Here is a 56,258-nt window from a genome sequence, read left to right on the forward strand (position 1 = left end):
CCGCCGGCTTTTTGCAGATCGGGCAACGCTCGCCCTTAAGGCCCTGATTGTCATTGCTCGGAGAGGTCAAACCGCGCTCCTGCGCATTCGGAATCTTCAACAATATCGAAACGCGCGCCATGGCGGTCTTCAAGACGCTTTTTCCAGTGGGCGTGTGATTCGAGATAATCTTTTATGTCACGACCGGCGGCGAGACGTAACCGCGCCGACGGCGCGGCGTGCAGCCGCCTTTCGAGCCGCGCCAGCGCAAATTTCGCCAGCGCTTCCGCCGTAAAACGCCGCCCCGAAACCGGCTCGGCGCCGTCTTCTTGCGTAAAACGGTCGAGCAGAGACAAGGCGCGATGGGGCGCGGTGAAGCTGTAAAGACCGGAGCGGGAAAAACTGGCCGCTCCCGCCCCCTCAAGGCGGGCCATGACTTTCCGCAAATGCGCCTGAAAGCGCTTGCGCCCGGCCTCGCCCGGGATATCGGGAAAATCGATGACGACATGCCCGCCGATATTGCGCAGGGAAACCTGCCGCACGGCTTCATCGGCGGCGGCGAAAGCGATTTTTTCACGCAGGCGCGCCGGCGAAGACGCGTTCAACCCGCCCGTATCCACATCGATGGCGGTCAGCGCCTGCGCTTCGTCAATGATCAGCCGACCGCCTTTTTCGAGCGGCGCGATCCGCTCGAAAGCAGCATCAAGCTCGCCATCTGCGCCGAATTTTTCGAACAGGGAAACGGGACGGCCTTCATGGCGGACATTGCCGAACCCCGCCTCTTCCAGCGAACGGCGCGCAAGGCCGTCATCGACAAGAATTTCATCACCTTCCGCGCCGATCGTCCGGGCGGCTTCGACAACCGGGTCCGTGAAGGGCGGCAGCCGGCCCGGCTCAACATCATGATCGAGCACGCCGACAAAGCGCAAGCTGGCGCCCTTGGTCTGGCGCGGCGGCGCCTTCACCTCGACCTCGATCATGGCGCCGTCGACGCAATGGCTTTCATTATTCTTTTTCAGCGGCAGGAAGGCGTCGGCGCCGTCGCCAAGATCAACAAAGGCCGCCGCCAGCCCCTTATCCACGGCTTTGACCCGGCCGGCGAAGCGGCGCCCTGCGCGTGCAAAACGATCCGTTGTTTCATCGCCGCGCGCCGGACCGAACCAGAATTTCCAGATCCCGTCTTCCTTCACGAGCGCCGCGCGGGTCTCGGCGACACCGCATTCGATGAGCAGGCGAATCATGGTTTGCGCCATCCGGCGCCGTCGAGAAGGTTCCAGGTCTCATAGACCGGCAGGCCGACCACATTGGGATGCGACCCGATGATCGAAATCACATGCTTGGCGAACAGCCCCTGAATGGCGTAGCCGCCGGCCTTGCCATGCCATTCGCCGCTGGCGATGTATTCCTCAATCGCGGCGTTATCGAGACGGCGCAGCTTCACCCGCGTTTCGCATATCCGCGCCAGGAGTTTTCCATCAGGCGTCGCCAGCGCCACGCCGGAATAAACGCGGTGCGAACCGCCGGACAAAAGCGCGAGACAGTCCCGCGCGGTCTGCTCGTCTTCGGCTTTCGGCAGGATGCGCCGGCCGCAGCCCACGACCGTGTCGGAGCCCAGAACGAACGCCTTGGAACGATCCTGCGCAATCTTTTGCGCTTTTCCCTGCGCCAGTCTTAACGCAAGGTCGCGGGGACTCTCGCCTTTGAGCGGGGTTTCGTCGATATCAGCGGGAATGATCTCGTCCGGGACGACGCCGATCATGTCAAGGAGCGCTTTGCGGCGCGGCGAGGAGCTCGCAAGGATCAGCGGCGCGCCGGTCAAATGCACGGGGCCCTATTTGAAGCGGTAAGTGATGCGGCCTTTGGTGAGGTCGTAGGGCGTCATTTCCACGAGCACCTTGTCGCCCGCAAGCACGCGGATGCGGTTTTTGCGCATCTTACCCGCCGTATGGGCGATGATTTCGTGGTCATTCTCGAGTTTCACGCGAAAGGTCGCGTTCGGCAGCAATTCCTCCACCGTCCCTTCAAACTCGAGCAGTTCTTCTTTCGCCATTCGCTCCTCAAACCAATGCGTCAGGCCGGAATCGCGCATATGCGCGCCAGCAGCGGCGGGAACATGGTTGGCTGCGGGCCGAAAATCAAGGCTTTTTGCAGATTTCCGGGAAGCGCCGGGCGAGCTTTTCCCTCAAGGCGTCGCGAACCCGGGCGTAAGCCGCGAGGATCGCCTCCCGCCCGCCCTGCTCCTCGGACGGGTTCTCGATATCCCAGAATTCAATGGCGGCGCGGGGATTTTGCTTGCGCGCCTCGACGGCCGCTTCCGGGGTCAGCGCCACGACGACATCGAAACCGGCGAGATCGACATCGGCGAGGGTCTTCGGCTCATGGCCGCCCATGGGGAGACCGAGCTCGGCCATGACGATTTCCACGAAGGGGTCGAGCCCGCCCTCGTAAACCCCGGCGGAATCGACCTGCATCGCCTCGCCCGCCGCCTGGCGCAAGAGCGCCGCCGCCATCGGCGAGCGCACCGAGTTCATGTTGCACGCAAAAAGGACAGATCGTGTCATCAGGGTTTTCTCACCGCATATGGAAGCTGCAGATCAGGGTAAAGAGGCGCCGTGCGGTGTTCTCGTCGAGCTCGATCTTGTCCTTGAGCCTTTCCCGGAGAATTTCCGAGCCTTCATTGTGCATGGCGCGGCGCGCCATATCGACGGTTTCGATCTGCGCGGGCGCGGCGTTGCGGATCGCGTCATAATAGCTTTCGCACAACATGAAATAGTCTTTGATGATTTTCCGGAACGGCGTCATCGACAGATGCACCTGTCCCAAGGCTTCGCCGCCCGCCATGCGCACATCGAAGACGAGCCGGCGCTCGACATTCGACAGGTAAAGCTCGAACGGCCCCTTCTCGACGCCAATCGGATGGAAATGGTTTTCCTCTAGAAGATCGTAGATGGCGACCTTTCGCTCATGCTCGATATCCGCGGTCGCGGGCGCGAGCGAGCGCTCGTCAAGATCGATCTTGACGATATGGTAGTCTCCACTGTCCGCCGCGTCGCCGGCCATGAACGCTCCGAATCTCCAAGCTTCTTCTTAGCGGCGCGGGGACCGCGCGTCACGGGGCCCGGTCATAAGCCCGCTCCCTTTCCTGCTTTTCACGGGCCCTTTCGCGAATCGACCAATAAAAGCGATGTTTTGCAGCAAGTAAGAGCGTTCCATGATCCGCCTCGCCAGCATCGCCGCCTTCTCCCTCGTCATGTCCGGCGTCGCCGGCGCTGAGGAACCAGGCGAGATTCCCGACATCGCCGCCGCTCTCCTGCAATCCGCCTATGAGAGCGGCGATCCGGACGAGATCGCCGCCGTCGCCAAGGCGGTGAAGGATGTCTTTCCCGATTACGAGGACGCTATTACGGCCGATGTCGAGGCGACGCTCGCCGCGCTTGAACCGGCGGAAGAAGAGCCGCCGGCGCCCCCTGAAAAGAAAGGCCCGCCGCCCGGCGGCCTCCTCGCCGTGAAACCCTGGGACGGCAAAATCAGCGCCTCAGGCGTTCTCTCCTCGGGCAATTCCGAAAACGCGGCGGTCGGCGTCGCCGTCGACGCCGCGCGCACCGCCGGACGCTACAAGCACAATATCAAAGGGTTTTTCGATCTCGGCGAGTCCGACAACGTCACAAACCAGAAGCGCTGGGGCCTCGCCTACAAGCTCGACTACAATTTCGGCGAGCGCACTTATGTCTATGGGCGCTTTTCCTATGAAGAAGACGAATTCTCCGGCTTCGACTACCGCCTCTTCACCGGCGCCGGTCTCGGCCATTATTTCGCCAAGGCGGAAGACTTCACATTTAAAGTCGAAGGCGGTCCCGGCTATCGCTACTCGCCCATCGATGAGACGCGTGAGGTGGAGCAGAATGTCGCCGCATACGCCTCGAGCGAGTTCGACTGGATCATCCGCGAAGGCGTGAAATTCGAACAGGATTTCTCCACCACCTGGACCTCGCCCACGACGACCTTCCAGTCCGTGACCTCGCTAACGACGCAAGTTTGGGGCGACATCTCCACTGGCCTTTCCTTCGAGTACCGTTACGAGACGGACCCGCCCCTCGGCCGCGAAAATACGGACACGCTGGCCAAGGCCTCGCTGATTTACGGATTTTAAGGCGCTCCGCCGGGTGTTGAGCGCCGGTGTTGAGCCGGGCCCAGCCATGGCCTAAAGACAGGGCCCATGAGCGAGATTGTCGTCTCCGCCTTTTACAAATTCACCCCCCTGCCCGATTTCGAAACCCATCAGGCGGGGCTCTTGGCGTGCGCGGAAGAAAACGGCGTCAAAGGCACCATCCTTCTGGCGCCGGAGGGCGTCAACGGCACGATTTCAGGTCCGCGCGAAGGCGTCGATGCGGCGCTTCGCGCGCTCAAAGCCCTGCCCGGCTGCGAAGGGTTAGACTGGAAAGAGTCCTATACGGATGAAAACCCGTTTCTGCGCATGAAAGTGCGGCTCAAAAAAGAAATCGTGACGCTCGGCGTCGGCGACGTGGCGGCGCATGAAAGCCATGAACGCTATGTGGAGCCGCATGACTGGAATAAGGTGATCGCCGACCCCGACACCATCGTCATCGACACGCGCAATGATTACGAAGTCTCGATCGGGACTTTTGATCGCGCGATCAATCCGGAGACGGCGTCTTTCCGCGACTTCCCGGCATGGTTCCGGAAGTTCCGCGAAGAAAACCCCTTCAAGAAAGTCGCCATGTTCTGCACCGGCGGCATCCGCTGCGAAAAGTCGGTTGCGTTTTTACGCTCGGAAGGGGTCGAGGACGTTGTTCACTTAAAAGGCGGCATTCTCAAATACCTCGAAACCGTGCCCGAAGAAGAAAGCCTGTGGCGCGGGGAGTGTTTCGTCTTCGACCAGCGCGTCTCGGTCGGTCATGACCTCGCCCCTGGCTCCTACGATCAGTGCTATGCCTGCCGGCGGCCGATCACCGATGCGGACAAAGCCTCGCCCTATTATGTGAAAGGCGTTTCCTGTCCCCATTGCCATGACGAATATAGCGAAGAGCGCCGCCGCGCCTTCGCCGAACGCCAGAAACAGATTGAGCTCGCCCGCGCCCGCGGAGAACAGCATATCGGCGTGAAGCAGAAGGCTGATGGCTGAAACGACTATCCTCTATTCCTTCCGGCGCTGCCCCTTCGCCATGCGGGCGCGCATGGCCATTGCGGTTAGCGAAACGCCGGTGCGCCTGCGCGAAATTCTCCTGAAAGACAAACCGGACGAGATGCTCGCCGCCTCGCCCAAGGGCACGGTCCCCGTGCTTGTCGACGGTAAAGCGGTCGTCGATGAAAGTATCGACGTCATGAACTGGGCGCTTGCCAAAAACGATCCTGAAGACTGGCTTTCAAGAAAAGACGACGCGCTGATCGCAGAAAATGATGGATCGTTCAAACACCATCTCGACCGTTATAAATATTCGACGCGCTATGAAGATGCGGACGCCGAAACCCATCGCGCCGCCGGGTTCGAATTCCTGCAAAAACTCGAAGCGCGATCGGCGGACAGTGCTTACCTTCATGGCGAAAAGCGGGGCTTCTCCGACATTGCCATCTTTCCTTTCGTGCGCCAGTTCCGCATCGCCGACAAGGACTGGTTCGACGCCGCGCCTATCCCGAAAGTTCAGCGCTGGCTGAAAACGCTGATGGAATCGCCGCTGTTCAAATCCGTGATGGAAAAACATCCGCTCTGGAAGGAAACGGGCGAAGAGATTGGGTTTCCGGCGCAATCATGCCAATAGACTGAGCAATGGCTGAAAAGCTGCATCATAGAGCCATTGCGGCCCTTATTGCGCTCGGCGTGTTGGGCCGTCTCGTGGAGCTTGTGCTCCCGGTGTTTCTCGAATCCATGCGCCTTGAGCACGGGTTTTCGAACACAAGCCTCGGCCTCATCGCCGGGGCGGAGCTCGGCGGCATCATCGTCAGCTCGATTGTGTTGATGCCGCTTGCGCGCGGGCTTTCTTCATCGAAGGTGCTGATCGGCGCCATTCTCTTCTTCGCGGCGGCTAATCTCGCCTGCGCGTTCGTCACCGCGCCCCTGACCATGGCGTCGCTACGGTTTCTGGCGGGGCTCCTGGGCGAAGGGCCGCTCTTGGTGATCGCCGTGGCGCTGCTCGGCAAGGCGCAGGGCGCCAGCCGCCTTTATGCGGTCTTCATGGCGGCGCAGATGATTGTCGGCGCTGCAGCGCTCTTAACGCTCGGCGCCACAGACACGCTTATCGGCTTTCCCGGCGTCGCCCTCGCCCTTGGCGCCATTACGCTCGCCTGTCTCGTCGCCATCCCGTTCCTGCCCGCAGGCAGGGCCTTTCCTGAGAAGCCCAAGGACGACGCGGAAAAGATCAACGCCATCACCTGGCGCGTCCTTGTCGCCATGGGATTGTTCCACGTCGCCATCTCCGGCGCCTGGGCGTTCCTGCAGCAAAAGGGCGTGCAGCTCGGTCTTTCCTCCCTAGATAGCGGCGGGCTGCTCGCCGTGATGATGGGCTCGGGAATACTCGGCGCCGCATTGGTGGCGGGACGCTCCACCCCGCGCAGTCTCCTTCTTGCGACCTGCGTCATCGCCGCGCTCTCGATCCTCGGCGCCTTTATGAGCGGCGGCGTTCTTCTCTTTACTGTCTCAGGCGTCGTCCTGATGATTTCGTGGAACGCCTCCGTCCCGCATCAGATCGCGCTGATGGGAGAAGACCTCAAAGCCTCGCGCCATCTTGGCTTCGTTCCCGGCGCGCAAGGCATCGGCCTCGCCGCCGGCCCCGCCGTCACCGGCCTCCTCTCCGAGCCGGGTGAATATACGATCGCAGTCGCGGTCATTCTTTCCGCCATGGTCGCCAGTTTGATTCTCTTTTATCAGGCCTATAGATTTCGCCCCGCATAAGGGAGGGGCGGCATGTTCTACGAAAAATACTGCGCAAGCATCATTTCGGATATGACCCAGGTCGTGGTCGCCGTGGGGCTGGTGACCATCCTGTCGAATTTCGTGCGCATCTCTGCGAACCATCCGGATTTTCTCTTGAGCGAAGGCTTCTGGCTGCGCTCCGCGCTTCTGGTGCTGACCATCCTGTTCACCGCCTATCATCTTCTCGCCTATGCGGCCGACGCCGCGACGGGCCAGGGCGACACCGGCTGGGCCCGTCATTCGCGCGGACCGACAACAGTCATCCTGCTGTTCCTCATCGACCTCATGGCGCTCGCCGCCATGGGCGCCATGTATGGCGTCCTCTCCGTCGGCGACGTGCGCGCGACGCAAGGCGTCTTCATGATCGACTGGTTCCTGCTGGCCTGGCTCGCCGGCCTCGCCGCCTGCTGGCATTTCGCCATTGTGTTCTGGCACCTGATCGCCGGCTCGCGGCGCACCGCCTGGCTCTCCCATTTCGCCTTCGTCCTGTTGCAGGGCGGGCTTTGCGCCAGCGCGATTTTTGGCGGGACCATCGGCGCTTTCGGCGTGACGCGCACCCTCGCCCATTGGGGCTGGATCCTTCTCTTCGCCATCGTCATCGCCGCGCTTTATTTCTTCCGCGGGCGCACCCTCCTGCGCCAGGCGATCCGGGCGAACGATCGCACATAAAAAGCGAGAACTTACGTGAAACTGTTCGCAACATCGCGGTCGCATTTTTCAAGAAAGGTGCGGCTGCTGCTCGATCATCTTGGAACGCCCTACGAGCTGGTCAACATCGGCAATGTCGCCGACAGCGATCTTACGCAGTTTGCGGGCAACCCCCTTCTCTCCGTTCCGGTTCTGGAGGACGGCGAAAGCTGGCTGATCGATTCCGACAATATCGCCGGCTACATCGTCAGGACATATGATCCCGAAGACCGTTATGGCGTGAACACACAAGAGGCGGCGCTTCTCAATGCGCGCGTCATCCTTAACGGCGCCATGGCGAAGGAAGTCTCGCTCATCCTCGCGGCGCGCACCGGCCTCGATCCCGAAGCGCACGCTTTTTTCCAGAAAGCGAAAGCAGCGCTCGGCAACGCCCTCGCCTGGCTTGAGGACAATTCAGCTTTATTCAATCCGCGCGACCCGCACTATGCCGATTTCCATTTCATCAGCATGTGGAGCCATCTGGATATCTACGGGCTGATCGACCTCGATTATCCCGGATTGGCGAAGATCGCCGCCGCGCTGGCCGAGAACGAGATTGTTCAACGCTCCGCCCCGCCGGCATTTTAGCCGTACATTATTTCAACCGCACCCTGACGGACTTCGCATGGGCCGGCAGGCCTTCAGCGTCGGCGAGGCGCGCGGCTTCGGGACCGAGCTTTGAAAGCGCGGTTTCATCGCAGCCGATGATCGAAGACCGCTTCATGAAATCGAGCACCGACAGACCGGAGGCGTAGCGCGCCGCGCGTGCGGTCGGCAGGACGTGGTCAGGCCCCGCCACATAATCGCCGATGGCTTCGGGCGCATGACGGCCGAGAAAGATGGCGCCGGCGTGCCGGACTTTGTTTAAAAGCGCATCCGGATCATCGACGGCGAGTTCCAGGTGCTCCGGCGCGATGCGGTCGACCAGCGCGGGCGCTTCCTCGAGCGACGACACGATGATGATCGCGGAATTGTCGTTCCACGCGGCTTCGGCGATTTCCCGGCGCGGGCTTTCGGCGAGCTGGCTCCTCACCGCCTCCTCGACCCTGTCGGCGAAACCTGCGTCATCGGTGATCAGGACGCTCTGGGAGGACGGATCATGCTCGGCTTGAGACAACAGGTCAGCCGCGATCCAATTCGGGTCGCTTTTTCCGTCAGATACCACAAGTATCTCCGAAGGTCCCGCAACGCTGTCGATGCCGACCTGGCCGAAGACCTGGCGTTTGGCTTCCGCGACATAGGCGTTGCCCGGCCCGACAATCACGTCCACCGGCGCAATCGGCCCGGCCCCATAGGCGAGCGCGGCCACCGCCTGCGCCCCGCCGATGCGGTAAATCTCGTCGATCCCGGCGCGCTTCGCCGCGGCGAGGACGAGCGGGTTCATGTCGCCGCCCGGAGCCGGGGTGACCATGGCGAGACGCGAGACGCCCGCGACCTTGGCCGGAATGGCGTTCATCAGGACCGAAGACGGGTAAGCGGCCCGTCCGCCCGGCGCATAGAGACCGGCCGCGTCCACAGCGGTCCAGCGCCAGCCGAGCGTCACGCCGTCATCGTCTTTGTAACGCACGTCGGACGGAATCTGTTTCTCGTGATAGGCGCGGATGCGCGCAGCGGCGAAATCGAGCGCTTTCAAATCGTCCTTGTCGCATTCGGCTTCGGCCTTATCGATCTCCGCCGCCGTGACGCGCAGGTTGTCTTCGCCAAGTTCGAAGCCGTCGAATTTCGACGTATAGCTTTTCAGCGCGTCCATGCCGTCTTTGCGGATATCGGCGATAACGTCACGCACTACGGCGCTCACATCGGCGCCGCCGTCGCGGTCTTTTGCGATGAAGGCGTCGAAGGCGGCGGCGAAACCGGAATCGCTACTATCGAGGCGCTGGGCCATGAGCCTACTCTTCATGCTCCGGCTTGGCGCGGGTGCGCCAGGGATCGGACATGTCCGAGAGATAAGCGTTGACGCTTTCCACTTCCAGCCGCACCGCGCCGCCGCCAGCGAAATCGAGCGTGATGGCGCCCGCTCCGTCCTCGCTCTCCTCAAAGCGGATCGCCAGAAGCTCCACCACCGCATCCTTGGCGTCGGTGCGCAGATTCTGGAATTTCGTGGATTTCACATCGTCGAAATGAACGCCCGCGCGCACCCGCGCGAAGGGTCCGCGTTTCCGGTCGGCGGCGCATTCCCAGCAAAAGCGGTTGGCGACAAAGGCGAAACGCCGCTGATCGGGCAGGAAGGCGAAATCGCCGAGCTTGGCCACCGCATCCTGCAGGACAGTGGAGATAATCGCGAGATCCTCCCCGTCCCCGGCCATCAGCCGCAAGGGTTTATAGTCTTTCAGGGAAGCCAAGCCGGTCTCTCCTATTCCTTCACCCGTTCGATGAGGGCGCCGCACGCCTGCAGCTTTTCTTCGAGCCGTTCAAAGCCGCGGTCAAGGTGATAGACCCGGTTGACCATGGTCTGGCCCTCGGCGGCAAGCCCGGCGATAATCAGCGACATGGAGGCGCGCAAATCCGTCGCCATGACGGGCGCGCCTTTGAGGCGCGGCACGCCGCGCACCGTCGCCGTCTGTCCGTCCACGGAAATTTTCGCCCCCATGCGCCCGAGCTCCGGGGCGTGCATGAAGCGGTTTTCGAAAATCGTCTCCTTGATGGTGGAGACGCCTTCCGCCGTCGTCATCAGCGCCATGAACTGCGCCTGAAGGTCCGTCGGAAAGCCCGGAAAGGGCTGGGTGATGATGTCCACGGCCTTGCAGCGCGCGCCATTGCGGCGAATGCGGATGCTGTCTTCGGCCTCATCGAGCTCGACGCCGGTCTCCGCCAGCACCGGCCAGGCGGCGCCGAGAAGGTCGCTGTGGGTTCCCGTAAGCGTGAGCTCACCGCCGGTCGCCGCCACCGCCATGGCGTAGGCGCCGGTTTCGATTCGGTCCGGCAGGACCCGGTGCTCCGCCCCGTGCAGGCGTTCGACGCCTTCAATGGTAATGGTCGCGGAGCCGCCGCCGGACACTTTCGCGCCCATGGCGTTGAGGCAATCGGCGAGATCGGCGATTTCCGGCTCGCGCGCGGCGTTTTCAAGCCTGGTGACGCCTTTCGCCAAAGTCGCGGCCAGCATCGCATGTTCCGTCGCGCCCACCGAGACGAAGGGGAAGGAAATGTCTGCGCCTTTCAGCCCCTCCGGCGCCTCGGCGAGAACATAGCCCTCATCGAGATCGATCTTCGCGCCCATGGCCGTCAGCGCTTTTAAGTGCAAATCCACGGGCCGGGCGCCGATGGCGCAGCCGCCGGGCAGCGACACCTTGGCCTTGCCTTCGCGCGCCAGGATGGGCCCCAGCACGTTGAAGCTCGCGCGCATTTTGCGCACGAGATCGTAAGGCGCCTCGGTCGAGACGATGTCCTTTGCGTGGAGGCGCAAGGTCGAGCCGTCGAACGTCGCTTCGGCGCCGTGCTGTTCGAGAAGCCGCAGCAGCATGTCCACATCGGCGAGGCGCGGGACATTATAAAGCGTCAGGGGCTTATCCGTCAGGAGCGAGGCCGCCATGACTTTCAGCGCGGAATTTTTCGCGCCGCTGATCGGGATCACGCCGTAAAGCGGGCGCCCGCCGATAATCGCCAGTTTATCCATTATCTGTCTTTCTCGTCCGCAGACTCATCCTCGTTCGAAGCCCCGGCGCCGCCCGCCTTGCGCCGGCGCAGATTGGCGCGCAAGGCTTCGGCGAGACGGGCTTCGCGGTCTGCACTCTTGGCGGCGCTTTTCACACCCTTAGGCTTTGTCTCATGTTTGGATTGTCCGCCCGGCTTTTTCTGGGCGGCGGTCTGGCGATCCTGCGGTTTTTCCTCGTTTTCCGGCATAAGACCGGGACTTAAAGGCCTTGGCGCCCGATCCGTCAAGCAGCGGCGCAAGGCCGCTGCGCGCCGGGCTTTTCTCCCGCAAAAGAGGCGGTTAGAGAACCTTTATGCGCCCGCCCGCCCCCCTCTCCGGCGATCCGTCCGCCGCCCTCTCCTTCGAGACGGCGGTAATGACCGTCCGCACCGCCGAGGCCGGCGACATCGACGAACTCGGGCATGTGAACAACGCCGTCTATCTCATCTGGGCCCAGGACATCGCCACCGCCCACTGGCGCTATGTGGCGCCCCCGAAAATGCAGGAAGAGCTGGTCTGGGTCGCCCTCCGGCACGAGATCGATTATCGCGACCAGGTGGTCGAGGGCGAGAGTGTGGAGGTGCGCACATGGCTGGGCCGGGCCTCGGGGCCGCGTTTCATCCGCAATGTCGACATCAGAAAGCCCGGCGCCGCCCGGTTTTCCGCCAAGGTCGAAACCGACTGGTGCCTGATCGACGCCAAAACCCGCAAGCCGAAGCGGATAGGGCCGGAGATTCTCGCGCTTTTCGGGGTCATTAAGACTGATTAGAATTTTGCCGCGGCTGGCGTTTTCATAACGCGCCTCCAGCACATTTTCACGCCGCTTCTTCAAGCACAGTATCATAAATCTTTAATCGGCTCGTCGCAGGATTGTTACCAAACGCGAAAATAGTGCGCGCGCGTTTGGACGTTCCAAACGAACGACATGGGGCTGGGGGTCCAGCTCTGTCTTATCCTACATCGGGAGAATATGATGTTGAAACTGTCAGCAACGCTCATGATGAGCGCGTGCTTCATTGCGTCCGCCACTGCGGCGAATGCAGGCGATTATCATTCGCCAAACGACTTCCATCGTTCGTCAGACGACTTCGGCTCTTTCGCCGAAAACCTGCTGGCAGCGAAATCAATACAATATTTTGGCGTAGTCGCCCCTTTGGAAACCTCTTCCACAGACAATATTTCCAAAGCCGAGGCGCAAACCGCGAGCGACACCGTCGAATTGGCCAAAGGACTTAGCGCACGCTTCCTCACCCGTTTTGCGGCGAACGACGCCGACATGTTTTCGTTCTATCCGAAGAACAATCCGACGCATGTGGTATTTTGCATCGAAAACAGCCGCGCTACGGATGCAGCCGGACGCCCGGTCAATGAATCGCTGCAGACAATCAATCTCAAGACCGGCGAAGTCGCCACCATTGCTTACGGCTTGAACCGTTGCGACGGCATTCGCACGACCGACTGGGGAACTGTTCTTGCGACCGAAGAAACCGGCGACGGCGGTGCGTATGAATTCCTCAACCCCTTGAGCGGCAAAGTCGCCTATGTGCTGGACCGCGGCGCGCCCGGCATGCCGGCGACTATCGTCAACGCCAGCGGCGATGACGCCACAGGCTTCATGGTCAAACGCCACAATCTCGGCGCAGTAAGCTGGGAAGGCCTTGCAGTCCTCGATAATGGCGTTGTTTATTATGGCGACGAACTCCGTCCGGGCACCGGCGAAGCGGATAAAGACGGCGGCGCGCTGTTCAAGTTCGTGCCCGCAACTGCGCGGAGCGCATCCAGCAACATTAGCAACCTTCAGCAATCGCCTCTCGTCAATGGCTTTAATTACGCCTTCCGCGCCTCCTGCACTACACGGGTTCAGTACGGCCAGGGATGCGAAATCGGCAATGGCGACTGGGTTTCTGTCTCGGCTGCATTCGCGCGCGACGATGCGGATGAAGCAGGCGCGACAGGCTATTACCGTCCGGAAGACCTGCATCTTGACCCGGTCTATGACGGAGACGGCGTTCGCTTCTGCTGGGCCAACACTGGCAATCGCGGAGCCCAAAACTGGGGCGAAGTCGTCTGCGGCGTGGACTATGCGCCTCTCACGGCGGCCACAGGCGAACTGACGACAGTTGTAAACCGCTTCGTTGAAGGCGACACCGAACTGAACGCGCCTGACAATCTGGCCTTCCAGCCGGTCACAGGCAATCTGTATGTCATCGAGGACAACAGAAATGGCGATGTGTGGGCGTGCCTGCCGGATGGAGATGATCGCGACATTAAAACGGATGGATGCATCCGCATTCTGTCCGTCAGAGACCAGTCTGCAGAGCCGACCGGCTTTGGATTCTCCGATGACGGTTCCTATGCTATCCTGTCAATTCAGCACTCGGCGCCGGACGCGCTCGGGGAATATGATGATATTGTCGTTATTGAAGGGTTCAAAATGAAGCCTTCTCATCACCGCCGCAGACATCATCACGGCTGGGGCTGGAATCGCTAATCATCGCCAGCTGATTGACCTGAATATTGGTTTGAAGAGAGCCTGGAAAATCCAGGCTCTCTTTTTTTCCAGTATCGTCTTAAGCGCGGAGCGCAAGTTAATGGCGCTTGGTGGAAGAGGTTATTTGAATACTGACCCAAACGTCCGACCGGACGCCGGCCAGTCAGGCCGTCCACCGGAGGCGTGAGCGAAACGAACTGCCGCGAGATATGGAAAATGGTGCTGCCGGTGAGAATTGAACTCACGGCCTCTCCCTTACCAAGGGAGTGCTCTACCCCTGAGCTACGGCAGCAAATGGGCGCAAAGGCCTAAAAAGAGGCGGCGGTATAGCGCGGGACGTTCGCCTTGGGAAGCCGCCGAAGCCAAAAATCAGCCCCACCCCGCCGCCCTTTTTGCTGCAAATTAAGCCTCAAGCCATCATCTTTTCGATCGGCAGGACGAGGATCGCGCTGGCGCCGAGCTTTTTGAGCTCCTCGAGCGTGTCCCAGAAGACGCTTTCCCGACAGACCGCGTGAATGGCGACTTTTTCCGGATTGCCGGCGAGCTCCAGGATGGTCGGCGAGTCGGCGCCGGGCAGGAACTCGGTGATCGCCGGCACCGCCGAGCGCGGGGCATTCATCATGACATATTTGGCGTCTTTCGAGGTCATGACGCCCTTGATGCGCTTTAACAGCGCCTCGAACATCGCCTGCTTTTCCGGAGAGAATTCCTGCCGGTTGCGGATCAGCACCGCTTCGGATTCAAAAACGGTCGCCACCGGCTTTAACCCGTTGGCGTCGAGCGTCGCACCGGTGGAGACGATGTCGCAGACCGCATCGGCGATCTTGAGGCGCGGTGCGACTTCGACCGAGCCTTTCATCATGACGACCTTCGCATTCACGCCTTGACGCGCCAGCCAGGCGCGGGTCAGCGCCGGATAGGAGGTGGCGATGCGCTTTCCTTCAAGCATCAAAGAGCCGTCAAAACACCATTCCTTCGGCGCCGCCAGCATTAGCCTGCAGTGGGCGAAGCCGAGTTTCATCACCTCTTCGGCCGGCGCCTCGTGGCTTTCATTGAGGATTTCCTCTTCGAAGACATTCTGGCCGATAATGCCGATGTCGCAGGCGTCATCGGCGACGAATTCGGGAATATCGTCATCGCGCAGGAGCAGAATGTCGATGGGCATTTCCTGCACGCGTCCGTAAAGCTTGTCGCGCCCGCGCGAGACCGAAAGCCCGCAGCTTTTCAACAAGTCGAAACTGCCGTCGGAGAGGCGGCCCGATTTCTGGATGGCGATACGCAATCTCTGTTCGCTCATGTCGTCGTTCTTTCCTTCTGGAGACGGTCAAGGACCAGGCGGTAGCCCTGATGTCTTTCTTCCCGCAAAAACCGCGCGACCCGCGCGATGGTCGTGGTGGAGGCGCCGGTGGCGGCGGCGATGTCGCGATAGGAATGGCCGCCCTCGTCCAGCATGCGGGCGATGCGCCAGCGCTCGGCGAAGGACTCGAGCTCGCCCGGGGTCGCCAGGTCGCGCAGGAAGCGCGCCGCCTCCGTCCCGCTTTCAAGGCTGGAAAACGCGTCGAAAAGCGCCTTCTCATCCGCCGCGCGGATGGATTTGACGTCGCGTTTCGCCGGTCCCCTCACCTTTGCTCTCTTTCTGTCGCCCTGGGCCGTCAGCCCGATTTCAGGGGGCGGTTGATCGTTGTATCACTGTATTAATACGCTAATACAGTCGACAGCAATGATGTCAAGCGTCATTTTGGATGCCAAGGCGGGAGGCGCGCCTGCCGCACGCCGCCAGAGGAGAGTAGCAAAATCGGAAAAAGCGGCGGGCCTCAGCCGGCTTCAGCGCCGCTCTTTTGCGGTTCGTCGCCGAGCCAGCGTTCGAACACCTCCTCCACGAAGGACTTTTTGATCGGCTTGGCTAGAAAATCGTCCATGCCCGCCTTGCGGCAGCGTTCGCGGTCTTCGTCGAGCACATGCGCCGTGGTTGCGACGATGGGCGTTCGCAGAAGATTGGCCTCGGTTTCGTAAGAACGAATCCGGGCCGTCGCCTCAAACCCGTCCATGACCGGCATAGACAGATCCATCATGACAATGGCCGGCGCATGCTGTTTGAACAGGTCGATAGCCTGCTCGCCATTTTCAGCGACGATGACTTCAAATTCGTTGTCGTCGATATATTTGGTGAGCACCATCCGGTTCACCATATTATCCTCGGCGATCAGTACTTTTGTGCGACCTTCATTCGCCGGAAGCGCCGGTGCAGACTCTGCCGGTTGTTCCTCGACGATTTTCTTCTCAAGCAGACGCGGCGCGCGGTCATTGAAAACTTGCACCAGCACGTCCATGACCTTGGAGGGGCGGACCGGCTTCGACAGGAAGGCGGCGACCGAAACGTCGTCAGACTTTTCCATGACGGCGCTGTCGTCCACGGAAGAAAGAATGACGACTGGAATATCGGCGAACCTGGCGTCGGTCTGAATGCGTTTTGCAAGATCGATCCCGTCTTCTCCGGGCATCTGAAAATCGAGAATCAGCGCGTGAAACGGGTCTTCTTCCGACGCAGACTTCTCAAGCGACGCCATTGCCCGCAACGGATCGCCGACAATTGTGGAGCGGAAGCCCCAGCTGTCAAAAAGCTCCTGCAATATCCGCCGGTTGACCGCGTTGTCGTCAACGGCGAGAAGCCGCAAGCCGTCAAACGCCGATTTGTCCGGCGCCGGCATGGATTGGATCGTTTCGTCCGCCGGCATAGTCAAAGAGAACCAGAAGCGCGAGCCTTTGCCGACTTCGCTTTCGGCGCCGATTTCTCCGTTCATCAGCTCCACAATGTTCTTACAGATCGCAAGGCCGAGTCCGGTTCCGCCGAAACGCCGCGTATGCGAGCCGTCCGCCTGTTCGAATTTCTCGAACATGCGCGGGATCTCCCCGGACGGAATGCCGACGCCCGTGTCTTTGACGCTGAAACACAGGTTGAGATTCGACCCGTCGCGTTCGCCCGCGACGTCGACCAGGATATAGCCGTTGTCAGTAAACTTCACAGCATTGCCGATGAGGTTGCCGAGCACCTGGCGCAACCGCGAGTCGTCGCCGACGACGCCTTCGGGCAGACCGGGCGCATAGCGGACAATCAGCTCCAGATCCTTTTCGAGGGCGCGCGCCTGCATCATTGTCGCCGTTTCATAAACCAGTTGACGCAGATTGAATGGCCTCGGCGTCAGACGAAACTTGCCGGCCTCGAGTTTTGCAAAGTCTAGAATGTCGTTAATGACGGTCATCAACGCATTGCCCGACGAAACGATAATGGATGCAAGTTCGTGCTGGCGCTGATCAAGCTTGGTGTCGCTCAAGACCTCGGCCATGCCGAGGATGCCGTTCATGGGCGTCCTGATCTCATGGCTCATGGAGGCCAGAAATTCCGACTTCGCCACATTCGCCGCATCGGCGGCGATCCGCGCATTCATTAAAGGGCGAACGAGAATGCGATGAATGACAAAGCCGAGCACGATGACCAGCAGCAGCGCGGCGGCGAAAGTCGCAATCACGGCCGAGGCCCTGAACTCGTGAAGGCTCTGAAACGCGGCGTGTTCGTTGACTGACAAAGCAAGATACCAGTCGACGGAAGGGATGGAGGGGATGCGCCGGAACACTACGATCTGCGGCTTATCCAAGTTTTTCAGATACTGGACTTCCTCGCCGATGACGGGACGGTCGCCCGGATAAGCGACGCCGATATCGCGGGAGACAAGGCGCCGGTCCGGATGAGCGAGGATTTTTCCGTCGCCGCTCACAAGAAATGCAAAGCCAAGACCGCCGATATTCGTCTGAGACAGGACCTCGCCAAGCGAGGCCGTCGAGAAATCGGCGCCGACAACGCCCATCAGTTCTTTTTCGCGATAGACCGGGGCGGCGACGGTGATCGTCTCCACATTGGTGGTGATGTCGAAATAAGGATCGGTCAACGTGGCCTGGCCCGACATCATGGCCGCTGCGTACCAGGGTCTTGTGCGTGGATCGTATTCCTCGGGCAGCGTGTCGTCGGGCGGCCAGATATGATAGCCGCCATTCACTTCGCCGAAATAGGTCCAGATAAAGGTGTCTTCATAGACCGGCTTGCGCACGATATCGACGGCGTCTTCACCGTCGAAACGTTCAGCGATGGAATCGGCGAGATTTTCAGCAAGCTGGATACGATGGGAAAGCCAGCTGTCTGCGCCCCAGGCGGTCGCGTCGCCAACCGTGTCGAGATATTTTTCGAGCTCGTTCTGGCGCAGGCGGTGTTCGTAAATGTCGTAATAGGTCGCAAAAACCGTAAAAACGAACACCACCGCGAAGGCGCCGGCGGCGAGCGCCATGATCATCAGCCTGATGCCGGACGGACCGGCAGCGCTCTTTTCATTCATCCCGCCGACAGACGACATTACGCACCCTTGAGAGTTTTAGGCCGGCCCCCTTTCGTCAGACAGTAGCGGGCGATGGTTAACAGCCGCCTTCCGCGCATGCGGTTGCAAAACAAAAACGAGCCCCCCCCCGAAAAGTCGTCGTTTCGACAATCAAACTTTACGGGTTTGTTAATCCGCCCGCAGACGATTCTCGACGCCCGGCGGCGTCTCGGTCTGGGCGCGCAAGATCGCCGGCCAGAGCGAGCCCCGCGCCGTCACACTGCAAATGCTCCCTCGCTGCGTCCTGAACCGCTCCCGGGGGCAGGGCTTCTCCGATCCGCACCTGGGTCGCCAGTTATTCGACCGGCGTTTCGTCCGCGGCGAAGCCGGTGGACGGCCCCGGCGCGCCAAGGCGCTTAAAAACCGTCATGGATATTCCCTTCCAGCACCCGGAGGCTGGGCGCATTCTGCCCCTGCCCGGAGGTCCGCGCCGACCCTCCCCAACACAGTTGGCCGGGCCGGAAACGGGCGGAACCGCCGGCGCGCCGCCCAAAGGCCGGAAATCCCAGCCAAAAGGGCCCCAAAAGCCCTAAATTACGCGCTTGCGGTCCTCGGGGCTTTCCTCTATAGACCGCCGCTCAATCAGGAATTTCCCGCCGCCGCGGGAGCCCGAAAGAGAGGCTCCCCGCTGCGGCGCTTTTTGCGCGAAGGACGCGGAGACCGATGGCCGAGACCGACGTTTTTTACTGTGAAACCCGCGACAAGACGGGCACGGGCAACGCCCGGGCGGCCCGCCGCGACGGCTGGGTGCCGGCCGTTCTTTATGGCGGCGATCTTGATCCGGTGGCGGTCGCGCTCCGGGAAAACGAGGTCAAAAAGGCCTATGTCAACGGCCGCCTGCTTGCGCACCTCGCCAAAATCGACGTTCCCGGCGAAGACGGCCAGCAGCCGGTTATCGCCCGCGACGTGCAGGTGCACCCGGTCAAGGGCCATCTCGTCCATGTGGACCTGATGCGCGTCAATGAGAAAACCCGCATCGACGTGGCCGTTCCGGTCCGCTTCATCAACGAAGAAAGCTCGCCGGGTCTCAAAAAAGGCGGCGTCCTCAACGTCGTGCGCCACGATGTCGAAGTCTATGCGCCGGCGACCGCAATCCCGGAAGTCTTCGAAATCGACGTTTCCGGCCTTGAAATCGGCGACGGCATCCATGCCTCGACGATCAACCTGCCTCAGGGCGTCACCTTCGTCATCACCGACCGCGACTTCACCATCGCGACCATCGCCGCGCCGTCGGCCCTGCGCTCCTCCGAAGACGAGGGCGAAGAAGCGGAAGGCGAGGCCGAGGGCGAAGAAGAATCCAAGGACGAAGGCGAGAAAGAGGAGTAATCCCGCTCCCCTTTCCTTCCCCGCCGCCCCGCGGCCAGCCGGAGCGCGCGCATGCTGCTTCTCGTGGGTCTTGGCAATCCCGGCGACAAATACGCCCGACACCGGCATAATGTCGGCTTCATGGCCGTGGACGCGATCGCGGACGCCGCCGGTTTCAGCCCGGCGCGCTCGAAATTCCAGGGCGAGCTGCGCGAAGGCCTGCTCGGCGGCGAAAAGACGCTGATCCTCAAACCCCAGACCTATATGAACGACTCCGGCCGCTCGGTCGGCGAAGCGGCGCGGTTTTACAAAATCGCCCCTGAGGACATTGTCGTCTTTTACGACGAGCTCGACCTCGCCCCCGGCAAGATCCGGATGAAAACCGGCGGCGGCGCGGCCGGCCATAACGGCATCCGCTCCATCGACGCCCATATCGGCAACAATTTCCGCCGGGTGCGGATCGGAATCGGTCACCCAGGCGACAAGTCCCGCGTCACCGGCCATGTGCTCGGCGACTTCTCCAAGACCGATCAGGACTGGCTCGGGCCGATGCTGGAGGCCATCGCCGGCGCGGCCGCGCATCTCGCGGACGGGGACGACAACCGCTTCCAGACGGCGGTCGCCCAGAAACTGGCCCCGCAGAGAAAGCCGGCTCCAGCGAAGCCGCTCGAAAAAGACGATCCGCCCGCGGTCAAATCCGCGAGCCCGGAACCGAAAGGCTCCAAATCTCCGTTGAATGTCTTCGCCGAAGTCTTCAAAAAGCGCGGCGATAAGGAAAACTAGAAAGACCGTTCCATGGGTTTCAAATGCGGCATTGTCGGCTTGCCGAATGTGGGCAAGTCCACGCTTTTCAACGCGCTCACCAAGACGGCGGCGGCGCAGGCGGCGAATTATCCCTTCTGCACCATCGAACCGAATGTTGGAGACGTCGCGGTGCCCGAACCGCGCCTCAAACAACTCGCCGAAATCGCCGGCTCGAAGGAAATCATCCCGGCGCGGATGCAGTTCGTGGACATCGCCGGGCTGGTCAAAGGCGCGAGCCAGGGCGAAGGCCTCGGCAATCAGTTTCTCGCCAATATCCGCGAAGTCGATGCGGTGGTCTATGTCCTGCGCTGCTTCGACGATGACGACGTCACCCATGTGGCGAACAAGATCGATCCGATTGCGGATTTCGAAACGGTGGAAACCGAGCTGATGCTCGCCGACCTCGAAAGCCTCGAAAAGCGCCGGGTCAATCTCGAGAAAAAAGCCAAAGGCCAGGACAAGGAAGCCAAAGCCCTCCTCCTTCTCGTGGACAAGGCGCTGGCCGAACTGCGCGAGGGCAATCCGGCCCGCAATGCGGAGATCAGCGAAGAAGAAAAGAAAGACTGGGCCGGTTTGCAATTGCTCACCGCAAAGCCTGTGTTGTTCGTCGCCAATGTGGACGAGGCGTCCGCGGCGGACGGCAATGCTTACTCAAAGCTTGTCGAAGACCGTGCAGCGAAAGAAAGCGCAGGCGCCGTTGTCATTTCCGCCAAGATCGAATCCGAACTCGCCCAGCTTTCCGACGAGGAACAGGCGGAATATCTCGAAACCATTGGGCTTGAAGAACCGGGCCTCAACCGCCTGATCAGCGCAGGTTTCGACCTTCTCGGCCTTCAGACCTATTTCACCGTCGGCCCGAAAGAAGCGCGCGCCTGGACGGTGAAGCGCGGTGCCACCGCGCCGCAGGCGGCGGGCGTCATCCACACCGATTTCGAAAAAGGCTTCATCCGCGCCGAGACCATCGGCTTTGACGATTACGTCGCACTCAAAGGCGAACAGGGCGCGAAGGAAGCCGGCAAGATGCGCCTTGAAGGCAAGGAATACATCGTCCAGGACGGCGATGTGATGCATTTCCGCTTCAACACCTGACCCGTATTAACCCGCTGTTAGGCGTGTTTTTACGCGTAGTTAATCCGGACTAACTATAGTCCGCATCATGAGCGTTGTTGAAAACATAGACCGCCGCCGGGCGGAACGGTATGAAGCGGCCTTCGGAGTCCGGTTCTCCGTCAATGGCGGACCGGAACATCTCAGCCCCGCGCTCAATTTCACCTCGCGCAGCCTCGCCATCAGAAGCGACATGCCGGTGCGCGCAGGCGATCATGTGGATGTGCGTTTTGGCGGCCTGCCCGATATCAAGGGCGAAGTGGCCCGCGTCTTCCCCGAAGGCTTCGCCATCATGCTGAGCAAAGGCTCGCTCGCCATGATGACGCGCAGCGATCTTCAGGCGCAAGACACTGAGTCCGAAGCGGCGCCGGAACTTAGCATTTCAAGCCCCTTCATCCGTGTGAACTCACCGGTTGCCGCCCGCGCCCTTCTCTCTTCCAGCCTTGACGACGAGCCCGGCTACAATCGGCATTTCTTATCTATCCTCACCGCCGATCCCGCCGTTCTTGAAAATGTCGGCAAGATCTGGATCAGCGCCGAGACGACCCGCTGGGTCGCCAGCGGCCTGCGCATCGAACGGCGCGGCAATCGCGGTCTTGCCGTGATGGGCTTGAATGACTGGCAGGCGCATATAGGCGCCGCTTATGGGCTCAAACTCACCTTTGTGGGCGACGAGATGCAGGAGTGGACGGTCGAGATCGAAGCCGAGCCGGTCGCCGCGCATCTTGAAACGCTGGCGCCGGCGAAGCTGGCGGTCAACGCTTAAACAGACGCCCCGCCACAGCGTCCAGCCTTTTCATCATCTCAGGGTCGCGCGCCTCTTCCGGCGTAATCACCGCCATATCGAGCGCAGTCTCGACGCCGAGCGGCGACGGCGTGCGCGTCGGTCCCAGCCGCTGCGCCAGATCCGCCGCCATGCGCGCCGCATTCGCCGTATTCCGTTTCAAGGTTTCGAGAATCAGGCCGACCTCGACCGCGCCTTCGGTCTCATGCCAGCAATCGTAATCGGTCACCATGGCGGCGGTGGCGTAAGGCAGCTCCGCCTCGCGCGCGAGCTTCGCCTCCGGCATGTTGGTCATGCCGATGACGTCGCAGCCCCAGGAGCGATAGAGATGGGATTCGGCGCGCGAGGAGAATTGCGGCCCGTCAATGCAGATATAAGTCCCGCCGCGCTGCACGGGGACGCCAAGCGCCTCGCAGGACGCTTCCATGGCGTCGGCGAGCGCCGGGCAGACCGGATCGGCCATGGAGACATGCGCCACGAAACCGGGACCGAAGAAGCTCTTCGGGCGCATCGTGGTGCGGTCGATGAACTGATCGGCGATGACGAAAGTCCCCGGCGTCAGCGCTTCCCGAAAAGAGCCGCAGGCGGAGACCGAAACGAGGTCGGTGACGCCCGCGCGCTTCATGGCGTCGATATTGGCGCGGTAATTGATGTGCGAGGGGGGCAGCTTATGCCCTGCCCCATGGCGCGCCAGAAACACGACCTCGACTCCGTTCAGCCGCCCACAGGTCAGCGCGTCTGACGGCGCGCCCCAGGGCGTGTCGACCTGGCGGCGCTGCGCATCTTCGAGCGCGTCCATGGAATAAACGCCCGACCCACCAATGAACCCGAGAACGCGTTTTTGTTCGGTCATAGGTCGTCCCTTCTCACCACAGGTCGAGCGCCGGCCGGTTTGTCATCAGCCAGACAATGCCCAGAACGCTGAAAAACGCCGGGAAACCACAGGCAAACCAAATACGATAAAGCCGGAAATAATCCGGCGGCAAAACCGAATCCGCCTGCGCTGCTGCTTTCGCCAGTTTTTTCATGCGATGCTGTATCCAAACGACAGGCAGCCAGAAAGCGCCGGTTACGAAATAAAGGATGATCGACAGCAAAAGCCAGCCTTCCGTCAACCGCCAGCCAATCAACATTGCGAGAAGAACGCCTGTGACAGGCTGCAGGATGACAGCCGAGGCCGTGAACAGGAAGTCGGCGATGACAACGATATGCGCCGTATGGGCGATCACTTTCGCATCGCCGCTGCGATGCGCCATGACCATGAAAAAAGCGATGCCCGCCCCAGTCCCAAGAAGAACGCAAGCGCCGAGGACATGCAGCCAGCGCAGGAGAGGAACCCACTCCATTATCGCTCCTCAATCATCAGCAAAGCGCATAAGGCGAGCCCCATGACCGGAAACACTTTCACGAATGGTCCCAGCGGGTCGAGCCAGAGATGAGGCGTAAAAACCGTCCCCGCGGCCAGATAAACTATCGACAGGCCAATCATGAGGGCTGCCGCCGGTCTTGCCCAAGCACGAAAGAGAATCGCGGCGCCCAGAAGAATATCAAGGGCTGCGCCGGCAAAAACGAGAAGCCTCGCGGCGCTGTCGCCCACGCGGTCAGCGAGGATCGCCGACGCCTCGGCGTTTTGCGCAAAACCGATGGCGCCGGACGCTATAAAGAACGCCGAGAGCAGACAGATTACGACCGGCGTCAGGAGCTGGGCTCTGGCGAAAACGCGCTCCTGTATGGTGGCGGGCATGCCCGTCAGGGTTTCCTCGATCTTTGCAACGCCGTCTCCGGACGCTGCCCGCCATGGCGCCGGATCGCCACGCACATCATCGCGCAAGACTTTCAAAGCAGTCGTGCGCAAGGGCGGACGCCAGCCGAACCAGCCCGCCGCATCACCAAGACGCGCAGCGACGGCGCCGAACCAGTAGGGCAGCCGCAAAACGAAAGGGACGGAGAAACCCATCTGCTCGCGAAAGGCGCGCGTGATGTCGAGCAAGCTATGCGGCGCATCCTCGACAAGATCGTATTCCGTGCGCATTTCAACACGCTCATCGATTGCGGCGCGCACGGCCTGCGCGACGTCATTGACGGATACTGTCTGAATGCGCGCATCCGGCAGGACGATGGGAAGAACGAAGGGAAAACCGGCCAGCGCGCGGATCAGCGCCGTGCCGCCATAGGCGTTGCGCGCAATAACAAGCCCCGGCTTGAAGATCACCCAGTTGAGCGTGCTTTGCCGCAAAACAGCATCAGCCCGCGCCTTTGACCGGAGGAATTCCGTTTCGGCGGTCTCAACCGCGCCCGGCGCTGAAATCTGGACATAGTCTTGAACGCCATTGTCTTCACAAGCTTTTATAAGAGCCTTGATGGCGGCGTCCTGCACAGCGCCCAGATTGTCGCGCATCCCGGTCTGCAAAGCGCCGGATGCGTTGACGACCGCATCAACCCCCAAAACAAACCGACGCCAATCCTCTGGCGTGAGCAGTTTGGAGATGTCTGCGGTTCGGCAATCGAGGGAGGGAAGCAAGCGCTCAGCCAATGATGAAGACCGTACGAGCCCGATGACTTCGTGACCGGCGTCCTGCACCGCCGTTGCGATCTCCTGACCGATCAGGCCGTAAGCGCCCAGAACTAAAATGCGTTTTCGGGTCACAATGCCCCTCAAATGAAAACGGCGGCGCAGTCTATGCGCCGCCGTCCGGTATTCAAAATCGCAAAACCCTCAGGACTACTTTTTCAGGTGTTCCCAGATCTTGCGGTAAGACCAGTAGAGAATGCAGGCGAGGATGATCAGATAGATGATCGTCATCACGCCGAGCGCCTTGCGGGCCTCCATCTTGGGCTCAGCCGCCCACATCAGAAACTCGACGACGTCCTTGGCGTATTGCTCCACGGTCTGCGGACTGCCGTCGCCATATTCGATAATGCCGTCGGCGAGCGGCGGCGCCATGGCGAGCGTGCCGCCTGGCGGGACTTCGACGCCGTCGACCGGATGGCCTTGATGAAGATATTCCGGCTTCATGACGGCGGTCATGTCCCCTTCGAAATAGGGGTTGTAATGCTGGCCGGGAGCGAGATTGACGGTCGGCGGCGGATCTTCATAGCCGGTAATCAGGCTGTAAACGTAATCCGGACCGGCTTTGCGCGCCTTGGTGATCAGCGACAGATCCGGCGGCAGGGCGTTGTTGTTCGCCATGCGCGCGAGCTGTTCGTTGGCGTAAGGCGGCGGAATGCGATCCGCCGGCAGGGCTTCGCGCTGGAACATTTCCCCTGTGTCGTCGGGGCCGTCCGTCACCTGATATTTGTATTTCGCCGCCAGCGCCTTGACGATCGGATTGTCGTTCGGGTTCGAGCAGTCGATGCTGTCCGCGACGCCTTCAGGGCACTCGGCAAGATAGAAAGGGCCGCCTTTCTGGCCGAGATTGCGGAACGCCACCAAATTGAGGCTGTGGCAGTTCGAGCAGACCGTTTCATAAACCTGATAACCGCGCTGCAGCGCGTTCTGGTCATAGGTGCCGAAGACCCCGGAAAAGTGCCAGTGCTGATGCTCGGGATGCTTGGCGCCCCCGCCGGCGGCGAGCGCCGCCGAATGGCCGGCGAACGCCGCGAAGAGCGCGATCATCAAAGTGCGGGCGGTGAACATGCGTTTCATCTCTCGTACGTCCCCTATTCCGCGGCCGCTGGCGCGCCGGGCGCGGCGGAGGTTTCTGGTTTTGACGCTTTCGGAAGCACCGATTCCGCGATCGATCGCGGCAGCGGCTTCGGCGTTTCAAGAATGCCGAGAAGCGGCAGGATAATCAGGAAGAAGGCGAAGTAATAGGCGGTCGCGATCTGGGCGAGCATCACATAGGTGCCTTCGGCCGGCTTGCCGCCGAGATAGCCGAGCGCGACGGCGGCAACGACGAACAGGACGAACCACATGCGCGCCACCGGGCGGTAACGCATGGAGCGCACTTTCGACGTATCGAGCCAGGGCAGGACGAAGAGGACCAAGATCGAGGAGAACATCGTGATGACGCCGCCGAGCTTGGCCGGAATGGGTCCGATATCGAAAGTGATCGCCCGCAGCATCGCGTAGAACGGCAGGAAATACCATTCGGGCACGATATGGGCCGGCGTCGAAAGCGGGTTCGCCTCGATATAGTTGTCCGCATGGCCGAGACCGTTCGGATTGAAGAACACGAAGGCGGCGAACAGGATCAGGAAGACCACGATCGCGAAACCGTCTTTCACCGTGTAATAAGGATGGAACGGCACCGCGTCCTTTTTCACGTCCTTGATCTCAACGCCCGACGGGTTGTTGTTGCCCGAGGTGTGGAACGCCCAGATATGGAGCGCCACGACGCCGAAGATTGCGAACGGCAGGAGGTAGTGCAGCGAGAAGAAGCGGTTCAGCGTCGGATTGTCGACGGAGAAACCGCCCCAGAGCAAGGTGCGAATATCGTCGCCCACGAGCGGGATCGCCGAGAACAGGTTGGTGATCACCGTCGCGCCCCAATAGGACATCTGCCCCCAGGGAAGCACGTATCCCATGAAGGCCGTCGCCATCATGAGGAGGAAGATCACGACGCCGAGCATCCACACGACTTCGCGCGGCTCCTTATAAGAGCCGTAATAAAGCCCGCGGAACATGTGGATATAAACGGCGAGGAAGAACATCGAGGCGCCGTTCGAGTGAATATAGCGTAAGAGCCAGCCATAATTCACGTCGCGCATGATGTGTTCGACGCTGTTGAACGCCATGTCCACATGCGGCGTGTAATGCATGGCGAGCACGACGCCGGTGATGATCTGGATCACCAGGCAGACGGCGAGGATGCCGCCGAAAGTCCACCAGTAGTTGAGGTTTTTCGGCGTCGGAAAATCCATGAAATCCGCGCTCATGCGGATGATCGGCAGGCGCTTGTCCAGCCATTTCTCGATGCCGGTCGACGGCTTATATGTAGAAGCGTGGCTCATTGCTTATCGTTCTCCTAGCCGATCTTGACGACAGTGTCGGAAAGGAACTCAAGCGGCGGAATGGGCAGATTCTCCGGCGCCGGACCTTTGCGAATGCGGCCAGCGAGATCGTAGTGCGATCCGTGGCAGGGACAGAACCAGCCGTCATAGTCGCCGCGGTTTTCACCGGCGCTGGTGCCGAGCGGGATGCAGCCGAGATGGGTGCACACGCCGACAACGATCAGCCATTCAGGGCGCGCCTCGCCGTCGGCTGCGGTGACGCGCGCATCGTCCGTCGCTTCTTCCCCGCCGGGAAGATTGGCGTTGCGCGCCGAGTCATCCTTGAGGGCGGAAAGCGGCACGGCTTCGGCCTCGTTGATTTCCTCCTCGGTGCGGTGACGGATAAAGACCGGCTTGCCCTGCCACATCACCTTGATCGCCTGCCCCACCGGCACGGCGGACAGATCGACGTCCTTGGTGGACAAGGCCAGCACCGAGGCGTCCGGGTTCATCTGATGCACCAGCGGCCACAAGACCGCGCCGGCGCCGGCCGCCGCGGTGGCCGCGGCGAAAATGTGGATAAAGTCGCGGCGGGTCGGTTCGCCGGTCTCGCTCGCGTCGCCGCTCTGGCTTACGTCGGATGTCGTCATGGCTCTCTACGCCTTTTGGAAGGATGCGCCCCAAATAGAAGAATCGCGGGGGTGTTTGGCATGTCCGTTCTACAAAGTCTAGGTGACGAAGCGCTGCGGCCTAGCGTCGCGAGGCCGCACGGGACATCCGGCAAATCCTGTGCAAAAACAGCCCCATGCGCCTTGCTCTCTATCAGCCGGACATCCCCCAGAATGTGGGCGCGGCGATTCGCGCCGCCGCCTGTTTCGGGGCGGAAATGGATGTCGTCGAGCCTTGCGGCTTTCCGCTTGATTCGCGCGCGCTGCGCCGGGCGGCCATGGACTACGGGGCCATGGCGCCGCCGCGCCCCCACGCAGGCTGGGCGGCGTTTCTGGAGACAGTGGGCGAGGCCCGTCTCGTCCTCCTTACCACCAAGGCCGAACAGACGATCTGGGATTTCCAGTTCCAGCCGGCGGACATCGTCCTCATGGGCCGGGAGAGCGCCGGCGCGCCCGAGGAGGTGCACGAAAAGGCCGACGCGCGGCTGCGGATCCCTCTCGCCGCCGGGGCCCGCTCGCTCAATGTCGCGGTCGCCGCAGCGGTGACGCTCGCCGAAGCCCGGCGTCAGCTAGGCTGGACAAATTAAACGAGATCTTCGCCGGCGAACTCTTCCTTATAGGCGCGGGCTAGATGCTTCTCGATTTCATCCACCGGATGATTGGTGAGATCGTTGTCCACAGTGAAGACAAGCCGGTCCTGGGCTTCCTTATGCAGCTCTTTGCGTAGACGACCGAGGGCCTGCGGCGGCGCAAAGAGCACCAGCTTGTCGAAGGCGTTTTTCTTTGCAGCTTTGTTCAGGGTTTCGGCGAAACCCTTCTCAAACCGCTCTTTTTCGAATTCATGCCAGTCCGTATCCGCCACAGCCGATCGCTGGGCCCCGCCGGCGCCCGCATCATTAAATCGGCCCGGCCGGTTCGCGGCCTGTTCCCGGCTCGGCGGATTCTCCATCTTTTCCTTGGAAACCACGTTTAAAAAGGGTTGTTCCGGCGTGTCGTCATTAACGAAAATCAACGCTTTCTCTCCGTCCGCAACGACAACCCAGGTAATCTGGTCGGCTAAATCTCTCATGGCTTCACCTCGTTGTATTTTCTGCTGTTATAACAAGACAAAAGGGTGATGCGTTCCGGCGCGGTTTTGACCATAAAAGACGAACCGCATAGACCGGAAGGACGGTTTTCGGAGAGGCTTTGAGCGCCATGACACTGGAAGATAAGAAACAGACAGCCAAAGCCTGGTTCGAGACGCTGCGCGACCAGATCTGCGCCTCATTCGAAAAGCTCGAGGCCGACGCCGGACCGCTCTATGCGGACATGGCGCCCGGGCGCTTCGAACTCACCCCCTGGGAGCGGGGGCCGGACCAAGGCGGCGGGACAATGGGCATGCTCCACGGCCGCGTCTTCGAAAAAGCGGGCGTTCACGTCTCAAACGTCCATGGCGAGTTTTCCGAAGAATTCCGCAAGCAAATTCCGGGCGCGGAGGAGGATCCGCGCTTTTGGGCGTCGGGCATCTCGCTCATCGCCCATACGCGCAACCCGCATGCGCCCGCCGCACACATGAATACGCGCATGATCGTCACCACGAAATGGTGGTTCGGCGGCGGCGGCGACTTGAACCCCATGCACCCCGCCTATCGCAGCGAAACCCACGAAGACACGATGGTTTTCCACGCGGCGATGCAGGCCGCCTGCGATGCGCATGACACGGAGTATTTTCCGAAATACAAAAAATGGTGCGACGACTATTTCTACCTGCCGCACCGCAAAGAACCGCGCGGCGTCGGCGGCATTTTTTACGACCGTCACAATAGCGGCGACTGGGATGCGGACTTCGCCTTCACAAAAGATGTGGGCCGCGCCTTCCGCGAAATCTATCCGGCGCTCGTCGCCAAACGCATGAACCAGCCCTGGACGGAGGAAGACCGGGAGAAACAGCTGATCCAGCGCGGGCGCTATGCGGAGTTCAACCTGCTTTACGACCGCGGCACGACCTTCGGCCTCAAGACCGGCGGCAATGTGAACTCCATCCTCTCCTCCCTGCCCCCGGAAGCGAAATGGCCGTAAGCACGGGCCAGGGGCTTTCCCACAAGATGCCGCGCTTCCTCGCCATTCTGGCTTTTGTCTTATTCTTCGCACCCGCCGCCTTTGCCTCGGGCGCGCTCAATGTGGGCGTGCAGCTGGAGCCGCCGGGGCTCGACCCGACAAGCGGCGCGGCGGCGGCCATCGACGAGATCGTCTACGCCAATCTCTTCGAGGGACTGACCCGCATCAATGAAGACGGTTCAGTCTCGCCCCTGCTCGCGGAAAGCTGGACGGTTTCCGAGGACGGACGAATCTATGAATTCAAGCTGCGCGAGGACGTCCGCTTTCACGACGGAACCGCTTTCGATGCGGACGATGTCGTCTTCACCCTGAACCGGGCGAAAGCGCCGGGATCGTCCAACGCCCAGCGCCCGATCTTCGAGACAATCGAACGCGTCGAGGCGACAGGGCCTTACGCCGTGCGCGTGATCTTGAAAGAACCGCTCGGCGCCTTCCCGACCTATCTCGGCTGGGGGGACGCGGTGATCATCGCGCCGGAAAGCGCCGATGCCAACGCCACCCATCCGGTAGGCACAGGCCCCTTCAAATTCCAGCGCTGGCGCAAGGGCGCGTCGGCGAGCCTCGTCCGCAATGAAGACTATTGGGGCGAGCGGCCCGCCCTCGACCGCATCAATTTCATTTTCATCCCCGATCCGACCGCCGCCTTCGCCGCGCTGATGGCGGGCGATGTGGACGGCTTCCCGAATTATCCGGCCGCGGAGAATCTCGGCCTTATCGAACGCGACGACCGCTTCAGGATCGTCACCGGCACGAGCGAGGGCGAGATGATCCTCGCCATCAATAATGGCGCGCCGCCCTTCAACGATATCCGCGTGCGCCGTGCGCTGAACCACGCCATCGACAAACAGGCCGTCATCGACGCAGGGCTTTTCGGTTTCGGCGCGCCCATCGGCAGCCATTTTCCGCCGCATCATCCCGCTTATGAAGACCTCACCGGCCTCTATCCATACGATCCGGCGCAAGCGCGGCGTCTGCTGGCGCAGGCGGGCTATCCGGACGGGTTTGAAACGACGCTGACCCTCCCACCGCCGGCCTATGCGCGGCGCGGCGGCGAGATCGTCGCGGCGCAGCTCGAAGCTGTGGGGATCGAGGTCCGGATCCGCAATATCGAATGGGCGCAATGGCTCGATCAGGTCTTCGCCAACAAGAATTACGACCTCACCATCGTCTCTCACACCGAGCCGCTCGACATCGATATCTACGCCCGCGACGATTATTATTTTCAGTATCATAGCGAGGCTTTCAACAAGATCATCGCCAAGCTGCGCCGCGAAAGCGATCCGGCGCGCCGTGATGCGCTTTACCGCAAGGCGCAGGAGATCATCGCGAAAGACGCCGTGAATATCTTCATCGCCTCAAGCCCAAAAATCGCCGTCTGGTCGAAAGACGTAACCGGCGTCTGGGCGAATGCGCCGGTGCAGGCCAATGATTTCACACAGGCCGATGTCACAGGCCGCGCGGCGATTGCATCCGGCGATCATGCGCCGAGAATGCCGCCCCTCTGGCCGATCTTTGTTTTCATCATCGCGGCGTTCGCGATTGTCGCGATCTTCGCGAAAGCGAGCCCCGCCTTCCTCGCAAGCCGGGCGCTTTCCATGGCGCTGACCCTGTTCGCCGCCTCGCTTATCATCTTTCTCCTGATCGAAGTCGCGCCCGGCGACCCGGCGGCGTTCATGATGGGGCTCAATGCCGATCCCGCCGCCATCGACGCGCTTCGCGAGGAGCTCAGCCTCAACCAGTCGCTGATCGCCCGTTACGCAAGCTGGATCGGCGGGGTCATGACCGGCGATTTCGGCGTCAGCTACACCTACAGAACGCCGGTTTCGGAATTGATGGCCGAAAGGTTGTGGGTCACGCTGCCGCTGGCGCTCATGGCCTTCGCCATGTCGACGCTGATCGGCGTTCCCGCCGGGCTCGCCGCCGCAGCGCGTCGCCATGAACGGGACGGCAAGGCGATTGTTGCTACGGCGCAGGCGGGCGTCGCCATCCCGAATTTCTGGCTGGCGATTTTGCTGGTCATGGTTTTCGCTGTATCCTTGCGCTGGTTTTCCGCCGGCGGTTTTCCCGGCTGGGAGGCCGGCCTGTTTCCGGCGCTGAAAGCATTGTTCCTGCCGGCTGTCGCGCTCGCCCTCCCCCAGGCCGCGATCCTGACCCAGATCATGCGCTCGGCGACCATAGAAACCCTGCGCGAAGATTACATCCGCACCGCGCGCGCAAAAGGCCTGACGCGCCGCGAAACATTGATCCGCCATGCGCTCAGGAATGCGCTGATCCCGGTGCTGACCATTCTCGGCCTGCAATTCGCTTTTCTCCTCGCCGGCGGCGTCATCATCGAAAACGTCTTCTATCTGCCGGGGCTCGGACGCATGGTGTTTCAGGCGATCGCCCAGCGCGATCTCATCGTCGTCGAGAGCGTCGTGATGGTGCTGGTCTTCGCGGTCGTCGCCATCGCCTTTCTCATCGATCTCGCCTACGCCATCGTCGATCCGCGCCTACACGGGGACGCGCGATGAGCGCCCTCGCCGCCTCCCTCAAAAGCGACAAGGGGCTGACCGCCGGCGCAAGCTTTGTGGCGCTGTTCGCCCTGATGGCGCTCATTTCTTTCGTATGGACGCACCATGACGTCGCCGCCATCGATGTCGATGCGCGGCTTTCAGGGCCTTCCCTAAAACACTGGCTCGGGACCAATCATCTCGGCCGCGACGTGTTTTCCATGATCATGGTGGGCGCGCGCGTCTCCATCGCCGTCGCGGTCTTCGCCGTCGGCATCGGGCTTTTGATCGGCGTCCCGCTGGGTCTCCTCGCCGCGGGAACGCGCGGAATCATCGAAGACATCGTCATGCGCATGAGCGACGTCATTTTCGCCTTCCCGGCGCTCATTCTCGCCATTCTCATCACCGCCGTTTACGGTCCCGGCGCGATCAACGCCGTCATCGCCATCGGCGTGTTCAACATTCCGGTCTTTGCGCGGCTGACGCGCGGCGCGGCGCTGCCTATCTGGACCCGCGGCTATGTGATGAGCGCGAAAACCGCCGGCAAGAACGGCTTTCGGATTTCTCTTGAACATGTCCTGCCGAATATATTGCCGGTGCTTATCGTGCAGGCGACGGTGCAGCTTTCTCTCGCGGTGCTCGCGGAAGCCGCGCTTTCCTATGTGGGCATCGGCGCGCAGCCGCCCGCCCCGAGCTGGGGGCGCATGCTCGCCGAAAGCCAAACTATGGTCAGTTTCGCGCCCTGGCTTGCGATCTTCCCGGGCCTCGCAATCTTTCTTTTCGTCTTCGGGCTCAATCTTCTTGGCGACGGTTTAAGGCGCCGCCTCGACCCGCACCGCATTGTGGGGGCCATGTGAGCGACGCGATTGCGATCAGAAATCTTTCATTGCGCATTGGCGGGGCGAATATCCTCGACAGCGTCAATCTTAGGCTGAATGCAGGAGAGATTACCGGCCTGATCGGGCGCTCAGGCTCCGGCAAATCCATGACGGCGCTCGCCATGATGGGGCTCGCGCCCGGCGCGGCGGAAATCTCCGGCGAAATAATTATCGACGGCGAGAATGTCCTCGCCATGCGCGAGCGCGCCAGATGCGATCTGCGCGGACGCAAGATCGCCATGGTGTTTCAAGAACCCATGACGGCCCTGAATCCCTTGCAGACCATCGGCGCGCAGGTCGCGGAAACCTTCCTCGCCCATGAAAAAATCAGCCGCGCCGAAGCGTTCGGAAAATCCAAAACCGCCCTCGGCCGTGCGGGGCTTCCTCCCGAGGAAATCTCGCCGGAGCGCCGTCCGCACGAACTTTCCGGGGGTCAACGCCAGCGCGCCGGGATCGCCATCGCCATTGCCATGAAACCGGGCGTCCTGATCGCCGACGAACCCACAACAGCCCTCGACGTAACAACACAAGCCGAGATTCTCGGCTTACTCAAAACTCTCGCGAAAGAAGATGGCTCCGCCCTCCTTCTCATCACTCATGATCTCGCCGTCGTCTCCTCTGTCGCGGACCGCATTGCCGTGCTGAAGGAAGGCCGCATCGTCGCCGATGAAAGCGCCGATGATTTCTACAGCGCGGCGCCCACATCGCTCGCCAGAGAATTCATGCCCGCGCGCGTCAAACGCGATGGCGCAAGGCCCGCTTCACCGAAAACCGCCCTCGCCGCAGACAACCTATCCTGCGATTATGTGAATGCGCGCCGGTCGGTCTTTGTGGAACCCGCCGTTTTCCGCGCCGTTAAGAATGTCAGCTTCAAAATCGCGAAAGGCGAAACGCTGGGCCTTGTTGGCGAGTCCGGCTGCGGCAAGTCCACGCTCGCCAGAGCCCTGCTCGGTCTTCATCCCATTGCGGAAGGGACAGCCGCTATCGGCGGCGAAATTTTTCCGGCGAAAGACAAGGCGGCGATGCGCCGCCTGCGCCGAAAAATCCAGATTGTCTTTCAGGACCCTTATTCCAGTTTCAATCCGCGCCAGCGCATCGCTGACATCCTCGCCGAGCCCTTTCACCTCTTCGATGAGCCGATGACGGCGGCGCAAAAGCGCGAGCGCGCCGCAGCGCTTATGGAAAGCGTCGGCCTCGGCGCCGATGCGCTTGACAAATATCCGCACGCCTTTTCCGGCGGCCAGCGCCAGCGCATTGCGATCGCCCGCGCGCTGGCCACCGATCCTGAAGTCATCGTCCTCGACGAAGCGACGTCCGCCCTCGACATCGCCTCGCGCAACCATATTCTGGAGCTTTTGCAGTCGCTGCAGGCGGCGCGGGGGCTCTCCCTCCTTTTCATCACCCACGATCTTTCCGTCATTCGCGACATCGCCGACCGCGTCATGGTGATGAATGAGGGCCGGATCCTCGAAAGCGGCGAAACGGACCGCATTTTCGAGAGCCCGCAAACCGATTATACAAGGCGTCTCATTGCGGCCGCGCCTGTGATAGAATGGCGCGAAAGCGCCGGAGACATGAATGGCTGAAGATGTGCTGAAACCGGGACCGAGGAACCTCATCACCGATGTGGAGGGGATCAGCGTCGGCAACGCGACCGACGACAAGGTCGAGACCGGCGTCACGGTCTTGCGTTGCGATCACGCCTATGTGGCGTCGGCGGATGTGCGCGGCGGCGCGCCCGGCACGCGCGAGATTGACGTTCTGTCTCCTGAAAATCTGGTAGGCCGCGCCGACGCCTTCGTTCTCACCGGCGGCTCGGTTTTCGGCCTCGCCGCCGCCGACGGCGCCGCGAGCGCGCTCTCGGTCGACGGCGTCGGGCTGAAGCTCAGCAATAAAGGTCCGGCGATCCCTATCGTTCCCGCCGCCGTTCTGCACGATCTCGCCAATGACGGCGACAAGGACTGGGGCGAGACGCCGCCTTACCGCGCGCTCGGCATGGAGGCGGCGCGAAGCGCCGGCGCTGAGTTCGCGCTCGGCTCCATCGGGGCTGGCCGCGGCGCCATGGCGGGTCTCGTCAAAGGCGGTCTCGGCTCGGCCTCGCTCATGCTCGAAAGCGGCGTCGCGGTCGGCGCGCTCGTCGCCGCCAATCCGGTAGGCTCGGTCTATATGGAGGACGGCGAAACCTTCCACGCCTGGGCTTATGAAATCGGCGATGAATTCGGCGGGCGAAAGCCGCCCGAGACCCGCGAAAGCGCCGAGCCCTTCCCCGGCGAGTCGCGGCTTCACATGCGCTTCGAAGCGGGCGCGAACACCACCCTCGCCATTGTCGCCACCAACGCCGATCTCACCAATGTTGAGACGAAACGCATGGCGATGATGGCCCATGACGGGATCGCCCGCGCCATCCGCCCCGCCCATTCCCCTTTTGACGGCGACATCGTCTTCGCCGTGGCGACGGCGAAAGCGGAATTGCCCTCTGACCCGCCGCCCCTGCGCCACGGGCTCGTTGCGCGCATCGCCGCCGCGGCCTCCGATTGCCTAACCCGCGCCATCGCCCGCGCCGTTTACGAAGCGGCGCGTTAACCACTTCCGCCTGACGGCGAAGCGGCCCGGTCCTTGAATATGCTTAATCCGGGACCCGGGACTTTCCCGTAATGAACCGGCGGCGAGGCTATGCGCGACATCATTCTGCTCAGTTTTACGGCAATCTGCCTGATCGCCGCGCTGCGCCATCCCTTCGCCGGGCTTTTGACCTGGGCGTGGTTTACGCTGTTGACGCCGCATCAGGCGGCCTATGGCGTTTACGGCATTCCGCTCAATGTGGTGATCGCCGGCGTCACCATGGCGGCTTACGTTCTCTCCGGCGAGATCGCGAAATTCCGGTTCGACCCGATCACCTCGTTGATCGTTCTTTTCGCCGGCTGGCTGACCGTGGCGCAGGCCTTCTCCCTCGATCCGGAGAATTCCGCGCTTTACTATGACCGCTTCATCAAGACGCTGCTGTTCATCGTCCTCTGCGCGCAGATGGCGGCCGGCAAGTTGCGCTTCAACGCGCTGGTCTGGACGGTTGTCGCCTGCATCGGGTTTCTGGCCGCCAAAGGCGCGCTCTTCACTTTCGCGACGCTCGGCCAGTATCATGTACAGGGCCTGCCCAACACGGTTCTCGAAGACAACAACCATTTCGGCATCGCCGTCGCCTCGATCCTGCCGCTCATTCTCTATCTGCGCGCCGAGGCCGCAAAACCGGTCGTCCGTCAGGGGCTGCTCGTTCTGTTCGGTCTGTCCATCGTCGCCATCATCGGCACGCAGTCGCGCGGCGCCTTTCTCGCGCTGATCGCGTTCAGCGGCTATTTCTGGATCCGCGCGAAACACAAATTCGCCATTCTCGGCGGGCTCGCCCTCATCATGATTCCGACCATCGCCTTCATGCCGTCGAAATGGACGGAGCGCATGAGCACCATTAGCGAAGCGACGGAAGACGCGTCTTTCATGGGGCGCGTCGACGCCTGGGTGATCAATACCAAACTCGCGGCGGAAAACCCGCTCACCGGCGCCGGGCTCAGAAACTCCTATCAAAAAGAGATCGCGCAAAAAGTCGACATCGAAAGGGCCGAAACCGCCAAGGCCGCGCACAGCATCTATTTCGAAGTGCTGGGCGGCGCGGGGTTCGTCGGCCTCGCACTTTATCTGACGCTTTTTGCGACGGCCTTCTTTTCCGCCTGGCGGATTTATCTCTCCCGCGCCAATGACCGCCTCGCGCCGTGGAAATGGCGCTTTGCTTATTACGCGCAAATGTCGATCCTCGTTTTCGCGGTCGGCGGCGCATCGGTCTCGCTTGAAATGTGGGACGGCTATCTGATCGTCATCGCGCTTGTCGCGGCGCTCACCAAGATGGCTGTCGCGGAAGAAAAGCCCGAAGGTCATGCGCTCGCCGCGGCGCGCCTGCACAACTGGCGCGGACGCAAACGGCTGAAAGAGATACTGGAAAAACCGGCTTAAGGTTTAATCGGCCGCAAAGGCCGCGCCGCCATGGGCCTTGAAGCCCCCGCCCGCCGCCGTTTTGTTTTCATGCGCTTCGAAGGATGCATCGGACTCGCTCGGCGCGTGAGAGTCGGGACATTCCTCGCCGATCTCGATCTGCACTGTCGAATAATGAATATCGTAACGCTCTTCGAGAAACGCCTTCGCCGCCGCCAGCGCGCTTGCAGCGTCCTGTGCGTCGGTAATGCGGGCGTGAAGCGTCAGGCGCGGATGTTCCGGCGTGATCTGCGATATCTGAATGCTGTGCACGTCCTTGATCTGCGGCGCAGCGGCGATCAGGGCCTTTTTCAGCTCTTCCCGATCAATATCCGCCGGCGCGCCTTCAAGAAGAATATGGCCTGTCTCGCGCACCAGACGCAGCGCCGACACGCCGATGAGGAAGGCGACGGCGATGGAAAGAAGCGGGTCGATCGCAAACCAGCCGGTCGCGGAAATGACGAGCGCCGCGATGATCGCCGCCGCAGAACCGAGCAGATCGCCGATCACATGCAATAAAGCGCCGCGCATATTGAGGTCGCGTTCTTGCGGCCGGTGAAGGATGAAAAACGCAATGGCGTTGGCGATGAACCCGGCGACGGCGACCCACAACATCAGGCCGGACTGAACTTCGACCGGCTCCATGAAGCGCCGCACGGCCTCAAAGATAATCCAGAGAAGCAGCACAGCGAGCAACACGCCGTTTACAAAGGCGGCGAGAACCTGCGCCCGCCTGTATCCGAAATGCAGCCGCGAATCCGCCGGACGCCGCGCAATGAACTGCGCGCTCGCCGCAAGACCCAGCGCCAGCGCATCGGTCAGCATGTGCGTTGCGTCCGCCAGAAGCGCGAGAGAGCCGGAGATAAGCCCGCCGACAACCTCGACCACCATGAAGACCACAATGACGGCGAAAGCCATCAAAAGGCGTCCTGTGACCTTTCCCGAAGGCCGATGATGGTCATGATTGCAGTTAACCATGCGCTTGCCGTTTTCGTCGTTTTCTACGCGTTCGGACGGGTACAAAGCGTGGGGACAATAGTCTGCGCGGGCCGCGAAGGGCAAGGCGGCGCGCGCTTATTTCACAGTTAATTCAACATGATCATAGAGCGTTATAATGTTTCTTCATGAGCATAAAAAAAGTTACGAGATAACATTTTCATTGCTATCATACGCGTCTTGCGGGAAGAGAGCGCGGGCGGCCACACTATAGTCGGCCATGATCGAAAACAGCAGGAAGGGGCCCTGCGGGTTGCTAGGGGATATTCTGATAGGTGACGGGCTCCTTGCGAGCCTAATGGCCGCCGCCATGAGCACGCTCGGCGTCTTCATCATGGCGTCCTTCGGCGACTGGGCGCGCCGCAATATCGGCTATTGCGCCGCTTTCGCCGTCGGCCTCCTGACGGTCGGCGTGGCGTTTCACCTGATCCCGGAAGCGGTGAGCCTGTCGGAAATGGCGCTGAGCTCGGTCGCCGGCGGCTTCATGGCCATGGTGCTGATCGGCATCGCCGTTCAGTTCGCCGTCAGTCGCCAGCCGGAAGGCGCCGCTCTCACCTTCGGCTACGCCTCGATCATCGTCCTCGCCTCTCATTCCTTTCTCGACGGCATCGTCTATGCGGCCTCTTTTCAAGAAGAGCCGTTCACGGGCTGGCTCGCCACAAGCGGGCTGATGTTTCACGAATTTCCTGAAGGCGTCATCGCCTACGCCCTGCTCGCCCAGGCGAATCTGCCGCGCAAACGCGCCATGGCGCTCGCGATCATCGCCGCCGCCGCAACGACCGTCGGCGGCACAATCCTCGGCGCCTTCATCTTCAGCATGGCCAAAGAGCTGCCTATCGCCGCGATGCTGGGCGGGTCGGCCGGCGCGCTCATCTATGTGCTGATCGTGCATCTCGGGCCCCATGCGGCGGCTTCGCCCGACAAAAGAGGCTACGATTTCGCCATGCTCGGCGTTGCTTTCGGCACGGCGGCGATCATCCTGCAACACTTGTCAGGCATGCATTAAGACCGCTCACACTTTTGTGGATGCGCTTTAGGGCCGGCAACCGGCGATCCCCGCCGCCGGAGAGACTATGCTCCAGCCGGCGCTGTCGCTGACCTTGATCAGGCCCTGTTCAAGATAGGCCCCTTCGCTGAATTCAAGGCCGAAGCGCGCCGAGACTTCGACGACAACGCCGTCACCGCTTTCAAAACGCTGGCGTTCGTAAACGCCGTACCCTGATGCGCCATAGAATTGCGTGCGCGCCAGATGCACCGGCCGGCCCGCAATATTCACCTGCGCCTGCTTTTCCGCGACATATTGAAAAACCGCCGACGGACGCGCGCCTTCGAGCGTCCACAAGATCATCCCGCATTCGCCCGAAGGAATTCGCGCATCGCTGAGCGGGCGCAGGCCTTGCGCGGCCACATCCGCCTTTGCAAGATCGAGTGGCGCATCATCTTGTTCTTCCACCGCCGTTTCGTCGCCTCTTATGGTGGCGCAGGCGCCGGTCAGGGACAACGCGGCGAGCATTGCAATGGTTTTGCGGTTCATGATCCCGTCCCTTTGAACACGCCCGCCGATCCATAGATCAGGGCGCCGTTGTCATCCTCAAACCCGAAGCCGCGCAAAGCCGAAGCAATGCCTTCCTCCTCTGGACGCGCCGTCGCCGTGATTTCATAGGCGAGGGTCCGGTCGATGCGCAGCACGACCTCCGCATCGGCCTTGACGTTGGCCCCGGCCAGCGACACCACCAGCCGGCCGTCCTCGCAGGCGACGCCGCCGGCCATGGGCATGGCCGGAAGATTAAACCGTTTCGCCGGCGCGTCGAGCACGTCGGTCCACAAATCGCCTTCGGCGGCGCGGCACCCTTTGGCGCGGGAAAAAGCGATGCGTTTGATATCGACTTTCGCAATCCCACGCGCCGGCTCGCCGAAAACCCCGCGCGGCGCGATAGCCCCCAGCCGGATGTCGGCGGCGACATTTTCAAGAGTGAGCTTCTGGCCCGGGCCTGCGCTGATGCGGCCTTCGCCATTGATCGCGCCGCCTTGCGCCTTGAAAGAAACAGACGGCGCGGCGCGCAGCAGCGACAAAGGCGCAAGGCGGAAAGAGACATCGCCCAAGGGGGCGCCGCGCACCGACAGATCGGAAAACCCGCCGCGCCAGATGGTGCCGTGCACGCCGCTATAAGCGACGCCCTGTTTTTCGAAGTCGATGAAAGCCGAGACGAAACTGAGCGGCGCCGATACGATAATCGTCGCTGCGAAAACAACGCCCGCCGCGATGAGCGGCGCTTTCAAGCCCTGGAATATCTTTGCGCGTTCCGTCATAAGCGCTGAAACACCAGAACCTGCGGCGTCACCTCGCCGCCTTGCCCCCGCGCAATGTCGGCGGTCGCAAGCGCTGCGCCGTAACGGTTTTCAAGATCTGCGAGCCAAGCGAAAAAGACATCGCCCTCAACCGGTTCGATCTGAACTTCAATCTGATTGTTGTTTTCCGTTCCGATGCGGACAAGCTGAATACCGGCTGCATTTGTGGTCGTAATGAGCGCGTCGCGGAGAGGCGTCCGGGCGAGCGGCGCGCCCTGCTCCGTTCCGCCTGCAACAGCCGCCGCCGCAGCGGTGAGTTCGTAAGCGTCCCGCGCCGAACTTGCGTTTCTTTCCGCCGAGGCGCGCATGCCCGCCAGTGGGCGAACAATGCCCAGCGACAACAATAGAACGCCGGCAAGCGCGCTTGCGATCAGGACTAGCATGCGCTCGCGCGCCGAAAGATCGCTCCACCATGCACTCATGAGAAACTCACCCGCAATTCGCCGCGATAGGCGCCGCCCGTACGCACGACGCCGCCTGCTTCCGCTGCATTCAGTCCGCGCGAGGCGAGCGCGCGCTTTAGAGCCTCGAATTGGGAAATATCGCGGAAGCGCAAATTCACCGAATAGTCGCCGCGCGAAGCATTGTAGCGGATGCGGTCGATTTCGACGCCGCCATTTTCCTCGACGCTGTCGGCGAGATTATTGGTCAGGGCAAGGAAAAGCGGCCGCCCGCCGCCCGCCGCCAGGATCTGGCGGGCATGAGCACGCGGATCGGCGCCCGCCGCATCGGGAAAGGCGGCTTCATGCAGCGCGCGCGTTTCTTCCTCCAGCCGGTCCGCAGTTCTGAGATCGCGCATGGTCGCCGCCACGGTGGACAACGTCAGCGCCGCCAGCGAGGCCGCCGCCAGAACGGCGACGCGCCGCCACGGGCCCGCCGCTGCGCGCCAGTCACGGCGCTTGCGGTAAGGCCCTTGCCGCAAGTTCGGCGCACTTTGAAGTCCCGCCGCATAGGTCCGGAACAGCGCTTCGTCGAAAAGCGCGGCGCGGCGTTCGACGCTGACGCCCTGACGGCCGCCGGCGTCGATGGCGCTGCCGCCGTAAACCACAATATCCGAAATATTCTCGTCATCGATCAACGAAGAAACGAGCTCGTCCGCCAGCGGGCGGTCCATGGCGAAACCGGAAAGACCAACAGCCCCGATCACCCGGTCGGCTGTTTCCACAAAGACCGCGCGTCCCGGCGTCATCGGCAAAAGCGCGAAATCCGCCGTCACGACATCCGGCGAAATCCCGGTCTCGCTCAAAGCTTCGAGCCAGCCTTCGAGCACCGGTTTTTTTACGGCGAGCGCCACGCCGGCGCCGCTCGGATGACGCATGGACGCGACATGAACGTGGTCGAGATTTTCGGCGAGCTCGTCTTCGAGCAAATAGCCGACGGCGGCGCGGAACTGGCCCTGACCTTTCGGCGGCGCCGGCAGGGCCCGCATGGCGACGCATTCGCCGGGCAGGACGGCGGCGATAAGCTTCGCCGCCGCGGCGCGCTCTGCGACAGCCTCAAGGCCTGACTCGTCTGTCGCCATATCAGCGAGCGTGACGCGGCCCTCGCTCAGGAAAGCCCAGCGGACCGGACCGTCAGGGGCCTCGCTCAAGAGGAGGATTAAGGTTTCGTTCACTCTTCAGCTCCGATGCGACGCGCCAGAACGCGCGCGCCGCGCCCTCCGGTTTCAATCATCGACGTCATTTCCAATAGGGCAGTATCATAAACAATCTCTGCACGGGCCTGCAGATAGCGCGAGGTCACGTCAAACCGGTCCGATCCGGAGAGATTGAGGGCGGCCACGGCGGGAACGCCCATGAATTCCTGGACTGCGGCGTAGCCGCCCGGCGGGCGGTCCGAGATGATGTCCCTGGCCGCCTGGACCGTCACCTCAGGGCCCAAAGCCGCCGCCAGCACCGGGGCCCGGGCCTCGGTCAGCATATTCACATTGATCTTCATGGCCGCCTCGTCCGACCCGGCGCACAGATAGGGTTTCAGCGCGCCGTAAATCTCGCGGGTGACGCCTTTGATGGCGCGCAATTCGGAAATCGAGGCGAGCTTCTGATTGCCCGTGCGATAGGGCGACGGCAGCAGGGTGTAATAGCCGTCCTCGGCGCCTTGCGGACGGCGGCTCGTATCCTCGTCGATCCAGTCGCCGATGCTTTCGGCGAGCGCGCGGGCGTCGAACTCGCCGACGCCGGCATGGCCTGCAAGACGGATGAACTCGGCGACGGGACCGTTCTGCGCATTCCGGTCGTCATAGGCGCCGCCGAGCGAGTTGACATTGAAGCAGGTCGTGGCGTCGGCGAAGAAGACCCGCGCCGAGCCCCGTTCCAGCGGCAGCTCCACCGGCGCCGTCGCCCAAGGATCGTCGAGAGACATGGTCGCGTTTTCCTGGCCGAGAATTTCCTCGACCGCCGCGAGCGCCAGGGTCTCGATGCCGAAGGCGCCCCACAGGGCTTCGCCGCGGGCGGTGACGTTGATTGTTCGCGAGAAGGCGAGCTTTGTCTTTTCCATCGCCGAGACCGCTACGAAAGAAACGGTCGCCGCCAGAAGCAAGACGATGAGAAGCGCCGCGCCGCGTTGTTTCTTACGGTCGGTCATGCGCCCGCGCCTCCGACCGATCCGATCCAGAAAAGCTGGCGCAGGGGCGGCCGGTTTTCCCGCTCAAGAGTGATGGCCACGGCCCTCGGCGGCGCAGACCCAGCGCCCACCGGCCAGATATCCGCCCATTCGAGCTCGCCGCGCTGTTCGCCCAACAGGAACTCCGCCTTGGCGTCGAGAAGACCGTCGAAAAGAACGCGTTCAATGACATCGGCGTCCTCGGCTTCGTCGAGATAGGCCCGGGACCGGCGGATGAGCGCGCCATTGCGGTAGACATATTCCACATATTGCAGAGCGCTGCGCGGCGCCGCCGCGTCCGGATTGATCTGCCCGCCGCGCACGAACGCCGCCAGCAGCCTTTCATCATCTTCGCGGCGCGCCCCGAAACTTTCGAGATTGCCGCGAAAAACCGTCTCCTCCATGTCGCCGAATTGATTGCGCACGCGGCGCATCGTCACTTGCGCCATGTCTTCCTTGATGAGCGTGCGCGCGATCTGGAACGTTTTGAGCTCCGCATCGACGCGCGCGAGCTGGTCGCGGCTGTCGACGCCAAGCCGCAGCGCGTAGACGCTCGCCGTCGCAATCGCCGCAAAGACCAGGAGCGCGATCAGCACTTCCGGCAGGGTCATGCCCTTCTGGCGGGCGCGGGCGGTCATGACGGCCTGCGCATGCTGACCGCCTGAGCGAGCGTCTGGCCGTTCTCGGCGTTGACCGCAATGTCGATGCGCAAGACGTTCTGAACGCCGGTTTCCGTGACCGTGCGCGTATAAAAGAGCGCCCGGCCGCCAACCTCCACCTCGCCTGCGCTGTCGCCGGTTTCGAGCGCGGACGTTAACACCATCGCCTCGACCATGAGGTTGTCGGCGGCGATCTGGGCCATGGTCTTGTCGCGCATGGAGGCGGCGAAACGCGAGTTCTGGCCGATCATCACCATGAGCGCGCCGATGACGAGGCCCATCACCGCGAGCGCGACAAGGGTCTCGACGAGCGTGACGCCGCGCTGTCTATCGCGCCTCATCATGCCTCACCAGTTTCACACCGCCGGCGCCGTCAAGCACGACATCCACGCGCGCACGTTTTTCCCGAAACGCGATCTCGAAAGGCGTAGTCTCGCCCGTGGGCGCAAACAACACGCCCGGGCGCGGGCTTTCCTCCGTGTCTTTTTTGGTTTCCGACTTTTGATTTTTCTTCGCCGGATCGGCGAACGTCACCTCGACGGCGAGCTGCGGTGAAAACGTCCCGGCGCTTTTGAAGTCGCCCTCGTAAGCTTTCCACTCGCCGCGGTCATAGCGATAAAAACTGTAGCCGTCTTCCGCGACTTTCAGGCCGATCATCTCGCCCTTTGTCACCGCCTGTTCCGCAGCCATGGAAAGACGCGCCGCAAAGCGTTCGCTTTCATCCTGGGCTTTACTGCGCAGGGGCGGCATGCTCGTCACGACGACGCCGGCGACCATGGCGGCGATCATCAACACAACCAGAATCTCGACCAGCGATACGCCGCGCTGGTTTTTTCTTATGCGCGCGCGTCTATTCATTCACCCAGTTGCCGATATCGGCGTTGAGGCCCTCGCCGCCGGGCTCGCCATCAGCGCCGTAGGAGTAAAGGTCGAACGCGCCGCCGCGCTCTCCCGGAAAGCGATATTGATAAGGATTGCCCCAAGGGTCCTTCGGCACGCCGCCGCGCAGATAGCCGCCCGGCCGGTAATTGCCGGCGCTTGGCGCATCCGCGGGAATAGTGACCAGCGCCTCAAGGCCCTGCTGCGTCGTCGGGTAATTCATCATGTCGAGACGGTATTGATCGAGCGTCGCTTCGAGATTCTTGATTTCGATCTTCGCCGTATCGACCGCCGCCTTGTCGCGCGCGGGAAGCACGTTGACGACGACGATCGCGGAGATCAGCGCCAGAATCGCCAGCGCCACCAGAAGCTCGACCAGCGAAAAGCCTTTTTGTTTGCGGCGCGTTTTCTTGAGCGAACGAACAGTCTTCATAAGTCTTCTCCGGATTAGCCGACCGCCAGCGTGTTGATGCGCAGGATCGGCAGCAAAATTGACAATACAATGACCAAGACGGCCCCGCCCATGGCGACAATGATGGCGGGCTCCAAAAGCCTTAACGCAACCGTCGAGGCGGTGTCGAATTCCTCTTCGAGCTGCGCCGCACCCTTGTCGAGGAGTTCCGACAAAGCGCCCGCGCGCTCGCCCGCCGCCACCATATGGGTCAGCATGGGCGGCAGAACATCGGCCCTTTTCAGCGCCGCCGCAAGCGAGGTCCCCTCGCCCACCATGGAGACCGTGCGGTCGAGGCGCGAGCGAATATAGCTGTTCGAAATCGTCCGCTGAGACCCGATGAGGCTGTCGAGGAGCGGCGCGCCGCCGGAAAACAGCGTCGCCAGCGTGCGCGCAAACCGCGCCCCGTCAATGGCGCGGGCGAGACGGCCGATCACCGGCAGTTTGAGGATATAACGGTCGACGGCGAGCTTGAAAGAAGGCTGCTTCATCGCCTGCCAGAAGGCGACGCCAGCGATGGCGAGCGCCAGCAGGGCGAAAAACCCGTAGCTCACGGTCCAGTTGGAGAGCCCAACGACGATTTTGGTGAGAAACGGCAGCTCCGCATCGAAAGTGTTGAACTGCTCGATGATTTTCGGAACCACGAACACCATCAGCGCCGTAACGACGCCCCCGGCGATCGCCATCAGCGCCGCCGGATAGATCAGCGAAGCGATCGCCTTGTTGCGAATGGCGCGGTTCTTTTCGAGCATGGCGGCGAGCCGGTCGAGCACGCCGGCGAGATCGCCCGAGGTTTCGCCCGCGGCGATCACCGCTCGGTAAAGCGCCGGAAAGGATTTCTCGTCTTCGGCGAGGGCGTCGGCGAAACGCCAGCCCTCCATCACCCGCTCGCGCACAGCGATAAGACGGGTGCGCGCGGGACCGGCTTCGGCCTGCACGGCGACGGCGTTCAGGGCTTCTTCGAGCGGCGTGCCCGCGCCGAGAAGCGCCGCCAATTGCCGCGTGATCATGACGAGCTGGCCGGGCTTCACCCGCGGCGTTTTTTGCGATCCGAAAGCGCCCGCCTTCTGTTCGCTGCGCGGCGCGGAAAGGCGCACCGGCGTCAAATGCATGCGCCTTAGCTCCTGGCGCGCCTGGCGCTGGCTGTCGGCGGACAACACGCCCTTTTTCGTCTTGCCGCCGAAGTCGAGGGCCTCATATTCAAAGGCCGGCATTGTCTTCCTCCTGACGCACCACGCGCAAGACTTCTTCGATGGAAGTGAGGCCGGAGCGCACATGGCGCAAGCCCGACTGGGTCAGCGTGTCCGCATGGGCAAAAGCGTAGGCGGCGATGTCCTGTTCCCCGGCGCCGTCATGAATGAAGCGCTTCAGCTTTTCATCAATGACGATGAGTTCGTAAACGCCGATGCGCCCTTCATAGCCGGTGTTGTTGCAGCGCCCGCAGCCGACCGGACGATAAAGAGTTGCGGCCTCGCCATCACGAAGGCCGGCCATTTTCCGTTCCGCCGCATCGGGCTCGTAAGCCTCCTTGCAGGACGGGCAGAGCCGGCGCACGAGGCGCTGCGCCATGACGGCGGCGAGCGTCGAGGACAAAAGGAACGGCTCAACGCCCATGTCGCGCAAGCGGGTGATGGCGCCCACAGCGGAATTCGTGTGCACGGTCGAAAGAACGAGATGGCCGGTGAGCGAGGCCTGCACAGCGATTTCGGCGGTTTCCACATCGCGGATCTCGCCGACCATGACGATGTCCGGGTCCTGGCGGAGAATGGCGCGCAGGCCCGTCGCGAAGGTCATGCCGACTTTCGGATTGATCTGGGTCTGGCCGACGCCCTCGATGGCGTATTCCACCGGGTCTTCAACAGTGAGGATATTGCGCTCCGGCTCGTTCAAGAGCGTCAGGGCGCCGTAAAGCGTCGTGGTCTTGCCCGAACCCGTCGGTCCGGTGACGAGAATGATGCCGTTGGGCCGGGCCAGCGCCTGTTTGAAGCGCGCAAGGATTTCCGCCGGCATGCCGAGCCCGTCGAGATCGAGCCGCGCCTCGTCCTTGTCGAGAATGCGCATGACGACCCGCTCGCCGAAGCGCGCCGGCAAGGTCGAAACGCGCACATCCACGGTCTTGCCGCCAAGGGCGATGGAAATGCGCCCGTCCTGGGGCACGCGGCGTTCGGCGATGTCGAGTCGCGCCATGACTTTGACCCGCGAGGTCAGAACCGGCGTCATCCGCGCCGGCAGGGAGAGAACTTCGCGCAAAACGCCGTCAATGCGCAGGCGCACGGACAACGCTTTTTCATAAGGCTCGATGTGAATGTCCGAGGCTTTCACTTTCACCGCTTCGGCGATCAGCGCGTTAATGAGACGGATCACCGGCGCGTCGTTTTCGCTGTCGAGAAGATCAGCGGTTTTGGGCAGGCCTTCGGCGAGGGAGGCGAGATCCCCTTCGTCGCCGTCGAGATCGAGATCGGCGGTGGAAATGCCTTCAACGGAATAGATTTCCGAAAGCCGGCGCTCGAAGACGTCGGCGGGCATGAGATCGACGGCGACAGGCGCGCCGACGGCGCGGCGCGCTTCGATCACCGCCCAGGGATCGGGCGCCTTGCCGCGCGCGCCGAGGAGAACCGGCTCGGCTTCGCCATCGAGCACGAGGAGCCCGCGCTCTTTGGCAAACGCATAGGCGAGCCTCGCCATTCCTCTTTCGCGCGTTTCACTCATGGTTCTTAACGCCTAATACGAGTCTGGGGCGGGCGCTTCGACGCCCGTCACATCATTGATCAAACGCTCCATCTCCGACACCGGCTGGCCGTCGCGCAGAAGCTCGCGCGCGCGCATGTAATCGAATTTGCGCTTGGTGGCCGCCTGCGCAGTCTCCTGGTCGCGAATGACCGTCGGCCGGATGAACACCATCAGGTTTTGCCGGCGGCGCTCCTTCGACGACGACTTGAAGAGATTGCCGACGCCGGGAATGTCCCCGAGCAGCGGCACTTTTTCCGAGCGCTCTTCGCGGGTGTCGTCAACGAGACCGCCGATGACCAGGATGTCGCCATTATCGACCAGCGCCGTCGTGGTGATTTCGCGTTTATTGGTGATGAGGTCGGTGGAAGACGTGTTGATCGGCCCTGCGATCGAGGAGATTTCCTGCACGATTTCCATGGTCACCGTATCGCCGTCATTGATTTGCGGCGTCACTTCCAAAATGACGCCCACCTGCTCGCGGCTGATCGTCCGAAACGCATTGGAGAAATTGTCGCCGATGGCCTCGCCCGTGGTGATGGGAATTTCTTGTCCCACCTGAAGGCGGGCCGTCGTATTGTTGAGGGTTACGACCGACGGCGTCGAGAGAACATTGGAGTCGGAGTCGTTTTTAAGCGCCGTCAGAATGCCGCCGAAAATATTGCCGTCGCCAAACTCAAAACCGCCCCCAAGCGTAAGCCCCTGCACGCCGATCAGCGACTGCAGCGCCTGTTTGGCCAGTTCCGACTGAATGCTTTCGGTTTCGGTATTGGTCACGACGCCGTTGGCGTCGGTGATCGTTGTCGAGGGCGTCTCAAAAACATCGGTGAATTTCGATCCGTTTAACAGGGCTGCGCCGGCGGCGGGATAAATGTTGGGCCCGGCGGAATAATTCGTCGCCGAAAACGGAATGTTGTCGCCGGTCAGGAAATACTGAACGCCGAGCTCGCGCGCGGCCGTGTCCGATATTTCCACGATGATCGCCTCCACCTGCACCTGCGGACGGCGCACGTCGAGCTTGGCGATGACGTTCTGCAGCGTGCGCTGGATATTGGCGTCGCCATTGATGATGATCGAATTGGTCGGTTTATGGAACGACACTGTCGCGCGGCTGCGTGAGATGGTCGTGCCGCCGCCCTCGCCGCCTTGGACGACATTGTTGGCGACTTCCTCCAGAAGCGGCGCAAGTTCTTCGGCGTTGGCGTGTTTGAGCGCGACGACCGCAAGCTCCGAGGTCGCTTCGCCATATTGATCGAGCTCGCCGATCACCAGTTCGAGCCGGCGCATGAGGCTCGGCTCGGCGCGGATGAGAAGTGAATTGCTGGCTTCCGCCGCGACCACGCTGAAGCCCCCGCGCCCGCCATTCTCTTCGGTCATTTCCTGGCCGATTTCGCGCACCAGCCGCGCCACTTCGCCGGCGGAAGCGTATTTGAGGGCGACCGTGCGATAGGTGGTCGTATCGCGGTCGAGCTCCTGAAGGACGCTGCGGATGCGCTCGGCGTTGTCCGCCGTATCGACAATGATCACGGCATTGCCGGTGCGCACCGGGCTGACGACGCCGTTATTGCCGATGATCTGGGCGAGGTTCGCCGCAGCCTCGCGCGCATCCACATATTTAAGCCGCACGATCTGCGTCGTCAGATCAGACCCCTTGCCCTCGCCAACCGGCCCCGCGGTGCGCGCCGCCTCCTGCAAGGGCACGATGCGGTATTTGCCGTCGCCGATGGGCGTCGCCACGAAATCGTTGGCGCGCAGGATCGCCTGGAACAGCTCCCAGGCCTCATCGGCGCAGAGCCCGCCATTGGGCGGCGACTTCACATTGACGCGCCCCTGCACCGCCGGATCGAGCAAAAAGGTCCGCCCCGTGCGGATGGCGATTTCATCAATCACGGCGCGCAGATCGGCGTCCTCGTAATTGAGCGCTTCGCCGCAATTTTGCTGTTGCTGCGCCAGCGCGGCGCCCGGCCCCATGAGACAGGCGGCCCCGAAACCAAAAGCGGCCAACGCCCTGCATAAGGTGTTCATTACTCATTCCCTGACTGACTAAGCGAAAGGGTGAGCGTCTGCCTGACGCCGTTCCTTTCGATTGTGACTGAAGCGGACCCGGCCCGGCTGATCTGATTAAGAAGCTCCGACATTCTGGCGGGATTTGACGACGGCTCGGTCCCGTTGATGGCGCGGACAATGTCTCCGTCGCGAAAACCGGCGTCTTCGAACGCCGCGCGGTCGCGGCCGGCGAAAACCATGACCGCCGGGCCCCCTTCAGGATCGACGCCGAGCCCGAAGCGGACAAGGCCGTTCAACATGTCGCGGGACGGCAAGTTGCCGATCTTGTCCGACGGGTCTTGCTCTTGCGCTGTCTCGGCAGGCTGATTTTGAACGGGCTGGCTCTGCACGGGCGCCGGCCGCTCGATCGGCGCCTTGTTTTCAAAACGCAAGGATTCGCGCACGCCGTTTTGTTCGATAATGACATGATCGGAATGAACCGCAACCAGCCGGACGCCGGAGACGATCTCTTCACCGATGGCGAAACGGCGTTGCTCGCCTTCGGGAAGGCGGATGATCGCCGAGGGTTTTTCTTCCGCCGGCCAGACGCCATTGAGGCCGAGATCAAGCGCCGTTTCCTCAAGGTCCGCCGTCGCATCGACAACCGGCGCCGCAGCCTCGCTCGCAGCCGGAAACGGGTTGCGCGCAGTCACCTGGCGGTCTTCCCCGCCCGCGGCCCCCGCGCCCGCCGCTGCGAGCCTGTCGCCCTTCGGCAGGGGCAAAGGCGCGAAAAAAGCGATCGCCGCCTTGGCCAGGAAAAACGCGGTCAGCGCAAGCAGCAGCCATTCGGCCAAACGCGGGGCGCGCGCGAGCCATCCGGCCGCGCGCCGCGCGCCCGATGCGCCGCCAGTCGCCTGATGAAATTCTGCGCTCGCCACCTTGAACCGCCTTCGCGCCGGAACCGTTTCCGGCGCTTTGCTTAATGCTCCCTGAAAGTAACCAAAAAAGCCTTAGCAAAACGATAGTCAGCCGCCCAAATTCCTGGACGGCTGACATTTAACATTTATTCCAGAAAGGAAGGAAAAATCTATGAAATTTCAGGGTTTTTCTCATTTCCTGCATACTCGAAACAGGACGCCGCCAGCCGGCTCCCGCCCATAAAAAAGGCCGCGGCGGACATTAGCCAAGAGTTAATGTCCGCCGCGGGCCTGTTTTTCGCTTTCCTCCACGGGGAGAGGACTAGAACCGCGCGGTCAGGCTCGCCGAGAGGCTGCGACCGCGATTGTAGGTGTTGAAGTCGGCGACGCCGTCTTCGCCAGCCCGAGCAAGATCGGCGGTGCCCCGCTGTTCTTCAATGTGGCGTGCGCCCAGAAGGTTGCGGGCCGAAAGACCGATGGTGAAGTCGGTGCCGTGAATGATCACGTCCTGACGGAACACAGCGTCAAGCTGGAAGCCCGGCTTCTCATAAACGTCGAGCAGCCGGTTGGCCTTGGTCAGGACCTCGCCGCGCGCCAGAATGCGCTCGGAGACCCAGCCGCCAAGAAGCGTGAACTGCGTGCTTTCACCTTCCCAGCCGAACTGAGCATTGACGATGTGCTTCGGCGTGCCGACCAGCGGCGAGCCGTCAAGACCGTAGCTTGAGGCCAGAACCTGATCGCCATCGCGTTCGGTGACCATGTCGTTGGCGCCAACCACGATTTCCGAATGGGTGTAGGTATAGTTGACCGAGAACAGCCACTCCTGATCGGCCAGCCAGCCGCTGTCGACCGGCATGGCGAACCGCGTCCGGTATTCGAATTCACCGCCAAGAAGCTTGGCTTCCGGCGAATTGATGAAGCTCGACTGGAAGGAAAAGTCCGTCGTGGTGAACTGAATTTCCTCGATCGGATTTTCGATCTTCTTGTAGAAACCGCCCAACGTGATGAACTGGTTGCGTCCGAGATAATATTCGTAACGGACGTCATAGTTGCGGAATTCGCTGTTGGTCAGATTGCTGTTGCCGAAATAAACGCGGTCCGTTTCCGGGTCGCTGAATTGCGACGCGGCGAGTTCGCGGAATTGCGGGCGTGCAATGGTGTGCGAATAGCCGCCGCGCAGCTGCATGTTGTCCGTGAAGTTCCAGGTGAGGGTCGCCGAGGGCAGCCAGTAATCTTTGGAGATGGCCGTGTCGAACGCCGTGCTGTCTCCAAAGCGGTCGAAGACGTCGACGGTCTGCCTGGCGTTTTCATAGCGAACGCCGGCTGTTGCGCGGACCGTCGGAATCAGCTCGCCTTCAGCCTGGAAATAGGCGGCTTTGGTCGTCAATTCGCCATTGTAAGAATTGACGCCCTGGGTGTTGGTGTCGATCAGCTGGAAGCGGTTGGGATCGATATTGTCAGGCGAATAAGCGTAATCGATGCGCGCCTGGGCGACGTCGATCGGAATCGAGGTGTTCAGCGTGAAGTTGAACGGGTTCGAGATAAATTCCCGGTCGTTGTCGGTATATTCATAGCCAAGGGAAAGCGTCAGCTCACGCGCTGACGGCATCGGCACATACCAATAGAAATCCCCGCCGGCGCTCCAGGTATCGTCCGTCAATTCGGAAAAATTGATGTTATGGCGCGTGTTGAAGACGATCGACGGCTGACCGACAATCGTGTCAGTGGCCAGATCGATCGGCGCAGACCGGTTTTCGAGCGAACGCTCGTAAGGCGTATCCCGCGTCGAGCGCGCAAACGCGCCGCGCCAATTGAAAGAGAACTGATCGCTGAGATCGTGTTCGCCGGACGCCTGCGTCATCCACAAAGCTCGCTGCAGCCAGGAATTCGATTCCGTAACGAAACCGCCCGCCCCTTCAGAGTTGAAATTGTAGCCTTCCTGGATCTGCGCTTCTTTCCGGGTCGAATGGATGTAAAGGCCGGTCAGCGTGAAAACATGAGAATCCATCTCCAGCGCCGCAGACAAAAGCCCGTTGACGGTGGCATCCAGCGCCGTTTCCGTTTGCGTCGAGTTGACGCCAATACGTTCTTCCGAAGCGAGCTGACGGATGGCTTCTTTCGTCGTCCAGTCCTGTTTGTAGCCGACGACGCCGGTGATGCTGAAGACCGCGCCGCTGTCGATATCCCAATATTTGCCGCCTTCGACGGAGCCTTCGTAATTGGGTCCGAGATTGCCGTTCTGGATCACGGAAAGCGGAGAATTGACAAGGCTTTCGCCAATCGCTTCCTGCTCTTCGTCAGGCAAGTCGCTGAGCTGCATGTCAGTGTTGACGATCGCGCGCAGCTCGCCTGGCATGCTGCGGATGCCGTCATCGTAACCGAGCCAGTCAAGATCGCCGCCACGGACGTAAAGGCCGTTATGGGCGGTCGTAAAGGTGTTGGCGCCGATGCCGAGTTTGACATTGAGGAAATTCTCATCCGGCTTGCGGAGCGTTTCGAGATCGATGATGCCCCCCCCGAATTCGCCGGGATAGTTCGGCGAAAAGGTCTTCTGAACCGTCGCGCCGCCGAGAATATTGGACGGGAAGAGATCGAGCGGCACGGTCCGTTTCAACGGCTCCGGGCTCGGCAGCGGCGAGCCGTTAAGGCGCGCCGAGGAATAACGGTCGCCGAGGCCGCGGACATAGGCGAACTTTCCGCCCACAATGCTGAGACCGCTCAGACGCTTCAAGGCTTCGGCGGCGGTGTCATCGCCGGTGCGGGCGAGATCGTCCGCGTTGAGGAAAGTCGCGACCTGCGATGTGGCGCGCTGGGGTTCGGGAATGTTGCGCCCGAGAACGACGATTTCGTCAGAAATCTGGGGGACGCCTGGTTGCGACTCGTCTTGGGCGATTGCGCCCGACAAGGGAGCAAGCATGGTCGTCGCGAGGAGCATGCCTGCTATGGAACGATACGGCTTCATGATGAGATCAACCTTAATTTGAGTGCGCTGGAAGAAGAGCGGCGCCTCCTCTGGGAGGCGCCGCCTGGCTCCGCAATTAGCAATCGTCGGCAGCGAGACCGCAGCTCCAGTCCGCCCACCAGTCATCGGCCGAGTTCTCGACGGCGCCGATATAGTCGGTGTCTTCGAAGAACGGATCGATGTTGGTCGGAAGATCGGTGAAGGCCGTGCGTCCTGCAGCCGCCGAGTCATTGATGAAGCCATCAATCAGGTTGACATCGACGGAAGTCGTGTTGGTCGCGTCGTCAGCGACGGCGTCGACCGCCACTTGCGTTTCCGGATCCTCATTGGTGAGGCCGCCGGTTCCGCAGTCGAACAGCGTGTTGTTAAAGGTCGGGTCGATATCGACGCCGTCAAAGGTGGCGTCGCCGTCGCCCGCATCCTGCCAGCGGAAGCATTCATCCGCCTCTTCGACCACGCCATTGATGAAGCGGCCGATGTGACCGGAGTTGATGCGGAAAGAATTGCCCGGATCGGTCGCTTTGGAGGTGCCGACGATGGTGAAGTTGGCGATGGTCGGGTTCGTCGCCGGAGACACCGTCGTGCCGGCGCTCGACATTTCGAAACCGTTGTCGCCGCGGCCGTCGCGCTGTTTCACGATGATGAACTGAACATTGCCCTGCCAGCCATTGTCCGTGTCGAGCGAGTCGTCGTCATTGCCCGTCAGGATGATGTGCTTGAGGTTCACCGTGCCGCCGAACATCTCCATGCCGTCGTCGGAGTTGTTGTGCACCTGGACATACTCAACTGTGGTGCCGGAGCCGACGCCGCCCCAGGAGATGCCGTTCAGCTCGTTGCCGGAAGACAGCGGGAAGCCGGCGAATTTCACCTGCGTGTACATCAAGGTTCCGCTGTTGTCGGCTGCTACGCCGCCGCCATACTGGGCTTCCGGCGCGGTCACGCCTTCGATGACGTTTTCGCAGTCGGCCATGCCCGGCGTGCCGCCGCCTTCGCAGCGGTTGATCGGCGCGCGGCCGAGAATGACGAGGCCGCCCCATTCGCCGATGGAGTCGAGGCGAAGCGAGGGGGAAACATCGCCCTGAAGGTCGGCTTCGGACGTGAAGACCACCGGGTTCTGACGCGTGCCCATGGAGAAGATCTGCGAGCCGCGATTGACGACCATGAAGTCGGAACCGGAGTTGCCGAAGATCGAAACGCCCGGTTCGATGTTCAGAACGGCCGGATCGCCGGCCGGGTCGAGACCGTCATTGCCCACATCGACGCCGATTTCAACGCGGCCGCTGAGTTCGTAGTAATTGCCACGGGTCAGGGTGAAGTCGTCGACATTAACGCCGGCGACTTCGCAAACGCGCACGCCGTTGATGTCGTTGCCGGTGTCGGTGGTGCCGTCCGGACAGCCGGGATCTTCGAACACGTTGAACGTCCAGCCAGTCGCCCAGTTATTGGTTTCGGTTTCATCGGGACCGAAGGCGCCGAGATAGTCGGTGTCTTCGAAGAACGGATCGATCGTCGTCAGGTCGAACGGAGTCGCCATCGGCGGAACTTCCTTGGCGCCGGCCTGGAAGTTCGTGGTGATGGAGCTCGCCTCCTGAGAGTTGTTCGGATCGTTAGTGACCGAGTCGACCGCCGCCGGGGTTTCCGGATCGTCGATCGTCAGACCGCCGGTCCCGCAGTCAAACAGAACCGAATTGAAGGTCGGGTCGGTTCCGACGCCGTCATAGGTGGCGTTGTCGTTGCCCGCATCCTGCCAGCGGAAGCACTCATCCTGATCGATGACGACACCGTTGAGAAAGCGCCCGACATGCCCGGAGTTAATGCGCAGGGCATTGCCGGGATCGGTGGCTTTCGTCGACCCGACGATGGTGAAGTTGGCGATGGTCGGGTTCGTCGCCGGAGACACCGTCGTGCCGGCGCTCGACATTTCGAAGCCGTTGTCGCCGCGACCGTCGATTTGTTTGACGAGCAGGAACTGCACCTTGCCCTGCCAGCCATTGTCCGTGTCGAGCGAGTCGTCGTCATTGCCCGTCAGGACGATGTGCTTGAGGTTCACCGTGCCGCCGAACATTTCCATGCCGTCGTCGGAGTTGTTGTGCACCTGAACGTAATCGACAGTGGTGCCGGCGCCGACGCCGCCCCAGGAGATGCCGTTCAACTCGTTGCCGGAAGACAGCGGGAAGCCTGCGTAGCGAACCTGTACGTAGCGCAGCGTGCCGGAGTTGTCGTCGGAAACGCCGCCGCCATACTGGGCTTCCGGCGCGGTCACGCCTTCAACAACGTTTTCGCAGTCGGCCATGCCCGGCGTGCCGCCGCCTTCGCAGCGGTTGATGGGCGCGCGGCCGAGAATAACGAGGCCGCCCCATTCGCCGATGGCGTTGTCGGGATCGGCCTGCGTGCCTTCGAGATCGGCGCGGCTGGTGAAGACGATCGGCGCCGATTGGTCGCCGTCGGCTTCGAGGCGCGAACCGCGGTTAACCACCATGAAGTCGCTGCCGGATTCACCGAAC

General features: G+C 61.8%; 56 protein-coding genes and 1 tRNA gene (2 of these 57 running past the window's edge). 20 read left to right on the top strand and 37 right to left on the bottom strand.

Going from position 1 to position 56,258, the window contains the following annotated elements:
- The 6 genes from CW354_RS14820 to CW354_RS14845 form a co-directional block, all read right to left on the bottom strand.
- Window positions 1–70 carry the beginning of a DNA gyrase inhibitor YacG gene (locus CW354_RS14820; RefSeq protein ID WP_207764828.1) on the bottom strand. It extends 146 nt beyond the left edge of the window, so 70 of the gene's 216 nt are visible here — the first part of the coding sequence; the start codon lies at window positions 68–70; the stop codon falls past the left edge of the window.
- Window positions 51–1,220 carry a ribonuclease E/G gene (locus tag CW354_RS14825; protein WP_165793738.1) on the bottom strand — a complete coding sequence of 390 codons (1,170 nt, stop codon included), beginning with the start codon at window positions 1,218–1,220 and terminating at the stop codon, window positions 51–53. The genes CW354_RS14820 and CW354_RS14825 overlap by 20 nt, the downstream gene beginning before the upstream one ends.
- Entirely contained in the window at window positions 1,217–1,798 is a 582-nt protein-coding gene (locus CW354_RS14830) for a Maf family protein (RefSeq protein WP_165793767.1), read from the bottom strand. Before CW354_RS14830 ends, CW354_RS14825 begins: the two co-directional genes overlap by 4 nt.
- Before the next feature lie 12 nt (window positions 1,799–1,810).
- Window positions 1,811–2,029, bottom strand: a complete 219-nt coding sequence (gene infA / locus CW354_RS14835) for a translation initiation factor IF-1 (RefSeq protein WP_104830882.1) — start codon at window positions 2,027–2,029, stop codon at window positions 1,811–1,813.
- An 85-nt stretch (window positions 2,030–2,114) separates the two neighbouring features.
- Window positions 2,115–2,540, bottom strand: coding sequence for an arsenate-mycothiol transferase ArsC (locus tag CW354_RS14840; RefSeq protein ID WP_104830883.1), 426 nt, complete (start codon window positions 2,538–2,540; stop codon window positions 2,115–2,117).
- Between the two features lie 10 nt (window positions 2,541–2,550).
- Window positions 2,551–3,039: a UPF0262 family protein gene (locus CW354_RS14845; RefSeq protein WP_104830884.1), complete on the bottom strand. Its 489-nt coding sequence runs from the start codon at window positions 3,037–3,039 to the stop codon at window positions 2,551–2,553.
- 151 nt (window positions 3,040–3,190) lie between these two features.
- Here CW354_RS14845 and CW354_RS14850 point away from each other — a divergent pair, with 151 nt between their 5' ends.
- From CW354_RS14850 to CW354_RS14875, 6 genes are all read left to right on the top strand, one after another.
- Window positions 3,191–4,129: a DUF481 domain-containing protein gene (locus tag CW354_RS14850; protein ID WP_104830885.1), complete on the top strand. Its 939-nt coding sequence runs from the start codon at window positions 3,191–3,193 to the stop codon at window positions 4,127–4,129.
- 66 nt (window positions 4,130–4,195) lie between these two features.
- Window positions 4,196–5,122: an oxygen-dependent tRNA uridine(34) hydroxylase TrhO gene (gene trhO, locus CW354_RS14855; RefSeq protein WP_104830886.1), complete on the top strand. Its 927-nt coding sequence runs from the start codon at window positions 4,196–4,198 to the stop codon at window positions 5,120–5,122.
- Window positions 5,115–5,756, top strand: coding sequence for a glutathione S-transferase (locus CW354_RS14860; RefSeq protein ID WP_104830887.1), 642 nt, complete (start codon window positions 5,115–5,117; stop codon window positions 5,754–5,756). Before trhO ends, CW354_RS14860 begins: the two co-directional genes overlap by 8 nt.
- Before the next feature lie 8 nt (window positions 5,757–5,764).
- Window positions 5,765–6,886, top strand: a complete 1,122-nt coding sequence (locus tag CW354_RS14865; RefSeq protein ID WP_104830888.1) for an MFS transporter — start codon at window positions 5,765–5,767, stop codon at window positions 6,884–6,886.
- A 12-nt stretch (window positions 6,887–6,898) separates the two neighbouring features.
- Window positions 6,899–7,576, top strand: coding sequence for a hypothetical protein (locus CW354_RS14870; RefSeq protein WP_104830889.1), 678 nt, complete (start codon window positions 6,899–6,901; stop codon window positions 7,574–7,576).
- 15 nt (window positions 7,577–7,591) lie between these two features.
- Window positions 7,592–8,182, top strand: coding sequence for a glutathione S-transferase family protein (locus CW354_RS14875; RefSeq protein ID WP_104830890.1), 591 nt, complete (start codon window positions 7,592–7,594; stop codon window positions 8,180–8,182).
- 7 nt (window positions 8,183–8,189) lie between these two features.
- On the opposite strand, the gene hisD is transcribed toward CW354_RS14875, so the two are convergent.
- Genes hisD through CW354_RS14895 form a run of 4 tightly spaced genes read right to left on the bottom strand, consistent with a single transcriptional unit; the run spans window position 8,190 to window position 11,434 of the window.
- Window positions 8,190–9,479 (bottom strand): histidinol dehydrogenase, encoded by a 1,290-nt coding sequence (hisD, locus tag CW354_RS14880; protein WP_104830891.1) that lies wholly within the window; start codon window positions 9,477–9,479, stop codon window positions 8,190–8,192.
- Between the two features lie 4 nt (window positions 9,480–9,483).
- Entirely contained in the window at window positions 9,484–9,936 is a 453-nt protein-coding gene (locus CW354_RS14885) for a DUF2948 family protein (RefSeq protein WP_207764829.1), read from the bottom strand.
- An 11-nt stretch (window positions 9,937–9,947) separates the two neighbouring features.
- Window positions 9,948–11,207, bottom strand: coding sequence for a UDP-N-acetylglucosamine 1-carboxyvinyltransferase (gene murA / locus CW354_RS14890; protein WP_104830893.1), 1,260 nt, complete (start codon window positions 11,205–11,207; stop codon window positions 9,948–9,950).
- A complete protein-coding gene (locus tag CW354_RS14895) occupies window positions 11,207–11,434 on the bottom strand; it encodes a hypothetical protein (RefSeq protein ID WP_104830894.1) in 228 nt (75 codons plus the stop codon). The genes murA and CW354_RS14895 overlap by 1 nt, the downstream gene beginning before the upstream one ends.
- 104 nt (window positions 11,435–11,538) lie before the next feature.
- Between CW354_RS14895 and CW354_RS14900 the strand changes: the two genes are divergently transcribed.
- A complete protein-coding gene (locus CW354_RS14900) occupies window positions 11,539–11,994 on the top strand; it encodes an acyl-CoA thioesterase (RefSeq protein WP_207764830.1) in 456 nt (151 codons plus the stop codon).
- Window positions 11,995–12,195: 201 nt separating this feature from the next.
- Window positions 12,196–13,716, top strand: coding sequence for an alkaline phosphatase PhoX (locus CW354_RS14905; protein WP_104830895.1), 1,521 nt, complete (start codon window positions 12,196–12,198; stop codon window positions 13,714–13,716).
- A 217-nt stretch (window positions 13,717–13,933) separates the two neighbouring features.
- Here the strand turns inward: CW354_RS14905 and CW354_RS14910 are convergent.
- From CW354_RS14910 to CW354_RS14925, 4 genes are all read right to left on the bottom strand, one after another.
- Window positions 13,934–14,008, bottom strand: a tRNA-Thr gene (locus tag CW354_RS14910).
- Between the two features lie 117 nt (window positions 14,009–14,125).
- Complete coding sequence (gene hisG / locus CW354_RS14915; protein ID WP_104830896.1) at window positions 14,126–15,013, bottom strand: ATP phosphoribosyltransferase; 888 nt, start codon at window positions 15,011–15,013, stop codon at window positions 14,126–14,128.
- On the bottom strand, window positions 15,010–15,339 hold the full coding sequence (locus tag CW354_RS14920) for a YerC/YecD family TrpR-related protein (RefSeq protein WP_207764831.1): 330 nt from the start codon (window positions 15,337–15,339) through the stop codon (window positions 15,010–15,012). Before CW354_RS14920 ends, hisG begins: the two co-directional genes overlap by 4 nt.
- Before the next feature lie 191 nt (window positions 15,340–15,530).
- Entirely contained in the window at window positions 15,531–18,119 is a 2,589-nt protein-coding gene (locus tag CW354_RS14925) for a hybrid sensor histidine kinase/response regulator (RefSeq protein ID WP_104830897.1), read from the bottom strand.
- 684 nt (window positions 18,120–18,803) lie between these two features.
- Here CW354_RS14925 and CW354_RS14930 point away from each other — a divergent pair.
- The 4 genes from CW354_RS14930 (at window position 18,804) to CW354_RS14945 (ending at window position 22,122) form a co-directional block, all read left to right on the top strand.
- Window positions 18,804–19,466, top strand: coding sequence for a 50S ribosomal protein L25/general stress protein Ctc (locus CW354_RS14930; protein WP_104830898.1), 663 nt, complete (start codon window positions 18,804–18,806; stop codon window positions 19,464–19,466).
- A gap of 51 nt (window positions 19,467–19,517) precedes the next feature.
- Complete coding sequence (gene pth / locus CW354_RS14935; protein WP_104830899.1) at window positions 19,518–20,228, top strand: aminoacyl-tRNA hydrolase; 711 nt, start codon at window positions 19,518–19,520, stop codon at window positions 20,226–20,228.
- A gap of 12 nt (window positions 20,229–20,240) precedes the next feature.
- Entirely contained in the window at window positions 20,241–21,338 is a 1,098-nt protein-coding gene (gene ychF, locus CW354_RS14940) for a redox-regulated ATPase YchF (protein ID WP_104830900.1), read from the top strand.
- A 67-nt stretch (window positions 21,339–21,405) separates the two neighbouring features.
- A complete protein-coding gene (locus CW354_RS14945) occupies window positions 21,406–22,122 on the top strand; it encodes a hypothetical protein (RefSeq protein WP_104830901.1) in 717 nt (238 codons plus the stop codon).
- Here CW354_RS14945 and CW354_RS14950 read toward each other — a convergent pair.
- The 6 genes from CW354_RS14950 to petA form a co-directional block, all read right to left on the bottom strand.
- Window positions 22,112–22,993, bottom strand: a complete 882-nt coding sequence (locus CW354_RS14950; RefSeq protein ID WP_104830902.1) for an S-methyl-5'-thioadenosine phosphorylase — start codon at window positions 22,991–22,993, stop codon at window positions 22,112–22,114. The two genes, CW354_RS14945 and CW354_RS14950, sit on opposite strands and share 11 nt — an antisense overlap.
- Window positions 22,994–23,006: 13 nt before the next feature.
- Complete coding sequence (locus tag CW354_RS14955; protein WP_104830903.1) at window positions 23,007–23,486, bottom strand: DUF2269 family protein; 480 nt, start codon at window positions 23,484–23,486, stop codon at window positions 23,007–23,009.
- Window positions 23,486–24,787, bottom strand: a complete 1,302-nt coding sequence (locus CW354_RS14960) for an SDR family oxidoreductase (protein ID WP_133162328.1) — start codon at window positions 24,785–24,787, stop codon at window positions 23,486–23,488. Before CW354_RS14960 ends, CW354_RS14955 begins: the two co-directional genes overlap by 1 nt.
- Window positions 24,788–24,862: 75 nt before the next feature.
- Window positions 24,863–25,786 (bottom strand): cytochrome c1, encoded by a 924-nt coding sequence (locus tag CW354_RS14965; protein WP_207764832.1) that lies wholly within the window; start codon window positions 25,784–25,786, stop codon window positions 24,863–24,865.
- Between the two features lie 14 nt (window positions 25,787–25,800).
- Window positions 25,801–27,093 carry a cytochrome b gene (locus tag CW354_RS14970; RefSeq protein ID WP_104830905.1) on the bottom strand — a complete coding sequence of 431 codons (1,293 nt, stop codon included), beginning with the start codon at window positions 27,091–27,093 and terminating at the stop codon, window positions 25,801–25,803.
- A 14-nt stretch (window positions 27,094–27,107) separates the two neighbouring features.
- Window positions 27,108–27,722, bottom strand: coding sequence for a ubiquinol-cytochrome c reductase iron-sulfur subunit (gene petA, locus CW354_RS14975; protein ID WP_104830906.1), 615 nt, complete (start codon window positions 27,720–27,722; stop codon window positions 27,108–27,110).
- Window positions 27,723–27,877: 155 nt separating this feature from the next.
- On the opposite strand from petA, the gene CW354_RS14980 reads away from it, so the two are divergent.
- Window positions 27,878–28,327, top strand: a complete 450-nt coding sequence (locus tag CW354_RS14980; RefSeq protein WP_104830907.1) for a tRNA (cytidine(34)-2'-O)-methyltransferase — start codon at window positions 27,878–27,880, stop codon at window positions 28,325–28,327.
- Here CW354_RS14980 and CW354_RS14985 read toward each other — a convergent pair.
- Window positions 28,324–28,809, bottom strand: a complete 486-nt coding sequence (locus CW354_RS14985) for a host attachment family protein (RefSeq protein WP_104830908.1) — start codon at window positions 28,807–28,809, stop codon at window positions 28,324–28,326. The genes CW354_RS14980 and CW354_RS14985 overlap by 4 nt on opposite strands.
- A gap of 128 nt (window positions 28,810–28,937) precedes the next feature.
- On the opposite strand from CW354_RS14985, the gene hemF reads away from it, so the two are divergent.
- From hemF to CW354_RS15015, 6 genes are all read left to right on the top strand, one after another.
- The gene (gene hemF, locus CW354_RS14990) at window positions 28,938–29,801 is read left to right on the top strand and encodes an oxygen-dependent coproporphyrinogen oxidase (protein WP_104830909.1); all 864 of its coding nucleotides are present in this window, start codon (window positions 28,938–28,940) and stop codon (window positions 29,799–29,801) included.
- Entirely contained in the window at window positions 29,792–32,353 is a 2,562-nt protein-coding gene (locus CW354_RS14995) for an ABC transporter substrate-binding protein (protein ID WP_207764833.1), read from the top strand. Before hemF ends, CW354_RS14995 begins: the two co-directional genes overlap by 10 nt.
- Window positions 32,350–33,189, top strand: coding sequence for an ABC transporter permease (locus tag CW354_RS15000; protein ID WP_104830910.1), 840 nt, complete (start codon window positions 32,350–32,352; stop codon window positions 33,187–33,189). The genes CW354_RS14995 and CW354_RS15000 overlap by 4 nt, the downstream gene beginning before the upstream one ends.
- Window positions 33,186–34,796: a dipeptide ABC transporter ATP-binding protein gene (locus tag CW354_RS15005; RefSeq protein WP_207764834.1), complete on the top strand. Its 1,611-nt coding sequence runs from the start codon at window positions 33,186–33,188 to the stop codon at window positions 34,794–34,796. Before CW354_RS15000 ends, CW354_RS15005 begins: the two co-directional genes overlap by 4 nt.
- Window positions 34,789–35,793, top strand: coding sequence for a P1 family peptidase (locus CW354_RS15010; protein WP_207764835.1), 1,005 nt, complete (start codon window positions 34,789–34,791; stop codon window positions 35,791–35,793). The genes CW354_RS15005 and CW354_RS15010 overlap by 8 nt, the downstream gene beginning before the upstream one ends.
- A gap of 90 nt (window positions 35,794–35,883) precedes the next feature.
- Entirely contained in the window at window positions 35,884–37,209 is a 1,326-nt protein-coding gene (locus CW354_RS15015; protein WP_104830911.1) for a putative O-glycosylation ligase, exosortase A system-associated, read from the top strand.
- Between the two features lie 3 nt (window positions 37,210–37,212).
- Here CW354_RS15015 and CW354_RS15020 read toward each other — a convergent pair whose 3' ends face one another.
- Complete coding sequence (locus CW354_RS15020; RefSeq protein WP_165793739.1) at window positions 37,213–38,145, bottom strand: cation diffusion facilitator family transporter; 933 nt, start codon at window positions 38,143–38,145, stop codon at window positions 37,213–37,215.
- Between the two features lie 388 nt (window positions 38,146–38,533).
- Between CW354_RS15020 and CW354_RS15025 the strand changes: the two genes are divergently transcribed.
- A complete protein-coding gene (locus tag CW354_RS15025) occupies window positions 38,534–39,229 on the top strand; it encodes a ZIP family metal transporter (protein ID WP_165793740.1) in 696 nt (231 codons plus the stop codon).
- A gap of 27 nt (window positions 39,230–39,256) precedes the next feature.
- Here CW354_RS15025 and CW354_RS15030 read toward each other — a convergent pair whose 3' ends face one another.
- The 15 genes from CW354_RS15030 to CW354_RS15100 form a co-directional block, all read right to left on the bottom strand.
- Window positions 39,257–39,757 (bottom strand): hypothetical protein, encoded by a 501-nt coding sequence (locus tag CW354_RS15030; RefSeq protein WP_104830914.1) that lies wholly within the window; start codon window positions 39,755–39,757, stop codon window positions 39,257–39,259.
- Window positions 39,754–40,533 (bottom strand): type II secretion system protein N, encoded by a 780-nt coding sequence (gene gspN, locus CW354_RS15035; protein WP_104830915.1) that lies wholly within the window; start codon window positions 40,531–40,533, stop codon window positions 39,754–39,756. The genes CW354_RS15030 and gspN overlap by 4 nt, the downstream gene beginning before the upstream one ends.
- Complete coding sequence (locus CW354_RS15040) at window positions 40,530–40,994, bottom strand: type II secretion system protein M (RefSeq protein ID WP_104830916.1); 465 nt, start codon at window positions 40,992–40,994, stop codon at window positions 40,530–40,532. Before CW354_RS15040 ends, gspN begins: the two co-directional genes overlap by 4 nt.
- Window positions 40,991–42,187, bottom strand: coding sequence for a type II secretion system protein GspL (gene gspL / locus CW354_RS15045; protein ID WP_104830917.1), 1,197 nt, complete (start codon window positions 42,185–42,187; stop codon window positions 40,991–40,993). The genes CW354_RS15040 and gspL overlap by 4 nt, the downstream gene beginning before the upstream one ends.
- A complete protein-coding gene (gspK, locus tag CW354_RS15050) occupies window positions 42,184–43,155 on the bottom strand; it encodes a type II secretion system minor pseudopilin GspK (protein WP_104830918.1) in 972 nt (323 codons plus the stop codon). Before gspK ends, gspL begins: the two co-directional genes overlap by 4 nt.
- Window positions 43,152–43,811, bottom strand: a complete 660-nt coding sequence (gene gspJ / locus CW354_RS15055) for a type II secretion system minor pseudopilin GspJ (RefSeq protein ID WP_104830919.1) — start codon at window positions 43,809–43,811, stop codon at window positions 43,152–43,154. The genes gspK and gspJ overlap by 4 nt, the downstream gene beginning before the upstream one ends.
- Window positions 43,808–44,173, bottom strand: coding sequence for a type II secretion system minor pseudopilin GspI (gspI, locus tag CW354_RS15060; RefSeq protein ID WP_165793741.1), 366 nt, complete (start codon window positions 44,171–44,173; stop codon window positions 43,808–43,810). The genes gspJ and gspI overlap by 4 nt, the downstream gene beginning before the upstream one ends.
- The gene (gspH, locus tag CW354_RS15065; protein ID WP_104830921.1) at window positions 44,160–44,690 is read right to left on the bottom strand and encodes a type II secretion system minor pseudopilin GspH; all 531 of its coding nucleotides are present in this window, start codon (window positions 44,688–44,690) and stop codon (window positions 44,160–44,162) included. The genes gspI and gspH overlap by 14 nt, the downstream gene beginning before the upstream one ends.
- Window positions 44,683–45,144: a type II secretion system major pseudopilin GspG gene (gene gspG / locus CW354_RS15070; protein WP_104830922.1), complete on the bottom strand. Its 462-nt coding sequence runs from the start codon at window positions 45,142–45,144 to the stop codon at window positions 44,683–44,685. Before gspG ends, gspH begins: the two co-directional genes overlap by 8 nt.
- Window positions 45,145–45,158: 14 nt before the next feature.
- Window positions 45,159–46,376 (bottom strand): type II secretion system inner membrane protein GspF, encoded by a 1,218-nt coding sequence (gspF, locus tag CW354_RS15075; RefSeq protein ID WP_165793742.1) that lies wholly within the window; start codon window positions 46,374–46,376, stop codon window positions 45,159–45,161.
- Window positions 46,363–47,871 carry a type II secretion system ATPase GspE gene (gene gspE / locus CW354_RS15080; RefSeq protein ID WP_104830924.1) on the bottom strand — a complete coding sequence of 503 codons (1,509 nt, stop codon included), beginning with the start codon at window positions 47,869–47,871 and terminating at the stop codon, window positions 46,363–46,365. Before gspE ends, gspF begins: the two co-directional genes overlap by 14 nt.
- 12 nt (window positions 47,872–47,883) lie before the next feature.
- Window positions 47,884–49,914 (bottom strand): type II secretion system secretin GspD, encoded by a 2,031-nt coding sequence (gene gspD, locus CW354_RS15085; RefSeq protein ID WP_104830925.1) that lies wholly within the window; start codon window positions 49,912–49,914, stop codon window positions 47,884–47,886.
- A complete protein-coding gene (locus CW354_RS15090; RefSeq protein ID WP_104830926.1) occupies window positions 49,914–50,813 on the bottom strand; it encodes a type II secretion system protein N in 900 nt (299 codons plus the stop codon). The genes gspD and CW354_RS15090 overlap by 1 nt, the downstream gene beginning before the upstream one ends.
- A gap of 301 nt (window positions 50,814–51,114) precedes the next feature.
- Window positions 51,115–53,754, bottom strand: coding sequence for a TonB-dependent receptor domain-containing protein (locus CW354_RS15095; protein WP_207764836.1), 2,640 nt, complete (start codon window positions 53,752–53,754; stop codon window positions 51,115–51,117).
- Window positions 53,755–53,830: 76 nt separating this feature from the next.
- Window positions 53,831–56,258 carry the 3' portion of a beta-helix domain-containing protein gene (locus tag CW354_RS15100; RefSeq protein WP_133162330.1) on the bottom strand. The gene runs 407 nt beyond the window's last position, so only the last 2,428 of its 2,835 coding nucleotides appear in the window; its start codon lies beyond the right edge, outside the window; it ends in the stop codon at window positions 53,831–53,833.

The organism is Hyphococcus luteus (genome assembly GCF_002943565.1).
GTDB classification, from domain to species: Bacteria; Pseudomonadota; Alphaproteobacteria; order Caulobacterales; family Parvularculaceae; genus Hyphococcus; species Hyphococcus luteus.

Excerpts from the sequence above, each read along its gene's own strand:
- CW354_RS14825 (WP_165793738.1), bottom strand. The coding sequence starts at position 1,220 with ATGATTCGCCTGCTCATCGAATGCGGTGTCGCCGAGACCCGCGCGGCG.
- infA (WP_104830882.1), bottom strand. The coding sequence starts at position 2,029 with ATGGCGAAAGAAGAACTGCTCGAGTTTGAAGGGACGGTGGAGGAATTG.
- CW354_RS14840 (WP_104830883.1), bottom strand. The coding sequence starts at position 2,540 with ATGACACGATCTGTCCTTTTTGCGTGCAACATGAACTCGGTGCGCTCG.
- CW354_RS14845 (WP_104830884.1), bottom strand. The coding sequence starts at position 3,039 with ATGGCCGGCGACGCGGCGGACAGTGGAGACTACCATATCGTCAAGATC.
- CW354_RS14850 (WP_104830885.1), top strand. The coding sequence starts at position 3,191 with ATGATCCGCCTCGCCAGCATCGCCGCCTTCTCCCTCGTCATGTCCGGC.
- trhO (WP_104830886.1), top strand. The coding sequence starts at position 4,196 with ATGAGCGAGATTGTCGTCTCCGCCTTTTACAAATTCACCCCCCTGCCC.
- CW354_RS14860 (WP_104830887.1), top strand. The coding sequence starts at position 5,115 with ATGGCTGAAACGACTATCCTCTATTCCTTCCGGCGCTGCCCCTTCGCC.
- CW354_RS14865 (WP_104830888.1), top strand. The coding sequence starts at position 5,765 with ATGGCTGAAAAGCTGCATCATAGAGCCATTGCGGCCCTTATTGCGCTC.
- CW354_RS14870 (WP_104830889.1), top strand. The coding sequence starts at position 6,899 with ATGTTCTACGAAAAATACTGCGCAAGCATCATTTCGGATATGACCCAG.
- hisD (WP_104830891.1), bottom strand. The coding sequence starts at position 9,479 with ATGGCCCAGCGCCTCGATAGTAGCGATTCCGGTTTCGCCGCCGCCTTC.
- murA (WP_104830893.1), bottom strand. The coding sequence starts at position 11,207 with ATGGATAAACTGGCGATTATCGGCGGGCGCCCGCTTTACGGCGTGATC.
- CW354_RS14895 (WP_104830894.1), bottom strand. The coding sequence starts at position 11,434 with ATGCCGGAAAACGAGGAAAAACCGCAGGATCGCCAGACCGCCGCCCAG.
- CW354_RS14900 (WP_207764830.1), top strand. The coding sequence starts at position 11,539 with ATGCGCCCGCCCGCCCCCCTCTCCGGCGATCCGTCCGCCGCCCTCTCC.
- CW354_RS14905 (WP_104830895.1), top strand. The coding sequence starts at position 12,196 with ATGATGTTGAAACTGTCAGCAACGCTCATGATGAGCGCGTGCTTCATT.
- hisG (WP_104830896.1), bottom strand. The coding sequence starts at position 15,013 with ATGAGCGAACAGAGATTGCGTATCGCCATCCAGAAATCGGGCCGCCTC.
- CW354_RS14925 (WP_104830897.1), bottom strand. The coding sequence starts at position 18,119 with ATGTCGTCTGTCGGCGGGATGAATGAAAAGAGCGCTGCCGGTCCGTCC.
- CW354_RS14930 (WP_104830898.1), top strand. The coding sequence starts at position 18,804 with ATGGCCGAGACCGACGTTTTTTACTGTGAAACCCGCGACAAGACGGGC.
- pth (WP_104830899.1), top strand. The coding sequence starts at position 19,518 with ATGCTGCTTCTCGTGGGTCTTGGCAATCCCGGCGACAAATACGCCCGA.
- ychF (WP_104830900.1), top strand. The coding sequence starts at position 20,241 with ATGGGTTTCAAATGCGGCATTGTCGGCTTGCCGAATGTGGGCAAGTCC.
- CW354_RS14945 (WP_104830901.1), top strand. The coding sequence starts at position 21,406 with ATGAGCGTTGTTGAAAACATAGACCGCCGCCGGGCGGAACGGTATGAA.
- CW354_RS14950 (WP_104830902.1), bottom strand. The coding sequence starts at position 22,993 with ATGACCGAACAAAAACGCGTTCTCGGGTTCATTGGTGGGTCGGGCGTT.
- CW354_RS14955 (WP_104830903.1), bottom strand. The coding sequence starts at position 23,486 with ATGGAGTGGGTTCCTCTCCTGCGCTGGCTGCATGTCCTCGGCGCTTGC.
- CW354_RS14965 (WP_207764832.1), bottom strand. The coding sequence starts at position 25,786 with ATGAAACGCATGTTCACCGCCCGCACTTTGATGATCGCGCTCTTCGCG.
- CW354_RS14970 (WP_104830905.1), bottom strand. The coding sequence starts at position 27,093 with ATGAGCCACGCTTCTACATATAAGCCGTCGACCGGCATCGAGAAATGG.
- petA (WP_104830906.1), bottom strand. The coding sequence starts at position 27,722 with ATGACGACATCCGACGTAAGCCAGAGCGGCGACGCGAGCGAGACCGGC.
- CW354_RS14980 (WP_104830907.1), top strand. The coding sequence starts at position 27,878 with ATGCGCCTTGCTCTCTATCAGCCGGACATCCCCCAGAATGTGGGCGCG.
- CW354_RS14985 (WP_104830908.1), bottom strand. The coding sequence starts at position 28,809 with ATGAGAGATTTAGCCGACCAGATTACCTGGGTTGTCGTTGCGGACGGA.
- hemF (WP_104830909.1), top strand. The coding sequence starts at position 28,938 with ATGACACTGGAAGATAAGAAACAGACAGCCAAAGCCTGGTTCGAGACG.
- CW354_RS14995 (WP_207764833.1), top strand. The coding sequence starts at position 29,792 with ATGGCCGTAAGCACGGGCCAGGGGCTTTCCCACAAGATGCCGCGCTTC.
- CW354_RS15000 (WP_104830910.1), top strand. The coding sequence starts at position 32,350 with ATGAGCGCCCTCGCCGCCTCCCTCAAAAGCGACAAGGGGCTGACCGCC.
- CW354_RS15010 (WP_207764835.1), top strand. The coding sequence starts at position 34,789 with ATGGCTGAAGATGTGCTGAAACCGGGACCGAGGAACCTCATCACCGAT.
- CW354_RS15015 (WP_104830911.1), top strand. The coding sequence starts at position 35,884 with ATGCGCGACATCATTCTGCTCAGTTTTACGGCAATCTGCCTGATCGCC.
- CW354_RS15020 (WP_165793739.1), bottom strand. The coding sequence starts at position 38,145 with ATGGCTTTCGCCGTCATTGTGGTCTTCATGGTGGTCGAGGTTGTCGGC.
- CW354_RS15025 (WP_165793740.1), top strand. The coding sequence starts at position 38,534 with ATGAGCACGCTCGGCGTCTTCATCATGGCGTCCTTCGGCGACTGGGCG.
- CW354_RS15030 (WP_104830914.1), bottom strand. The coding sequence starts at position 39,757 with ATGAACCGCAAAACCATTGCAATGCTCGCCGCGTTGTCCCTGACCGGC.
- gspN (WP_104830915.1), bottom strand. The coding sequence starts at position 40,533 with ATGACGGAACGCGCAAAGATATTCCAGGGCTTGAAAGCGCCGCTCATC.
- CW354_RS15040 (WP_104830916.1), bottom strand. The coding sequence starts at position 40,994 with ATGAGTGCATGGTGGAGCGATCTTTCGGCGCGCGAGCGCATGCTAGTC.
- gspK (WP_104830918.1), bottom strand. The coding sequence starts at position 43,155 with ATGACCGACCGTAAGAAACAACGCGGCGCGGCGCTTCTCATCGTCTTG.
- gspJ (WP_104830919.1), bottom strand. The coding sequence starts at position 43,811 with ATGACCGCCCGCGCCCGCCAGAAGGGCATGACCCTGCCGGAAGTGCTG.
- gspI (WP_165793741.1), bottom strand. The coding sequence starts at position 44,173 with ATGAGGCGCGATAGACAGCGCGGCGTCACGCTCGTCGAGACCCTTGTC.
- gspH (WP_104830921.1), bottom strand. The coding sequence starts at position 44,690 with ATGAATAGACGCGCGCGCATAAGAAAAAACCAGCGCGGCGTATCGCTG.
- gspG (WP_104830922.1), bottom strand. The coding sequence starts at position 45,144 with ATGAAGACTGTTCGTTCGCTCAAGAAAACGCGCCGCAAACAAAAAGGC.
- gspF (WP_165793742.1), bottom strand. The coding sequence starts at position 46,376 with ATGCCGGCCTTTGAATATGAGGCCCTCGACTTCGGCGGCAAGACGAAA.
- gspE (WP_104830924.1), bottom strand. The coding sequence starts at position 47,871 with ATGAGTGAAACGCGCGAAAGAGGAATGGCGAGGCTCGCCTATGCGTTT.
- gspD (WP_104830925.1), bottom strand. The coding sequence starts at position 49,914 with ATGAACACCTTATGCAGGGCGTTGGCCGCTTTTGGTTTCGGGGCCGCC.
- CW354_RS15095 (WP_207764836.1), bottom strand. The coding sequence starts at position 53,754 with ATGAAGCCGTATCGTTCCATAGCAGGCATGCTCCTCGCGACGACCATG.